Origin of the sequence: Actinomadura luteofluorescens (assembly GCF_013409365.1) — a bacterium.
GTDB lineage: Bacteria > Actinomycetota > Actinomycetes > Streptosporangiales > Streptosporangiaceae > Spirillospora > Spirillospora luteofluorescens.
In genome coordinates, this window is the sequence record NZ_JACCBA010000001.1 from 3970812 (window position 1) to 4026982 (window position 56171).

The window sequence follows — 56171 nt, forward strand, 5'->3', positions numbered from 1 at the left end:
TACGTCACCAAGGTCTACATCACCGAGTCCTACCCGGCGCCGGTGCGGGACGGCCTCACGGTCGCGCTGCCCGAGCCTGAGGCCCGCGCGCGGGCGCTGGACAGCATGGTCGCGGAGTACGGGAACGTCGTCCACGTACTGCGCCGCGACGACGAGAGCACCTTCGAGGTGCGGTACCACGAGGACGGCCGGTTCATCTGGTTCCTGCTGACCCTCAACGAACGCGCCGAGAACGACCCGGAACGGCTGGGGGTGGTGACACCGGATGCCCGAACGATCCCGCTCTGGCCGGCTCCCGAGCCCGACGACCCCGTCCCCGCCGCCCTGCGCACGCTCAAGGCCCACCAGGACGCCTCCGGACTCGACGGGCTCGACTTCGAGACATTCGACCGCTTCGAGCCGGATGCGATCGCGTCCTGGACCGGCAGCGACGACGCCGACCGGGAGTTCCGCGCGTTCGGAACGGACGGCAGCGGCGGGCGGGTCGCGTTCTGGCGCGTCCACGAAGGCCTCCCGATCGAGCAGCAGCCCGTCGTGCTGTTCGGAGGCGAAGGCGACGTCGGCCCGGTCGCCAAGGACCTGTGCGACCTGCTCTACCTGCTCGCCGCCGGCGTCGGCCCCTTCGAAGCCGCCATGGCGTACACATCCGACGAGGACATCGACGAGGACACCGGCCCACGACCCGAAATCGCCCGCATCGCCGAAACCCACCTCCAACGACGCGAAGGCCGAACCCCGAAGGCGATCGTCCAGGACGCGGAGAACGCATACGCCGACGTCAGAGACCGTGTCGACGCCCTCTCCGGATGAACGTGCCGCGGCACGCCGGTGACCTCACGCACCACCTGAACCCGACCACGTTCCGGCCCGTCCGGCGGCGGCCTTGATGAGCCTGAGGCGAAGGCGCGGGGCAAGGGCCACCGCATATGCACACGTCCCACAAAAGCAGGAACCGGTTCCGCGCGGCCGGAGCACCGCCACCGATGCGGCAAGCTCTTGAGAAGCCGGAGGGGGCGATGGCGGCGTGGCCGAGGTTCAGGATGAGCTCGTAATACGGCCGGATTTCCGGGCGGGGCTGATCGTTCTGGTCGTCATCGCGGTGGCCGCCGCGGGCATCGTCGCCGCGATCGTGATCGGTGATGCCCCGGCCGTGTTCGCCCTGATCGTGGGCGGTCTGTTCGCCGTGATGATCCCCCTGGCGATCGGGGCCCTCCTCAGCGCTCGGATCAGCCTGACGGCCCACGAACTCGTCGTCCAAGGACTGTTCTACCGAAAGCGCCTGCCGCGCTCGCGCATCGCAGAGGTGGTGCGCGCGAGCATCACGGCGCCGCGCGGAGGGGCCGGCATGAGCCTGTTCGTGCTCGACGCGCAACGCGCTCTTCTCGTCAGAGTGCAGGGCAGCCTCTACCCGCGCGAGGATCTCTCCCGATTGGTGGACGTGCTCGACGTGCCGTGCAGCGGGCCGGACGGTCCCGTCAGCGCCAAGGAGTTCGCCAAGACGTATCCGGGCCTTGTGTCCTGGATCGAGCAGCATCCCTACCGGCTCGCCTTCGTGATCGCCGGTTTCTTGTGCGCCGCAGTAGCGGCAGTGGCGCTCGTTTCGATCGCGACGACGTCCTGACCGGTCCTGACCGGTCCTGAGCTCCCCACCGCACGACTTTTCGGGCGAAACGGGTCAGAGAGCAACGTTCTCCCGTCAAGGCGCGGGCGCGGCCGGGGCCGGCGCCGGGGCCGGTAAGGCTCACCGGCCCCGACCGCGCCGTGGGCTCAGTTCACCGTTGGGGGCTTGTCCGCGATGGAGACTTTCAGCTGCGCCGAGTTGGTCAGCACGCTCCCGACCGGGGCCCCCGCCTCCTGGGCCTTGGTGACGACGCTGCGATGTCCGAGGAACTCGTAGGTCTCGTCGTCGAAGATGTACTCCTCGCGGCTGCCGCTACCGGGCGGGTCCAGCGTGACGGCGACACCGGTCCTGCCTGCCGCGTCCACCGCGCGGCCGACGGTGGTGACGCCGTGGATGGACGCCGCCGCCCGGAACAGCGCGGCCCGCTGCGCGCGGGGCATGTAGGCCTCTGTGAGCATGCCGCCGACGTTCTGCCACGCCGTGGCGTCGGCTGCGGGGCCGGTGCCCAGGCCGATGTACAGGTGGTCGTACATCTTCGCCGGATCGGCCGGCAGGCGGCTCAGGTAGGCGTAGTCGTTGCGCAGGTGCTCGGCGCGGTCGTCGAAGTCGGCGGCCTTGGACCTCGAGCTCCGTCCGACGTTCTGGCGGGCCTCGGCCGGGACGGGCCACCCCGGGTACGGCTTGGGCTCCAGCGTCCTGGACTGCAGGACGCCGTGCGTGGCGTCGCCGTCCACGGGCAGCCAGATCTTCCGTTCCTGCCGGTCCAGGTACCGTTCCTGGCGACCGCCGGAGTTGCTCTCGACGGTGTCCATCGTCCGCGAGTCGAAGACCAGGAACTGTCCGGGACGAGGGTGCAGCTCCGAGGACCTGGCCGCGTGGTCGGCGGCCCGCTTGAGGACCTGCACCGACGCCACCGGCATCGTGTGCACGACCGGCGGTGAGCCGGGCTCGCCGCCCGCGTTGACCACGATGACCCCGGCCGCGGCGGCGGCGACGCCCAGCCCCGCCGCCAGACCGATCCGCAGCCGCACGCCCCGGCGGGAGACACGCCGCCCGGTGGAACGACCGTGCTCGGGGGCCACGTCCCGCATGGCGCTCAGGAGCCGGTGCTCCTCGGCCCGCACGTCGGTCAGGTCGAGCTCGGGAACGTCCGAGCGGAACCGCTCAAGCTCGGTCATCTCATTCATGGACGGGCTCCTCACTGACGTAGATCACGGATTCGGTCGCACCGAGGTGCCTGCGAAGCTTTTGCCTGGCCCGGTTGATGCGGGACCGCACCGTCCCGACGCGCACGCCCAGCGCCTGCGCGGCCTCGGCGTAGCTGAGATCACCCCAGGCGACGAGCAGCAGCGCGTCGCGGTGCCCCCTCGGCAGCGCGGCCAGCGCACTCGCCAGCGCCCTGCTGGACGCCCCCGCGCTGAGCCGCTCGTCGCTGCGCTCGGTGAACGGCTCCATCACCGGGTCGGTGCCCATCCGTTCCAGGACGCGCAGCTGCCGCACCTCCGCCCGCACATGGCGGCCCATCAGGTTGGTGGCGATCCCGTACAGCCAGGGCCGGGCGTTCGGACGGGACAGGTCGTACCGGTCGCGTTGCCGGAAGGCCGCCAGGAACGTCTCGGCCACCACGTCCTCGGCGGCATCGGCGCCCAGCCGGCGGATCACGTACCGCTTGATGTCGGGGGCGTGCCGGCGGAACACCGCGGCGAACGCCTCGGGCTCCTGCCGGGACCGCCTGATGACGGAGGCGTCATCGGCGTCCTCTTCACTCGCAGTGCTCATTCACGGCCTCTCGGCTTCGGGTCGGGACACCCGTTGTTGCCGAGCCGCCCACATCCGGTTCCCGCTGTCCGGCGCGGGCAGCCGATCCGGGAGCACCTCACCCGGCGGCCCGTCAGCGAGGGCTCGGTGGCGTGCCCGCCGGCGGAGGGACGATGTCCAGGATCATGTCCAGGGACGTGCGGCCGTCCGGCCCGGTGAAGGGACCGACCCGCTGGAATCCGTTCTTTTCGTAGAAGCGGATGGCGCGGGGATTATCGGCCAGGACGCCGCCCCAAAGGATGATTCTGCGTTTTCCGAGCCGCCAAGCAACCTCGCAGATGAGCGGAAAGACCAGCGTCGCCAACCCCTTGCTCTGCTGGTCGTCGGACAGGGTGAGGCCGAACCGGCAGTCGGTCTCCTCATTCAGATGGATTCCGGCTTGGCGATAGCGTTCGACATCCCCTTGTGTCAGCGCAAGGCTGAACTCCAGCAAACCTACGATCCTGGCGGACGCTTCTTCCTCCAGCACCAGGCGAAGCTTGTCGTAGCGCGCGATCGCCGCGCACAATTCGCGGGCGGCGGCCAGGTCGTAGCCGTCGAACGTGCTGAACCTGCGGGTCTCAGAAGACAGCCCGGCGAGGAAACCGGCCAGACTCTCGGCGTCGGTTCTGGCCAAGGGACGAAAGAGGAGACGCGCACCGTCCCACGACTCCAGATGGCGTGTCAGCACAGAGGGGGCCTCGGCGATTCGCGCCAGGGTGAGCATGAGTCTCCTTCGTGCGCCCCGGCCCCTCGCGCAGGCAGTACGTCCGCCGGACTACGGGCTAGTCTCGTCGCAGGCACCAGCGGCCGGTGGACGGAAGTACGGCCATGATCAGGGCGGCGGTCGCCAGGATGAAGACGAACGCCACGGGACCCCAACCGTACTCGTCCCCCCTTCCGCACATGCGCTGGGCCACCGACCCGGCGGTTATCGCGATCGTCCAGCGTCCTCCCGCTCTGCGCCGGGACAGCAGCCACGCGCCGACGGCGAGCGCGACCGGCTCCGCGAAGCCCGATGCCAGATTCACATAGGACAGCACCACGCCGGGTGAGTCGGGCACGCCCAGCTCGTAGTTGAACCTGACGAGCAGGAGCAGAAGTCCTGGAACGCACAGCAGGGCCAGCGTCATCGCGGCGATCGCGGTGCCGCCTCCGCCGCGTTCCATGGCCGCCGTGGGACGGTACGCCGCCTGGGGTTGTGGAGCCCAGGGGTACCCGCCGCGCTGTTCGGGAGGGGCCTGCCACGGACCTGCGGGCTCGCCGTGAAACGGGGGGCGAGGGCCGAGGCCGCGCAAGCGTTCGGCGACGGTGGTCGCGTCCTTCGGCCGGGCGCCGGGCTGTTTGGCCAGCAGGTCCAGGACCAGCGTGCTCAGGCGGTCGTCGATGTCGGGTCGCACGGCTCGCGGGGGTACTGGGGCTTTGTTGAGGTGCTGGTAGAGGATGGCGCCGGCGCTCGAGTCGGTGTCCACCCAGGTGGTCCCGGTCAGCAGCTGGTAGAGCACGCAGCCGAAGGCGTACAGGTCGGTGCGCTCGTCGACGGGATGGCCCTCGATCTGCTCGGGCGCCATGTAGACCGGGGTCCCCGCCGACGACCCGGTAGCGGTGATCTTGGTGGCGTCGGCGAGGCGGGCGATCCCGAAGTCGCAGACCTTCACCTGCCCGGTGTCGGTGAGGAAGAGGTTGGCCGGCTTGATGTCCCGGTGCACGACCCCGCGCCGGTGGGCCGCGTCGAGGGCGTCGAGGATCTGCACCGCCCAGTCCGTCACCTGCGCGACGGGCAGCCCCGCCGGGCGCTGGTGCAGCACCGAGGCCAGGTCGCGCCCTCGCATCAGCTCCATCACCAGGAACAGCAGGCGCAGTCCCCCGTCGATGTGCTCGTCGACGTCGAACACCGTGGTGATCCCGGGATGGTCCAGGGTCGCGGCGATCTCCGCCTCCCGCCGGAACCGCGCGACCCCGGACCCGTCGACGGCCCCGCTCAGCGTGAGGATCTTCACGGCGACCGGGCGGCGCAACCGCAGGTCGACGCCCTGCCACACCTCCCCCATCCCGCCCTTGCCGAGAGGCGCCTCAAGCCGATACCGCCCGGCCAGCTCCAGACCACCGCGCATCGACTCTCCTCAGCTCGGCAAGGTTGGCCCGGACATTATATAGACGCATCTGTCTATAAAGCTGGACAAGGCGGGGCCGTCGCCCCACCCACCGGACACTCGCTCCGAACTCCGAACTCCGAACTCCGAACCCCGGGCTAAGCAGCGTCCCCGCGAACGCGCTGGAGCCTGACCTGACGTTCGGTCTCGGTGAAGCCGAGCGACCGGTAGACGCGAATCGCTTCGGCGGCCGGATCGGCGACGATGACGAGCGTCCCGGCTCCCCTGCGCATGGCCTCCACCCCTGCGAAGTGGACGAGTGCGGAGGCCAGGCCGCGCCGGCGGAAAGCGGGATGGGTCTCGACATGCTGGTAGCGGGCGAGCCCCTGGCCGTCGTGGAAGATGCCGAGGCCCGCGCGCATCTCGCCGTCCACGAACGCCCCGAACCAGGTGGCGTCGCCCGCCTCGCACAGCCGCCGTTCCTCGGCGAGCTTCGCCGCCACGAACGCGGTGTTCTCGGGCGACGCCTCTGACTCGTCGCACGCGTGCCGGAGTCGCGCCGCCTGCTCCCAGTCCGCTCCGGTCAGCGCGCGCAGGTCGGCTTGCGCCGGAGATGCGGGAGGCAGGAGCGAGGTGGCGGTGAGGACCGTGTCGATCTCGACGGTGATCCCGCGCCGTTCCCAGTCTGCGCGCGGTCCCGTCTCCCCCTCGGTCCCGTCCACCCCGATCGCCAGGTGGGACGCCTCGGGGAACTCCGCGGCGAACAGATCGGGAGCGGCCGGAAGCGCGTGGGGAGGGACGAGCACGAAGTTGCCCCACCAGAAGTGCGGGTTGGCGGGCGTCCGGACCACGAGGTGGGACGGATGGTCGATGACGACGGAACCGGCCAGCCTGCGAAGCAGCAGATCCGTGCGGAAGGCGAGGGATCGGACGTGCACCCGGCGATCCTAGAACGGCACCCCGCCGCACCGGAGACAGGTGCGTGCGCTTGGCGGATCCGCGCGGGTGGGGGTCAGGTTGCGAGGCGGGTGCCGCGGCGCCAGACGGCGCGGGTGTTGAGGGTGTCGGAGATGGTGGTGGTGGGGTCGCCGTCGACCAGCAGGAGGTCGGCACGCAGTCCCTCGGTGATGCGTCCGCGGTCATCGAGGGCGAAATGGCGGGCGGGGACGGAGGTGGCCGCGCGCAGGGCCTGGACGGGGTCGAGTCCGGCGCGGACCAGGTACTGCAGTTCGTGGTGGACGCTCGCACCGTGGGCGATCCCGCCCAGGAACGGCAGGGGCATGGCGGCATCGGTGCCCGCCAGCAGGTCCACGCCCGCGTCGCTGAGGGCCTTGACGGTGGCCAGGACGTCGTCGATCTCGCCCTGGGGGTAGTGGCCGTAGCTGGAGCGCAGCGTCGTGTCCCAGGCGGCGTCCAGGCGGGAGGCGACGCGGGGGTCGTCGGCGAGATCGCCGCCGGTGATCCCCATCATGGAGGCGTTCAGGACGACACAGGGGACGACGAACACCCCGGAGTCCCTGACCATCTCGATGATCTCGTCGGTGTGGGGCCGGTCCATGAACAGGTGGGCCAGGCCGTCGATGCCCGCCTCGACGGCCATGCGGGTGGCGTCCACGGTCAGGGTGTGGGCGACGGTGAGCATGCCGTGCCTCCTGGCCTCGGCGACGCCCGCGTTCAGGGTGGCCTGGTCGAGCATCGGAAGGCCGGGGTGCCCTTCGACGCTGCCGTCGTCGACCATGAACTTGATGTAGTCCGAGCCGCGTTCGATCAGCTGCGGGATGAACGCGACGGCTTCCTCGGGCGTGGTGGAGAACGGGATGAGCGGCGGCTGCCCGGCCGGCTTCACGCCCGGGGGCGGCCCGGGGCGGAAGCCCTCCGGGAACAGCTCGCTGGGGTGGCCGCCCGGCGGGGTGATGCCGAACCCGGCGGAACGCACGTCGGCGAGGGTGTCGTCCTCGCTGATGTCCCCGCGGTTGCCGCGCGTGTGGAGGCCCTGCATCTCCAGCTCGGTCGTCACGCCGAACCGCAGCGCGAGGGCGAGCGACTCCCGGCCGGTGTGGACGTGGGCGTCGATCAGGCCCGGCAGGAGCGTAGCCCCGCTGCCGTCGACGATCTCAGCGTTCTCTGGGACGTCACCGCCGATGCGGGCGATCCGCCCGTCCTCGACGAGCACGGTGGTCACGCCCAGGGTCTTCTCACCGTCGAAGACCTGGGCACCGGTGATAGCGGTCATGGACATGGCTTGCCTCGTTCCTGGACTGCGACCTGATACCACCCAAATGTATAGCACCTGCTATGCAAATGCATCGCGTCATGTATATGCATTCGACAGTGACTCCGTAGGATGGCCGCATGGACGACTCCCCACGGGACCCGGGAACCGACGGCGGCGCCCTCCTCGACCAGGTCGGGCCCGCACTGTCGCAGCTGCGGCGGCGCACCTCCGGCGGGCGAGGGGATCTCACGCGCAACCTCGTCCTGAACGTGGTCGCGAACGCGCCCGGAGAGATGACGGTCGGCGGACTCGCCGCCGAGATGGGGGTCACCCAGCCCGTCGCCAGCCGCACCGTCGCCGCCTGCATCGCCGACGGGCTCCTGCGGCGAGCCGCGTCCCAGGCGGACAGCCGGCGCACCGTCCTGGAACTCACGGACGCCGGAGAGACCGAGCGCCGTCGCTTCGCCTCCGCGCAGCGCGAGACCTTCGAGGACATCACGGCGGCGTGGGATCCGGCCGAACGCATCCAGTTCGCCCGGTTCCTGGTCCGCTACAGCGAGGACGCCGGCGCCTGGTCCGCCCGGCGACGCCACCGCGGCCAGGACGGCGCGAGCGCCCGTTCGGACGACTGACCGTCCCGCGACGGCGGAGGCCGCCCCCGGAGAGGCCGCGGGGCGTCAGCGGGGGACGGTGACGACGATCTTGCCGATCTGGGTGTTCGACTCCAGGTGGCGGTGGGCGTCGGCCATCTCGGACAAGGGGAACGTACGGTCGATCACGGGTCGGAACGCGCCGGAGCGCAGGCCGGAGGTCACGAAGGCGGCGGCGCGGCGGAGGCGCTCGGGGTCCCTTGCCGTCTCCAGCATCGTGTACGTGCGCATGTTCAGCGCCGGCATGCCGAGGTCGATGCCCGGATAGGGGGTCGGCTCGCCGCTCAGCGCCCCGTACACCAGGAGCGTCCCGCCGGGCGCGACGAGCCTGGCGAGGTCCGTCACGCCCGGGCCCGCGACGGCGTCGAAGACGAACTCGGCGCCCCGGCCCCCGGTCGCCGCGAGCACCCGTCCGGCCACGTCGTCCGACCCGGTGACGATCACTTCGGCCGCGCCCTCCTTGAGCAGCGCCTCCTTCTTCGCGGCGGTGCGGGTCAGAGCGATCGGCGTCGCCCCGATGCGGTCGGCGACATGGATGGCGGCCAGCCCCACGCTGCTGGACGCCGCGTTCAGCACGACCGTGTCGCCCGGCCGCATCCCGCCGACCTCGACCAGCGCGCCATAGGCCGTCAGGTACGGCATCCACACCGCGGCGCCCTCGATCGCGCCGAGTCCCTCGGGACGGGGCAGCACCGACGCGGCGGGCACGATCGCCCGCTCGGCGTAGATCCCGTACTCGTTCTGCGAGAACCCGGGGACCGTGCTGACCGGCTGCCCTGGCAGGAACGCGGTGACGCCCTCGCCGACCGCCTCCACCACGCCCGCGGCCTCGGTGCCCAGCCTGGCCGGGAAGGCCTTCACCGGCTCGATGTAGTTCCCCGTCCGGAACAGCACCTCGGCCCTGTTGAGACCGATCGCCTCCACACGGATGCGCAGCTCGCCAGGGCCCGGATCACCGACCTCCACGTCTTCGAGTCTCATCACCTCGGGGCCGCCGAGCTCGTGGAACATCACCGTCTTGGCCATCGCGCAGGACCTTCCTCGTAGCAGGTCGGTCCACTGAACCCCTAAGTACGATGGCTGTCAAACTTTGATGATTGTCGTACTATGGCCGCCATGGAGGCCGACCGCATCCCGGCGCACCCCGACGTCCGGACGATCCCGTTGCAGCAGATCCTTGAGGCACTGGTCGATCCGGTGCGGCGGAGCATCGTCACGAAGCTCCACGAGGCCTCCGGCGACATCCGCTGCGGGGCCTTCGACCTGCCCGTGAGCAACTCCACGGCCACGCACCACTTCCGGATCCTTCGCGAGGCCGGGCTCATCCGGCAGTACTACGTCGGCACGTCGCGGATGAACGCCCTCCGGCGCGACGAGGTCGGCGAGGTCTTCCCGGGCCTGGTGGACGCCATCGTCACCGCCGACCGGCCGGAGCGGTGATCCGCTCCGGCCGGGCGTCGGCGATCAGGGCCGGCGCAGGTCAGTCGCCTGCCGCGATGCAGAACGGGTGGCCCTCCGGGTCCATGAGGACGGTCCATTCGCCCGCGCCGGGCTGGGTGTCGGGGCGGGTCGCGCCGAGGGCGAGCAGTTCCTTCACCGCGACTTCGACGTCCGCGACGGTGAAGTCCAGGTGCGCGTGCTTGGCGGGCCCTGGCCACACGGGGGGCTGGTAGCCCTCGATCCGCTGGAGCGCCAGTTGCGGCCCGGAGCCGTTGCCGAGGTAGACGACGTCGTCGTCGCCGTAGCTGACCTCCCACCCGGTGGCCTTCCGGTAGAACTCGGCCAGCGCGGTGTGGTCGGCGCAGTCGATGATGACCGCGCCAAGGGCGTTGAGGACGGACATGGGAAACCCCCTGCTGACGAACATGGCTGGAACGAGCGCGGGGCCGCCGTGGCGCCCCGCGTGCGACCAGCCTGCTAGCACGGGCACGTCCCGGGCTTGAAGAAATTTGTGCTCGGTCACCCCGGCCGGACGTCCGGCGAGAGTGGGTCAGAGATCGGGGACGAGGGCCGCGGCCAGGAAGCTTCCGTTGTGGAAGCGGGTGTAGGTGACGACCTCTCCCGCGGGGACGACGCGGGCGAACGGGACCTCAGTGGGATACCCGGCGGTCCGCAGGTCGGCCAGGAAGGCGTCGTCCGGGAGGCCGGAGGCTATCTCCGCCACCAGCGCGTCGTCGGACGTTCGAGCCTCGACGACCGGCATGGGCTCGACGACGTCCGAGGGGTGGCGGGAAAGGGAGCCCTCGGCGCCGTAGAGCCACTCGGAGAACGCGCGGCGCAGATCGGTTCCCTGTTGCGCCGTCTCCAGGGCGAGGCGCGTTCCCGTGACCACGTTGTCGACCCAGGTCAGGACGTCTGGGGCGACCATGCGGGCGTAGGGCTCCTCCCAGAAGCTGAAGACGCGGCCCCACGCGCCGCTCTCAGGATCGACGTCCACGTAGTACGTCGTCGCGGAGCCGTCGCTGTGGAGGATCCAGCTCGCGGACTCGTCCTGCAGCGGCCAGTACTCGTTGACCACCGGCTCATGGTTGTCGGGGAGGTTGAAGTCGAAGACGTGCGGATGCCCGCCGACGGTGAAACCGGAGGTCCGTTCCAGGAACGCGCGGAAGTCGTCGGGCACCCTCATCGTCCACGAGGAGATCTCCTCGCCGCTCACCGGCGGCGCGAGCTCGACGCGTCCGCCTGAATCCGCCGCGAGCGCTTCCAACCGGGCGATGACCTCGTCCACCATCTGGCCCCCACTTCCCCGTTCGTGTGCCCGAATTCAAGCACCGGCGGCGGACGCAATCCACCGATCGGTGGATCGGAGGTCGGCTCATCGGGTGCCCAGGGACGGCCGGGCGGCCGATTCGGCGACGACGTCCCGTCCGGGACCGCGCGGCGGCGGTCGCGGCGGCCTACGAGCGCGGCCTCCTCGGCTGAGCGATATGGACCTGTTCGCGGGGGAGGTGCGAAACCGGGTGGTTCACTAGGATGCTCGCGTGCGCGAAGATCAAGAGGTCCCGGACGACGGCGTGCTGACGGCGCCGATCCGGATGCCGGGCGGCGCTCCGGTGGCCGCGGACGAGCCCGCGCAGCGCGCCGCGAGCACCGTCCCCGCGCCGGTCCGCGCGTTCGGGCAGGACGTGGAGCGGCTGGCCGGGCTGGTCGCCCAGCTCGTCGAGAGCGCGGGCGTGCTGGGCGTGCGGCTGGACGGCGAGGTCAGCGACGTGCTGGCCGGCGCGGAGAAGGCGTTCGCCGAGGCGCGGGACGCGCGGCGGGAGGCCGCCCAGGCGGACGTCCTGGCGAGCGAGGCCGAGGCCCGCGCCGAGGCCGCCCGCCTGGAGGCCGTGGCGGCGCAGGAAGAGCTGGTCGAGGGGCTCGCCGCCGCCCAGGCCAGCATCATCGCGGCCCAGGAGAGCGAGGCCAACGCGTGGAAGGAGGCCGGCGCCCACCAGCAGGCCCGTGCCACGTCCGCCAACGAGGCCGCGCACGCCGAGGGGCTCCGCAAGCGCGCCGAGGCGGCGTGGAGCACCGAGCACCAGGCGCGCAACGACGCCGAGCGCGAACGCGACGCCCTGGCCGCGCGGCTGAGCAACGACCAGGCCTCGCTGGCCGCGGCCAAGAGCGACCTGTCGGACGTGCGGGCCGAACTGGCGGACGTGCGGGCCGAGTTGTCGGAGGCGCGCGCCAAGCTGGAGGCCGCGTCCGAGACGGAGCGGCGGCTGCGCGCGGAGCTGAGCGTCGTGCAGGGCGAGGTAGCGGGGCTGAGCGTGGAGCGCGACGCCGCGACGGCGCGGGCCGCCGACCTGGCCGCGCGCGCCGAGCGCGCCGAGCAGCTCGCCGACACGGCCGACGCCCGGATCGACGGCGAGCGCGCGCGGGCCGACCGGGCCGAGGAGCGCGCGGACGCCGCCGAGATCCGCATCGAGCGCGACGCCGCGACCGTGCGGGCGCTGCAGGACACGCTCCGCGCGGCGCTCGACCTCCCGTCCATGGAGGATCTCGACGACGGCCGCGGCGTCCGGATCGGCGACGTGGGCGCGGTCACCGTCCAGCCGGGCGGCCTGGTCGGCGTCGACCAGGTCCCGGAGCTGATGGACGGCGAGCTGGCCGGACGGTTCGCCCGCGCGATCCTGGCCGTCCGCGTCCACCAGGCGACCCGCCGCGCGATCGACGACCCCCCGGCCGAGCCCGAGGAAGCCCGGCCCGAGGAGTAGCCCTCCGGCACGCCGCGATCCGCAGGCCAAGGGCCCGAGTCCGCGAGGACCCGGCGCGGTCAGGCCTTGCCGGGCCGGCCGGAGGCCCTGCTCTTGAGCGGCAGCTCCACAAGGCGGACGCAGAGCATCGTCACGGCGAGACCGGCCAGGCTCTCCACCAGAAGGTGGGTGAGTACCGGAGCGGCGCCGTACGGCCCTACATGGAACGGGGCCACGCGGATGAGGAGCGGCAGGCCCGCCAGGGCCAGGAGCGCGCAGGTTCGGCGGCCCTGGCCGGACCTCGACAGGGCGGCGCAGGCGAGCACGGCGACGACCAGAACGGCCACGAGCTGGAGGCGGCTCCACATCTGCGCGAAGCGGTAGAACCGATCGGGGTCATCCATCTGACCAGGTACGCCGAGGTCGCCTTGGAGGAGGAGGCTGAACAGCGGCTGCGACGAGAGCGCGACGAGGACGCCCGCCATGGCCGCGGCTCCGGCGACGCGTGCGCGGCCGAGCAGGCGGGCGCCGTGCCGGGGGCCGGGGGACGCGACCAGCGACGCGGTGGCCAGCAGCGCGAGCAGCAGCGGGACGCCCGCCACGGAGGACGCCACGAACGCGTACGGGGCTTCCGGGAAGTTCGTGCCCCAGACCGCGAGGACGATCTGCGCGGCGGTCACCGCGCAGGCGGCGGTGGCGGCGTGGCGGGAACACGTCACCTGAGTGCCGCGGGAGCAGTGGGCGGGACGGCGGGACGGTCGGGCAGGACGCGCTCGACGCGCTCGTAGGGCCGTCCGGGCTCGGGACGGGGATCCTTCTGGCCGCGGTTCGGCCAGAACGCCATGGCGCGCTCGGCCTGGGCCGTAATGGTGAGCGACGGGTTGACGCCGAGGTTCGCGGTGACCGCCGACCCGTCCACGATGTGCAGGCCCGGGTGGCCGTGGACGCGGTGGTAGGGGTCGACGACGCCGGCCTCGGGCGTCTCGCCGATGACGCATCCGCCGATGAAGTGCGCGGTCGTCGGGATGTTGAACAGGTCGAACCACGTCCCGCCGGGGGTGGCGTCGAGTTCCTCGGCGAGCATCCGGACGGCCTCGTGCGCGACGGGGATCCAGGTGGGGTTGGGCTCGCCGTCGCCCTGGCGCGCGACGAGCCTGCGGCGGCCGAGGCGGCCGCGCTTCTCTCCGATGGTGATGGAGTTGTCGGCGGTCTGCATGACCAGGGCGATGACGGTCCGTTTCGCCCAGTCCTTGAGCGACAGCCCGCGCAGGATGACGGTCGGGTGCCGGGCGGCCTGCCCGAGGAACTTCAGCCAGCGGGGCGCGCCGCCACCGTCGACCAGCAGGGTCCGGATGACGCCCATGGCGTTGTTGCCCGCGCCGTAGCGGGTGGGTTCGATGTGGGTCTTGTCGTCGGGGTGGAACGACGAGGTGATGGCGAGGCCGGTGCTGTGGTCGACGTCCTTTGCGCGGTGCCAGACGGTCATGCGCTCGACGCCGAGAAGCGCCTCGGAGTTGGTGCGGGTGAGTTCGCCGAGGCGCGGCGACAGGTGCGGGAGGCGGCCGGCGGCGCGCATCCGGTGCAGGAGGCGCTGCGTCCCGTACGTCCCGGCGGCGAGGACGACATGCTCGGCGGTCAGCGTCCGGCGGCGCTTGCGGAGCGGGCCGGTGTGCTCGACGGTCACCTCGTACCCGCCGGGCTCCCTGGGCGCCAGGGCGGTGACGGTGGTGTCGGGGATGACGCGGACGCCCGCCTTCTCCGCCAGGTAGAGGTAGTTCTTGGTCAGCATGTTCTTCGCGCCGACCTTGCAGCCGATCATGCAGGAGCCGCAGCCGGTGCAGGTGGTGCGGCGGGGTCCCGCGCCGCCGAAGTAGGGGTCGGCGGTGTCCTCGCCGGGCCTGTCGCCGAAGAACACGCCGACCGGCGTCGGATGGTAGGTGTCGCCGGCACCCATCCGGTCGGCGACGCGCTTCATCGCCTCGTCGGCGGGCGTGACGAGCGGGTTCACGGTGACGCCGAGCATGCGGCGGGCCTGGTCGTAGAACGGTGCGAGCTCGTCCTGCCAGTCGGTGATGTGGCCCCACTGGCGGTCCTTGAAGAACGGCTCCGGCGGGACGTAGAGGGTGTTGGCGTAGACGAGGGAGCCGCCGCCGACTCCCGCCCCGGCCAGCACGAGGACGCCGGCCTTGCCGCCCACCAGGTGGACGCGCTGGATCCCGCGCATTCCGAGGCGCGGCGCCCACACGTACTTGCGCAGCCGCCACGACGTCTTGGGCAGCGTGTCCTCGTCGAAGCGGCGCCCGGCCTCGACCACCGCGACCCGGTAGCCCTTCTCCGCCAGCCGCAGGGCCGACACGCTGCCGCCGAACCCCGAACCCACCACGATCACGTCGAAGTCGAAACCGTCGGGCACCGCGCACACCACCTTCGTCGGGGGAACGAAGGGGCCGAGTGTGGCCTCCCGGAGCGTCGCGCGCCATGCACGCGACGCAGCGTTTCGGAAACCGTGTTTGTCAGCGGAGTGACAAAGCCCGCAGATCAGCGCGCGGACGCCCGGCCGAGGTCGCCGTTGACCATTCGCGCGTGCAGGATCAGCTCCATTTCCAGGCACCGCCGCGGGTCACGCAGTTCGTCCCCGAAAAGGTCCTTCAAAGCGCGCAGGCGATGGCGGACGGTCTGCGGATGGACGCGCAGCCTGCGGCTCGCGTCGGCGGCGTTGAAATTGTGCTCCAGCAGGGCCAGCAGCGTTTCGGCGAGCCTCTCCCTCCGGGGCGGCGGGAGGGCCAGCAGCGGCGCGAGCCGGACGGCGGCCGCGTCGTCGATCAGCTCCCCCGCCCGCGACACCACGAGCACGGGAACGTGCTCGGCGCTGCGGATCAGCCCGCCGTCCGGGATGACGCCGCGGGTCGCGAGGGCGAGGGTCTCGCGCGCCCAGCGCAGCGAGCCGGCGGCGCGCTCGACGGGGACGGCGGGGCCGAGCGCCACCATCCACTCGCGCAGCAGCGCCTCGGGCAGCAGGCCGGGCCCCCTCCCGTCCGGGCCGGGGACGATCAGGCACGGCTCCGGCGCGGCGAGGTCGGCCAGCAGCCCGTCCGGGAGCGCGAGCGGCGCCCGCGCCGGGCCCGGACGCCGCGGCCGGGCGGCCGCGGCGGCGACGGTCGCGGGCAGCGGCCAGCGCGCGTCCGCCGCGAGGGCCGCGATCCGCGCCGGGTCGGCGGGCGGCTCTGCCAGGAGCAGCCGCAGCAGCCGCGCGCCGCGCCGCCGCCGGCCCGGTTCCTCGCGGCGGTCCCGGCGCTCGGCGACCTCCGCGGAGTACCCGGCGGCGAGCACCTCCGCGACGGCGTCCATGTAGCAGAACTGGGCGTCCACGACGAGGCTGAGCGCGGCGCGGTCGAGGTCGAGGCCGCCGGGGACGGCGCCGAGCGTCCGCCACGCGACGAGCGCGGACCGGCGCAGCGCCTGGTGCGTCTCCACGGGGTCGCGGCCGTCGCGCGCCAGGTGCCGCCCGACCCGCAGGTAGAACGCGGCGACCCGCTCCCAGCCCGCGCCCGGGTCCTCGACGAGGTCGCAGAAGTGCCGCATCCCCGCGGCGATCCCGGCGCGGGCGCGCCCGGCCTCCTCCTCGCCGATCTGCGGGTCGCCCCGGCGCAGCTCGGCCAGCAGCCCGTCCGCCGCCCGGTCCACGTGCTGCCGCAGCCGCCGCCCCACCCAAACGGGCACCGCCTCGAACGCGCCCACGTCCAACCCGCTTCGCGCCATGCGCCGTTCCCCCCTGCCGAACGCCCGCCGAGCCGCGGAACGCTTCCCCAGCTTCGCGGAACCCCCAGAAGAAGGGTTGTCGCCGAAATAACCTGTTCCGCGCTCTTTCCTGGAGTCATCTAACAAATCTCCAGCTCAGCGGGCGGCCAACGACGGGCAAGGCCCGCACGGCGACAAAGAGAAACCGGCTCCCACCCTGCGGATGAGAGCCGGACGAATTCACCGTCCCAGGCCGACCTCAATATGCGGAGGCGGGCCCGCCCGGGTTACTCCTTCTTGGGGGTGAAGGTGTCGAGTGCGGTGATCTTCCAGTGGCCGTCGTGGCGGGCGGCGGTGACGGTGAGCACGGCGGGGGCGTGGGTGCTCGCGCCGTCACCGGTGCGGGTGGTCTGCTGGTCGGCGAAGACGAGGACGGCGGCGCGGTCCCCGGTCAGGGTGGTGACGGCGCTGTCGGTGACGCGGGTGCTGAGCACGGTCTTCGCCTTCGGGGCGTCCTCGCGGACCTTCCCGAAGACCGCCTCGTACTGGCGGACGGCGTCGCCGGTGAGGGACGCGCGGACGGCCTCCGACGTCCGCCCGGGATCGGCGTAGTCGTAGGAGAACACCCTCCCGATCATGTCGGCGACGGCGCCCTTGACCTCGCTGGTGGCGGCGCCGTCGGTGAGGGCGGTGTTGCGCGCCGACGGGTCGTCGCGCAGGCCGTCCGCCTGCCGGAGCGCCCCCGCGCCGAGCGCGGCGACCAGGACGGCGGCGAGGCCGAGCACGACGGGCGAGGACGCGCGGGCCCGCCACCACGCGGTGATCCCTACGGTCTGTCCGGCCATTTCACGAAACTCCCGTCATGTCACATGCCCTCCGCGGGTGCCTGGCCCAGCCGGCTGAGCTTCCAGCCGCCGGACGTCCTGGTCAGCTCGCCGATAAGGCGGCTCTGCCTGGTCGCCGGGTCCCCGTCCGGCGGGGTGACGGTGATCTCGACGGCGACCAGCATCCGGGCCCTGCCGGAGCGCTCGTCCAGCTCGGCGACGGCGGCGTCCAGGATGCGGGCCCTGGTGATCGTCCGCGCCTTGGCGACCCGCCGCTCGAAGTCCGGACGGCCCTGCGCGATCTGCCGGTTCAGGTCCCCGGTGGTGGAGTCCTGCCAGGTCTTCAAGCCGGGTCCGAGGGAGCGGTAGTCGAGCGTGTTGAGGTTCTGGACGCCCTGCTCCCCCGCCTCCAGGACGTCGTCGCGCACGCGGGAGTAGGCACGGGCATCGTCATGCGCCGCCGAGTACCAGGCCCAGCCCGCCCAGACGGCGAACAGCAAGGCAAGAACAAGCAGAGCGCCCGCCGTCCGCTGCGGAGTGTCATCCGGTCTGAGCGGGGTCCGGGCTGAGCGTCGGGGTTTCTCGTCTGGCATGCGGGCCCTCTCAGACCGAGGTGAGAGCGGTGATCGTCCAGTGGCCGCGGGCGCGGTGCGCGGTCACCATGAGCTGCGCGGCGGCGGGCGTCCCGTCCGGTGCGCCCGCGCGGGTGGCGGTCTGGTCGAGGAAGACCAGGAGCCGGGCGGTGTCGCCGGTCAGCGAGACGACTCCGGCGCGCGCGACGCGGGTGGTCAGCGTGACGCGCTGCGCCGGAGCCTGCCGCCTGACCTGCACGAAGAGCCGCCGGTACTCGTCCAGCGCCCGGCCGGAGAGCTCCCGTCCCGCGGCCTGCTCGGCGGCGGCGACGTCGTCCGGCGCGTAGCTGAACACCCGCGCGAGAGCCGTCGACACGTCCCCGATCACCTCGGTGGTGGCGACGTCGTCCAGGACGGCGGTGTCGCGCGGGTTCTCCTCGCCGTCCAGGAGGTCGCGCGCCGGCCCGGCGGCGGGACGCAGGGCCAGCGCGAGCACGGCGAGGGCAAGCGCGACGGAGAACGGCCGGGTGAGCCGGCGCGGCCGCCTCATCGCGCACCGACCGGGATCGCGGTGAGCGATTCGAGCCTCCACCCGGACGGCGTGCGAACCGTCCCCGCCTCGAACCGCTTGCGCTGCAAGGTGGGCGCGCCGTCCCTCAAAGCCAGCTTCACCTGCACGGACGCGATGACCTTCGCCTTGCCCTCCCGGACGTCGAGCGACGTGACGGCGGCTCCGGTGACGGTCGCCGCGGCGGTGGTCCGCGACTGGCCGATCTTGGCGCGGTTCTGGGGCTCGTCCCGGGCGAGCTGGTCGTGCAGGGCGCCGGTGGAGGCGTCCCGCCAGGCGCGCAGCCCCGCGTCCACCCGTGCGGGATCCATCGAGTTGAGTGCGGCGATCTGCTCCCGCGCACTCCGCAGCACGACGTCCCGCGCGCGCTCGGGCCCGCTCCGCGCGTCCGGCCCACCGTGCCAGGCCGTCCAGCCCGACCAGGCAAGGGCCACGACGGCGGCCGCGACCGCCGTCCACCCGGCCACCCCCCACCCGGCGAGGAGTCCGCCCCGCCGCCTCCGGGCCTTCCGCCCGGTCATCGCGGTCATTCGCCTGCCGCCTCGACGCCGAGCAGGCCGCTCATGCCGGTGGGGCCGTCCGCGACACCGGGCAGTGCAAGCGCCCCCGGCAGGCCGGGGGATGCGGCGGAGAGCACCGAGCCGGCCCGCGCCGGAGCCGGGACCGGACGGCGCGGAGCGTTGCCCGCGCCGCGCACGTTGACGCCGCTGGACGGCGGCAGAGCGCAGCGGGCGGCGGTGTTGAGCGCGGGGGCGGGCGAGGTGTCGAGACCGTTGCGGTACTTCGTGCCGCCGTAGCCGCTCGTGCAGTCCGCCGGGTTGAAGAACGTCGTGACCATCCCGAAGTTGAGCCTCCCGCCCTGGGCGACCGACATGCCGGTGGAGACCGCCGCGGGCAGCTTCGCCAGGAGCTGCTCCAGGCCGTCCGCCCGGGGTTCCAGCAGTTCGGACGTGGTGAGCAGGTTCGCGACCAGGACGCTGAGGGACGGGTCGAGGTCGCGCACCAGCGTCCGGAACTCGCCCGCCGCGCCCGGCGCGGCCGACACCAGCTTCCGGAAGGCCGGGTCGGACTCGCGGAGCTGCTCGGCAAGGAGCCGCGCGTTGCGGCCGAACGCCTTCAACGACGCGGCCTCCTGGTCCTGGGTGCGCAGGACGGTCTCGCCGTCGCCGATGAGCGCGGTGGTGGGCCCGGCGTTCTCGTTCGCGGCGCGGGTCAGCGACCGCGTGCCGTCCAGGAGGGCCTGGAGGTTGGGGCCCTGCCCGGCGAACGCCTGGCCCAGCTCCCCGACGACCGTCCGCAGCGCGTCGGTGGGGACGGACGAGGCGAGCGCGTTCACGCTGGTGAGCAGGTCCGTCACCGGGGCCGGGACCGCCGTGGACGAGCGCGGGATCACCGAGCCGGCCGCCAGGTACGGGCCCGCGCTCGTCGCCGGGCGCAGGTCGATGTACTGCTCGCCGATCGCCGACCGGTTCGCGACGACGGCCCGCGTGCGCGCCGGCACCCGCGGCGCCGACTTCTTGATCTTCAGGTCGGCCAGCACGCCGTCGCCGGTCAGGCGCAGCGCGCCGACCCGTCCGACCGAGGTGCCCCGGTAGGTGACGTCGGCGTTCTCCGCGAGGCCGCCCGCCTCGGCGAGGTCGGCCCGCACGACGTAGTAGTCGCGGTAGCCGGCGTACCCGCCGAGATCGGCGTAGAAGAGGCCGACGTAGCCCATGGCGAGCAGGCCGGCGACGAGGAACACGAGGTTCTTGACCCTGGTGGCCGCGGTCAGCATCAGTCCCCCTGCGCGGGCTTGATCGGCGGGACGACCTGCGTCCCCGGCCGGGCGGTGACCTGGAGGTACACGTTCAGGTAGTCGCCCTTCACCGCGGGCAGGACGGCGTCGGTGAACGGATACGTCACCAGCACCTGCAGCGCGTCCGGCAGGTCGCGGCCGGCGTCGGAGAGCCTGCGCAGCGTCGGTTCGAGGGCGCGCAGGTCGGCGATCATGTCGTCCCTGCTCCGCCGGACGGTCGTGACCGCCGCCCGCGACAGCTCGTCCAGCGACCGCAGCATCCGGACGAGCGCCCCGCGCTGCTCGGCCAGCACCGCGAGGCCGGGTTCGATGTCGTCGAGGGCGACGCCGATCTGGTCCCCGCGGGCGCGCAGCGTGGCCGACAGCCGGTTCAGGCCGTCGAGGGCGTCAGTGATCCCCCGCCTGTTCGCGTCGAGGCCGCCGACGAGCTCGCGGGCCTGCTCCAGCAGCGACCGGACCTGCGGCTCGTTGCCGCCGAGCGCCCGGTTCAGCTCGACGTTGATCGTCCGGAGCTGCGCGATGCCGCCGCCGTTCAGCAGCATCGACAGCGCGCCGAAGACCTCCTCGACCTCGGGGTTCCGGTTCGTCCGGGACTCCGGGATCACCGCCCCGTCCGCCAGTGCGCCCTGCCCGGCGCCGGCCTCGGCACCGCCCGGCGGGCCGGCGCTGAGCTGCACGAACTTCTCCCCCAGCAGGCTCGACTGGCGCAGCTCGGCGTAGGCGTTCGCGGGGAGCCGGACATCGCCGTCGACCTTCATGGTGACCTCGGCCGTCCAGCCGTCCCGGGGCAGCGCGACCTTCACCACCCGCCCGACCGCGACGTCGTTGACCTTCACCGCCGACTGCGGGACGAGGTTCAGCACGTTCGCGAACCGCGCCCGCACCGTGTACGGGTGGTCGCCGAGGTCGGCGCCGCCGGGCAGCGGGAGGTCCGCCGCACCCGAGAACCCGCAGCCGCCGAGGCCCACGCAGGCGAGGGCCGCCCACACGGCGTGCCGGGTCAGGGCGTGCCGGGTCAGGGCGTGCCGGGTCAGGGCGTGCCGGATCATGGTGCCGCCTTCCGCGGCCCGGCCACCGGCAGCGGCGGGGCCAGCTCGCCGAGGTTCTGCCGCCCCATCAGCGACCGCGTCGCCGGGTCGTAGGCGTTCAGGATGTTCGTGGCGTTGAGCGGCTGGACGTCCAGGGCCTCCGCCAGCGACCGGCGCTGCTTCACCAGCAACTGCGTGATGCCGGCGAGCTTCCCGACGTTCCCGGCGATCTGCCGCCGGTTGTCGTGCACGAACGCCTTGACCCTGGCGAGCGCCTCCGCCAGCGCCCGCAGCGCGGCGTCCAGTTCCTGCCGGTCGTCGGCGAGGAAGCCGGAGACGTCGGCGAGCTGCCGTTCCGCTTCCCTGACCTGCCCGTCGTTCGTCTTCAGCGTCGTCGTGAACGTCTGGAGGCCGCGGATCGTGGCGAACAGGTCCTTCTGCGAGCCGGACAGCGTCTTGGCCGCCTGCGCCATCCGCTCCGTCGTCGTGCGGATGTCGCGCCCGTTGCCGCTCAGGTTCTCCGCGCCCGTTTCGAGGAGCCGCGACAGCGCGCCGTCCTTGTTCAGGCCCTTGGGCCCGAGGTCGGCGGCGAGCTTGCGGATGCTGTCGTAGACCTTGTCGAGCTCCATGGGCGTCGCGGTCCGCTCGGCCGGGATCACCGCCCCGGCCGTCATCTTCGGGCCGGCCGTGTAGGCGGGCGTGAGCTGGACGTACCGGTCGGCCACCAGGCTCGGCGCGACCGCCACGGCCTTCGCTCCGGCCGGGACGTCCACACCGCGGTCGACGGTCATCACCGTCCGGACCTGGGTCCCCTCCGCCCGGACGGACTCGACCGTGCCGACCTTCACGCCCAGGACCCGCACGTCCGAGCCCTTGTAGACGCCGACGGCGCTCTGGAAGTACACGGTGATCCGGGTCCCGCCCGGGTCGCGCAGGGCGACCAGGACACCGGCGGCGACCGCCAACGCGAGCCCGGCGGCGACCAGCGGGGTACTCAAGCGGCGCAGCATCACCCACCCACTCCTCTCATCTGGGGAGACGACCCCCCAGGCCCCCCGGAAGTCACCTGCTTTGGCGGCATGCACCCTTTGTCTGGTGCCTTGGCCCCGTACTCCTTCGGGACGAGCCCGCACAGGTAACCGTCCATCCAGCGCCCGTTGCCGAGCGTGTTGCCGAGCAGCCGCGTGTAGGGGCCGGCCGTCTTCAGCGCCCTGTCGAGGTCGTCCTGGTTCTTGCGCAGCAGGTCGGTGACGCGGCCGAGGGCGCGGAGCGTCGGGTCGAGCTGCCGCTGGTTGTCGTCCACGAGCCCTATGAGCTGCTCCGACAGCGCCTGCGTGCCGGTGAGCAGCGCGTGGATCGCCTCGCGGCGGCGCCGGATCTCGCCGAGCAGCAGGTTCCCGTCCCGCAGCAGCGCCTCGACGTTCGCGCTCTGGCCCGCCATCGTCCCGGTGACCTGCCGGGTGTTCGCGAGCAGCCGCGCCAGATCCGCGTCCCGCGACGAGATCGTCTTCGACAGGGCCGAGACGCCGTCCAGTGCCCGCCGGACGCTCGGCGCCGTCCCGGAGAACGTCGTGGAGATCGCGTCCAGGCTCGCGGCGAGCTCGGCCGAGTCGATCCGCCCGACCGTCCCCGCCAGGTCCTCGAACGCCTTCGTCACGTCGTAGGGGGAGGTCGTCCGGTCGAGCGGGATGCGGCGGCCGGGGTCCTGCGGGCGGGCGCCGAGCGGGTCGACGGCGAGGAACTTGTCGCCGAGCAGCGTCTTGATCGCGATGGCGGCGGTGCTGGCGTCCCCGATCCACGTGCGGCGCACCCGGAACCCGACGGCGACCTTCGCGCCGTCCAGCCGGACGCCCGTGACCTCGCCGACCTTCACCCCGGCGACCCGCACCTCGTTGCCGGGACGCAGCCCGGCGGCCTCGCCGAACTCGGCGGTGTAGCGGGTGCCGCCGCCGATCACCGGCAGGTCCCGGGCGTTGAACGCCAGCAGGCCCAGCGCCGTGATCAGTGCGAGCGACACGACCGCCACGGCGACCGGGTTCCGCTCCCGGACCGGTTTCAGCCGCAGGACGGGTTTCAGCCGCAGGACGGGTTTCGGCCGCTGCCGGCCCGCGGAGGAACGTCTCTTCATGCGCCGCACCTTTCGGCCGTGAGCGGGACACCGGTGGGCGGCGGATGCTCCTCGCCCGGGTACTGCCGGTAGGCGGCGCCGCTGAGGTCGGCCTCGCAGAGGTAGAGGTTCATCCACGACCCGTAGGAGGCGATGCGCCCGATCGCGGTCATCTTCACCGGCAGCAGCCGCAGGAACGACTCGACCTTCGGGGAGTCGTCCGCGAGGTTCTCCGACAGCCGCCCGAGCTGCGCGATGTCGCGTTTGAGTGGTTCGCGGCCGTCGCGCAGCAGGCCGGTGGTGGTGCTCGCGAGGTCGTCCAGCGCGCCGATCGCCTCGCCGATCGACGTGCGGTCGGCGGCCAGCCCGGACACGAGCCGCCGCAGCGTCCCGATCAGGTTCCCGAGGTCGTCGCCGCGCCCGTTGATCGTGTCGAGGACGGCGTTCAGGTTGTCGACGACCTGCCCGATGACCCGGTCCTTGTCGGCGATGCCGCGCGTCAGCGACCCGACCGTGGACAGCAGCCCCTCGACCGTCCCGCCCTCGCCCTGCAGCACCTGCACGATCGACCCGGCCAGCCGGTTCACGTCCTGCGGCGACAGGGCCTGGAACAGCGGCTGGAAACCGTTGAAGAGCTGCGTCAGGTTCAGCGCGGGCGCCGTCCGCTCGACGGGGATGGTGGCGCCGGGCCTGAGCGTCCCGCCGGTCCCGGCGCCGCGCCCCAGCTCGACGTACCGCTGCCCGATCAGGTTCAGGTACTTGATCGTCGCGGTGGACGAGGCGGGCAGCCGCCGCCCCCGCTCGACGGAGAACGAGACGAGCGCGACGCGGCGGTCCACGACCTCGATGCCGCCGACCCGGCCGACCTCGACGCCCGCGATCCGGACGCCGTCGCCCTCGCGCAGCCCGGACGCGTCGGTGAACCGCGCCCGGTAGGAGACGGTGTCGCCGCCGCCCGTCCGGGTGATGCTGAGCGCGAGCATCGTGGTCGCGACCACGGTCACCGTGACGAACGCCAGCGACTTGATCAGCGGCTTCGCCAAACCGCCCCGGTTCACGCGAGCCGTCCGGTTCACGCGAGCCCTCCGGTTCACTTGATCCTCACCTCCGCGCCCCGGTAGACGGGCCCGACGAGGACGCTGCTCCAGTCCGGCAACGCCTCCGGGACGTCCTGGAGCCCGGGTGCGAGCAGCTCGTTGACGAGGCGGTTCTCCTCGGGCGAGTTCGGCAGGCCGAGCGCGCCCGGCGCCACCGCGACGGGGGTGGCCGCGCCCGGAGGCGCCGACCTCGGAACGGCGGTTCCGCCCACGGGGTAGCAGTGCGGGCCGCTCCGGTCGGTGTAGCGCGGGCGGTCCTTGCCCGGGACGTACCGCCCCTTGGACGGCAGCGTCGTGACGTTCACGTGCAGGCCGGGCCGGCCGGTGCCCTTGCCGAGCACCTTGTCCATCACCGGGACGAAATCGCTCAGCATCCGCAGCGTGCACGGGTACTCGGGCGAGTACCTGCTCAGCAGTTCGAGCGTCGGGCGGCTCGCCGCCGACAGCCGGATGACGTTGCCGGAGTTCTCGTGCAGGAAGTCGCCCAGGTCCTGGGACGCGTCCGTCACCGACGCGTACAGCCGGGCGAGGTCGTTGCGCTGCTCGACCAGCGACCGGCTCGTGTACGCGAAGTCGTGGAGCGCCTGGAGGATGTCGGGCGCGGCCTCGGTGTAGCCGCGGCTCACCTCGACGAGCAGCCTGATGTCGCGGTTGAGGGCGGGCACGCTCGGGTTGATCTTCTTGAGGTAGGCGTCCAGTTCGGCCATCGTCCGGCCGAGGTCGGCGCCGCGGCCGTCCAGCGCCTGGGAGACGGCGGTGAGCGTCGCCGCCAGCTCCGCCGGCCGGACCGCCGTGAGCAGCGGATACAGGTCGTCCATCACCTGCTGGAGCTCGATCGCGTTCGCCGACCGGTCCTGGCTGATGACGCTCCCGGCGGTGAGCCGCTCGGGGGACGGCCGCGCGGGCGGGACGAGCGCGACGAACCGCGCCCCGAACAGCGTCGTCGGCAGGAGCTGCGCCGACACGTTGCGCGGCAGCAGCCGCACCTTGTCCGGCTGGATCGCGAGCCTCAGCGTGGCGGCACCGCCGTCCGAGGAGATCTCGCGGACCTCGCCGACGACCACGCCGCGCAGCTTCACGTCCGCGTGCGGGCGCATCTCGCTGCCCGCGCTCGCCGTCCGCAGCGTCACCCAGGCGACGCCGGTGAACCTCTTGCCGTAGACGGCGATCGACAGCCAGACCAGCAGCACCGGAACCAGCAGGAACGCCACCCCCGCCAGCCGCCTGCCCACGGCCCCGCGGGCGTTCACCCGGCCACCTTCACCGTCGTGCTGGTGCCCCAGAGCGCGAGGCTGAGGAAGAAGTCGCTCACGCTGATCAGGACGATGGACGTGCGGACCGCGCGGCCGACGGCGCGCCCCACCCCGGCCGGTCCCCCGGCCGCGCGGTAGCCGTGGTAGCAGTGCGACAGGATCACCAGGACGCTGAACACCAGCACCTTGAGGAACGACAGGACGACGTCCACCGGCGACAGGAACAGCCCGAAGTAGTGGTCGTAGGTGCCCGCCGACTGCCCGTTGAACAAGACCGTGACCTCCCGGGACGCCAGGTAGGCGCACAGCAGCCCGATCGCGTACAGCGGGAGGATCGCGACGGCGCCAGCGACGATCCGGGTCGTCACCAGGTACGGCAGCGACGGGATGCCCATGACCTCCAGGGCGTCCACCTCGTCGCTGATGCGCATGGCGCCGAGCTGCGCGGTGAACCCCGCGCCGACCGTCGCCGACAGCGCCAGGCCCGACACCACGGGGGCGATCTCGCGGGTGTTGATGTAGGCGGACGCGAACCCGGTGAACGCCGAGGTCCCGATCTGCTGGAGGGCCGAGTAGCCCTGCATGCCGACGACGACGCCGGTCGCGAGGGTCATCGCGACCATCACGCCGATCGTCCCGCCGACCACGCCGAGGCCGCCGCTGCCGAACGCGACCTCGGAGAGCAGCCGCTGCACCTCCCGGCGGTAGCGGTGGACGGCGCGCGGCGTCCACAGCAGCGCCCGGACGTAGAAGACGCCCTGGTCGCCGGGCCGGTCCAGCCACGCGAACCAGCCGGCGGGGCCGGAGGCCCGCCCCCTCAGCGAGACGAGGCTCACGCTCACCCTCCCTTCGGCGGGACGACCTGGAGGTAGATCCCGGTGATCACGAGGTTGAGCAGGAACAAGAGGAGGAACGTGATGACGACCGACTGGTTCACCACGTCGCCGACGCCCTTCGGGCCGCCCCTCGGGTTCAGGCCCCGGTAGGCGGCGACGATGCCGGCGACGAACCCGAACAGCAGCGCCTTCGCCTCGCCGACGTAGAGGTCGGGGAGCTGGGCGAGGGCGGAGAAGCTCGCCACGTACGCGCCGGGCGTCCCGCCCTGCATCATGACGTTGAAGTAGTAGCCGCCCGCGACGCCGACGACCGAGACGAGGCCGTTCAGCAGGAACGCCACGGCGACGCACGCGAGGACGCGCGGGACGACGAGCCGCTGCACGGGCGAGACGCCGAGCACCTCCATCGCGTCCAGTTCCTCGCGGATCGTCCGGGCGCCGATGTCCGCGCAGATCGTCGAGCCCGCCACCCCCGACACCAGCAGCGCCACGATCATCGGGCTGGCCTGCTGGATCACCACCAGGACGCTGGCGGCGCCGGTGAACGACTGCGCGCCGAACTGCTGCGTGAGGGAGCCGACCTGCAGCGACGTCACCGCGCCGAACGGGATCGACACGAGCGCCGTCGGCAGGATCGTCACGCTGGCGATGAACCAGAACTGCTCGACGAACTCGCGGACCTGGAACGGCCGCCGGAACGCCATGCCGAACACGGTGGCGCCGAGCGCGAACATGCGGCCCGCCTCGCGCAGCGCGCTCAGCGGATACGCGGCCAGGGAAGGCATGCCCGCACCTCCTGACGGGGGCTCATCTCTTGCACGCCGGTGCCTTGGCGAAGGCCGCGGCCAGCTTCGGGTTCTTCCGGAGGTCCTGTTCGGGCCCCTGGTAGCCGCTGTACTGCCCGAACGCCCTGCCCATCTGGTCGACGGCCCGTTGCAGCGACCGCTTGTCGGTCACCTTCGCGCGCTTGAGGTTCTTGGACGCGGTGGTGACGGTCGAGTGCGTGCGGGTGAGGTTGTTCATGGTGGTGGAGAACAGCGCGTCGCCGTTGTCGACGGGTGGCGCGCCGAGCCCGGACAGGCTCGTCTCCAGCGCCCGCATCCGATCGGAGATGCCGTCGAGGAGCTGGACGAGCGACGCCTTGGACTTCAGCACGCTCGCGCCGTCCAGCTTCGGCACCCGCATCGGGGCGCTCTTCGTGAGGACTCCGCAGGCCCTGCCCGCCCAGGCGACCTCGGGGCCGTCCTTCTTCTCCGAGCCGCATCCGGCCACGGACAAGGCGGCCGCCGAGGCCAGCGCCACAAGGGCGACGGATCGCCGAACCATGGTTGTCTCCTTCTCGGGGGGTGGGTGACCGTGCCGTCAGCGGTCGGGGTTCAGCAGTTGGAGGTGGCGGGCTTCCCCGCGAAGCGGTCCGCGAGGAACGCCGACGCGTCCTCATTTCCGCGGTAGACGAGGGTGATGTGGCCGACGCCGTCCCACGTCTTCCAGGTGACGGGGACGCCGAGCCTGCAGTAGTCGTCCCGGAGCTGCTTGGCCTGCCCGTACGCGACGATCTCGTCCGAGACCGAGTGGTACTGGAAGACGGGGACCTTCACGGGTTCCGCGCCGAGCTGGTTCTCCGCCACCCGGTCCAGCCACGCCTCGGTCGCGAACGGGCTGGTGGTGAAGTAGTCGGGGATCGTCTTGCCCTTGTAGTCGAGCAGCAGCTCCAGCGTGCAGGCGCCGCCCTCCAGGCCGTCCACCATGGCGCGGCCGGCGTCGTTGAGGTAGGACGCGAGGTCCAGCTCGGGGTAGGCGTGGTCCATGCCGACCATCGAGTAGAGGAGGAAGCCGAACGGGTCCTGCCCCTCCAGCGGCAGGCCCACGGCGGCCAGGTCGGACGGCACGCCGCCGCCGATGACGCCCGCGAGCTTCAACTCCGGCGCGTACTCCGGCTGCTTCTGCCCCGCCCACATCGCGGCCGCGCCGCCCTGCGAGTAGCCGCGGAACGCGACCTGCGCGTCCTTCGACAGGCCCGTCTCGGTGAGCCGCTGCGCCGCGCGGACCGCGTCGATGACGGAGTAGCCCATGGAGTCGACCACGTAGGTCGTCGCCGGGCTCTCGTGGTAGCCCTCGTAGTCGGTGACGGCGACCGCGTAGCCCTTCCCGAGCATCTCGTTCAGCGCGGCCTGCTCGTAGAAGGCGCCCTGGTCGATGAACCTGGACGGCGCGCACCGGAACGCCGGGCCGCTGGTCCCCGGGCCGAACCCGACGATCGGAGCCTTCGCCGCGTCCGCCTTCTTCGGCACGAGGACGATCCCCGTGACGGCGGTCGGCTTGCCGAGCGCATTGGTCGACAGGTACATGACCTGCCAGGCGTCGGCGAGCGACCGCGCCGCCGGCGGCCCCGCCTTCGCCGGACGCGCCCGGATGACGTCACCCGGGGACCCGGACGGCAGCGGCGAAGGCGGCGTGTAGAAGGCGTCCCCGGCGGGCCCCGGATCGGTCACCGGCGCCGCCGAAGCGGGCGTGGTCGAGCCGGGGACGGCGCAGAGCGCGGCCAGCAGCACGAGCGCGAAGGCGAGGAGCGCCGTGCGCCGGTAGTTGTGTTTCGGCATCGCCTGCTCCTAGCTCGTCTTCTTCGGGCTGCTCGGCGTCTGGGCGCTGGGCTTCGGGGTGAGCGTCATGGTGATCGCGTTGCCAGGCCCGGCGAGGGAGGAGCCGAGCACGCCGGTCAGGGCGCCGCAGCCGTCGATCGGCGCCAGCTCGTAGACGCCGGTGAGGGCGCCGCCCGCCTTCGGGTCGAACCCGGCGGCGGAGGTCAGCGTGATGCCGGACGGCTTGGACGTCCGGCACGCGTCGCCGCCACCGACCGGCAGGAAGCCGAACACCGTGAACGTGGGGAAGCGCGCGGACATCTTTGAGGTGGTGGTGAGGACGCCGTCCTTGTACGTCCCGGTCGTCCCGCCTTCGGCGGCGAACGTGACGTCGGCCGTCACGGGCAGGAAGCCGAGCATCTGGAACCGGGCCTTGGACGGGTCGAGCGTGAGGCCGCCGGTCACCGCGCCGCCGTCGACCTTCGCGTCCAGGGCGCCCGTCAGCGGGAACGTCCCGCCGGACGCCTTGATCGTGGAGGACCCCTTGAGCGTGTAGGAGTACGGCGCCGCCCCCGGCCCGCCGTCCTTGTCCACGATCTCGAAGGAGGCGAGGACGTTGGCCTGCCCCGGGTCCTGCGTGCACTCGGACTCGAACGTGCCGAGCCCGGAGGCGCCGCCGTCGTCCGTCCGCGGGGTCAGGGTCAGGACGAGGTTCCCGACGGTGACCTTGCCGGGCCCGGCCTGCGTGAACGTCAGGTCGGGCGCCGTCCCGCGCCCCTTCACGGTGAAGCCGCCGGACGCCGGGATGGGCGTCCCGTCCAGCGCGGAGTCGACCTCGACGGGCAGGCCGTCCGGCATCTCGGGGACGGTCAGCGTCGCGTCGGCCAGCGCGTGACCCTCCAGCGTCGTCGCGTACAGCGCCCGCAGGCCCCGCGCGGACTCCGCGCCCACCGCCGACACCGAGTCGACGACGATCCCCGGCATGACCTCGCCGACCGTGACCCGGTCAGGGACGTCCGCGCTGAGCTCCACGTGCACCGGCTGAGGCCCGAGGAGCGGGAACGTGCAGTGGTAGTCCAGCCCGAGGGTGGCCGGCCCCGCCGCGGCGGGGCCCGCGCCGGCGAGGCTCGACGCCAGCAGGGCGGCGGCCAGGGCCAGGGCGGCGCCCGTTCTCTTCTTCTTCGTCACCTGTCGACCTCGCCTCGTGGGGGACGGGCCCCGCCGCACCCGCGGCGGTCCGCGTTTCGCGGCGCGGCGGGGGCCCGCCCTGGTTGACCGTCAGCTCACCGCCGCCGTCACGCCTTGGGCGTGAGGGTCAGGTCGATGGTGTTGCCGTCACCGGCGGTGAAGAGGTTGAGGATGCCGGTCAGCGGCCCGCACTGGTCGATCGACGACAGCGAGTACCGCCCGCTGATCTTGCCGCCGACGCCCGGGTCGAAGAACTCGCCCGCGGGCGACTGGAGCTGGACGTCGGACGGCTCGGTCGTCTGGCAGTTCTCACCGCCGCCGATCGGGATGGCGCCGAACACGTTGAACGACGTCAGCTTGGTGATGACCTTGCTGTTGGTCGTGAGCTGGCCGTCCTTGTAGAGGCCGGTGGTCGGGCCCTGCGTGACGAGGCCGATGTCGGCGGTCACCGGCAGGAAGCCGAGGATCTGGAAGTTGCCCTTGGTCGGGGCGAGCTTCAGGTCCGCGGAGACGGCGCCCGTGTCCAGGTTCAGGTCCGCCCCGACGGAACCGGTCAGGGGCGCCTTGCCGTTCGGCGCCTTCACGAACGTCTCACCGGACAGGGTGAAGTCGTAGTGCTCACCACCGGTGGGGGTCGGAGTCGGGGTGGGCGTGGGGGTGGGCGTCGGCGTTGGGGTGGGCGTCGGCGTGGGAGTGGGGGTCGGAGTCGGGGTAGGCGTGGGCGTCGGGGTCGGCGTGGGAGTGGGAGTCGGCGTGGGAGTGGGAGTCGGCGTGGGCGTCGGCGTCGGGGTGGGAGTGCCGCCGTCGGTGATGGTGAAGTGGGCGAACGGCTCGTCCTGCCCCGGGTCCTTGGTGCAGGTCACGTCCTTGCCGCCGGCCCACACCTCGGTGCCGTCGGCCTTCTTCGGGTTGATGTGCTGCGTCAGCCCGACGATGGTGATCTTGCCTTCGCCGGTCTGGCTGAACACCAGCTGCGGCGCGTCGCCCTCGGCGACCAGGTCCCAGGTCGCCCCGGCCTGCTGCGGGATGTCGACCTTGTTGATGACGACGTCCGTCGCGACCGGCAGGTTCGGGTCCTCGGGCACCGACACGACCGAGTCGGCGGAGGCCGTGCCCTCCAGCGTGACGGCCTTCACCGCGCGCAGGCCGTTGGTGATGGTGCCGGTGATGTGCGCCGTCGACTTGATGTGGAACGGCGGCGACAGCTCCCCGACCTTGATGCTGGACGGGAAGTCGCTGTCGATGTCGACCGTGAGCGGCTGGTTGCCGATCAGCGGGAAGACGCAGTGGAAGTTCAGCGTCTGGTGGATCGGGTCCGCCAGGGCGGGGCCGGCGCCGACGACGCCGAGCAGGGAGAGGCCGAGGCCCCCGATGGCCGCGGTCGCGAGGCCCTTGGCCGTGCGCCGCTTGCGCGAACCGAGCTTGTCGTCCAACTTTCTGCCTTTCGTCCGGAACCAGATTTCCCGTACGTTTCGAGGCGGTAAATTACCGGCCGCCCTCGGGCGAGTCTCCACGGTCGACTGACAAAAAGGACGACCTTCACGCTCACCGTCCAACGGCTTTTGAAAAGTGTCGTCGAGTGCGCACATTCCAACACTTCTCCGCCCTTTGCCGGGCAGCATTCGATCGCCGGACGACAACATTTCCGAGCTTTGTCATCCGGCGCTCGAATCACGGGCGCGAAAAGATCAGAGGTGTTGGTAGGTGGTGTAGTCCGAGGCGAAGTCGTTGTACTTCAGGAAGTTGGTGAAGCTCATCGTGATCGTGGCGTCGAGGCCCTCGACGTAGTGCCACCACCCGATCGGGATGAACAGCAGCTCCCCTGGAGCGAGCGTGCACTCCAGCACCTGTGCCTTGCGCATGGCGGGGAACCTGTCGTAGTCGACGTCGCTTCCGTCGACCTCCGAGTAGCAGTGCAGCGTGTTGTAGACGTGGGCGGTGTCGTGCATCGGCACCATCCTGACCTTCTTGCGGCCCATCACCTGCGCCATGAAGTTGTTGGTCAGGTCATGGTGGTAGGGCGTCTTCGTGCCGGGCGGACCGAGCCAGAAGAAACTGCGCCCCCTGACGTCGTCGCCATCGAGGTATTCGGAGATCGGGTCGATGTCGTCCCACAGGACGTCCAGCGCCTGCTGGTTTCGGGACGCGTTGTTGGCCGTCATGTAGAAGTCGTTGGTCGTCCCGGCCGCCTCGACCATGTCGACGTACTCGCGGAACGGCATGAGCCTCTTGTGCTTCGGCCCGTTGATCTCGTAGTTCTCGTCGGACTCGCGCCCGAACTGCACCTCGACCTCGTTGCCTCCGCACGTCTCGCGCAGATAGTCGAAGTCCCACTTCGTGAGCGCGGGCCACGACTTGAGCATTCCGGTGATGATGACGGGACGGTTCTGGAAGTAGTACTCCTCGAAGAACTCGTCCCGGGAGAGCCGCTCCCGCCGGACGATCTCACCACCGTCCGCGCGCATCCGGGCGAGCCGCCCGTAGACGGTCAGCGTCCACTCGCGCTTGCGAAGCCGGTTGGCCACGCGGGTCGCACCCAGCACGTAGGGGCTCGCCAGCGCACCGGCCACCTCGCGAGCGGCCTCTTCCTCGGTGAACCCGTTACTGCCCAGCGCCGCGCGAATCACCTCCGGCGGATTGCCGAGCAACAGGTTCTCGGCAATCCAGCGACGCCACTGGTCCTTCGGTCGCGAATCGGTCACAACGTTCCCTCCGTGTCATCCAACAGGCAGTCGCGCAGCAGCCAGTCGCGCAACGGCCGCTCGTCCAACCGATGTGGTTGTCATCAGTGGGTAGGGGGTGGGGTGGTGCGTGCGGGGGTGGGGACGGCTGGTGGGCAGCTGATGTCGGCGTCCGGGATGCAGGTGGCGCCCAGGCTGACGCGCAGCAGGTTCCCGGGGCCGGAGACGGTGCCGTTGAACAGCGGGCCGAGGTCCTCGCCGGCGCCGCATCCGGTGAAGCGCGGGATGCGGAACGAGCCGTCGAGCGTCCCGCCTTCCAGCACGCTGGTCATCTGGCCTTTGAGGACGATGTCGGCGTCCGTCGCGGTGCGGCAGTTCTCGCCGACGTCCAGCGGCGTCCCGTTGACGGAGACGTCCGAGATGCGGATCGACATCCGCATGTGGGCGTTGACGGACTGGATGCCCGTCTGCATGTCGCTGACGGCCTCGAACGTCCCGTAGTCCTCGCCGGGTTTCAGGGGACGCTGCGTCATCTCCATCGTCGCGGTCGTCGGCATGAAACCGAAGGTCAGGAACGTCGACCGCGACCGAAGCGGTGAGACGAACCGCTGCCGGACGGAGGCGCCGGTGTCGGTGAGCGAGTAGACGAGGTTGGTGAGGGCGGGGCGGCCGAACTCCGGGTCGTTGAGGATCGCGGCGCCCTTGAGCTTGGTGACATTGGAGAACCCGGACAGGTAGACGCAGCCGGAGTACCAGTCGTCGTTGGGCCCGGTGAACTTCCCGCACTCGGCCGGGGTCCCGCCGGGCGCCTCGGCGGCGGTCCGGTTCCCTGTCTTCGGCGGCGCGGCGTTCGGCGGTGCGGTCTTCGGCGGTGCGGTCTTCGGCGGTGCGGGCGTCGCCGGAGCCGTCCCGGCGGGCACGGGCACCGTGGCGAGGACGTGCTCCCCGGAAGGCTCGCACCCGAAGGTGATCGGCGCTTTCGCGTCCTTGGGGACCCCGCCGTGGACGTCGCGCGGGCTCAACTCCAACGCCAGTTTCCCTGCGGTGAACGTGAGGTCTCCGGTCCCGGCGGGCGTGACCGGCGGGACGTCCCCGGACGCGGCCAGCACCAGGTCGGCGCCGTCCGCGATCGGGGTGGCGGGCGTCGTGAGCCCCGGCCAAGCCGCGGCGGCGGCCATCCCGTTCTGCCGCACGGAAACGCCGAGCTCCGCGGCGCCGACGACGGCGGCACCACCGAGCGCGCCCACCTCGGGCACCGCGGCCTTCGGGATCGTCATGGTCGCCGTGACGCGCCCCGGCCGCACCGGGCGCCCGGCCGTCCCCGTCGCGGGGAACGTCCCCCGGACTCGGACGCCGACCTCCTGCGACGTCCCGGATGGCAGGCGGCACGCGTAGGTCAGGACGGCGTCGGCCTCCTGCGCCCGTGCCTGCGCCGCGCCGCCCGGCAGCGACCCGGTCACAAGCGCGCCCAGCCCGGCGGCCGTCACGGCGCCGAGCCTCCAACGGGCCGGGGTCCTCATCGTCGATCACCTCTCTGAACTGCTGCGCAACCTGAGTCGCTGCGGAACCTGAGTCGCTGCGGGCCCTGGGCTGCTGCGGATGTGCGGGCCGGCGAGAGGTCACGTCCAACCGGGGAGCCACAGGCGCGCCTGCCAGCCGGCCTCCGGGACGGGCTGACCCGTGAGGATCGGCAGGAGGTAGGCCAGGTTCACCGCGACGAGCGCGAGGTAGGCGGCGCCGGTGGCGCCGAGCAGCAGGCGCGGCACCGGCCGGTCCCGGTAGGGGGCGGAGACGCCGTCGAAGAGCAGGACGATCGCGAGGATCGCGAAGGGCAGCATCGGCAGCGCGTAGGTGGAGTACATCGTCCGGCCGGCGAGCGCGGCGGGGAACCAGGGCAGCCAACTCGCGAGGTAGCCGCCCACGACCGCCGCGGCCCTCCAGTCGCGCGCCGCGAACGCGCAGACCACCATGCCGAGCAGCGCGACGACGGAGAACCACCAGATGGCGGGCGTCCCCAGGTGGGAGATCTCGCTGACGCACTTCGCGGCGCCGCAGCCGTCCCGTCCCTGCGGCACGGAGGTGCGCCACATGACGGCCGGATGCCCGAGGACGGGCCACTGCCAGGGCCACGACTGGGCAGGGTTCGCCTGCGTCACGCCGCTGTGGAAGTCCAGAGTCATCGCGTGGTAGTGCCACAGCGACCGGAGCGGATCCAGGAACGACGGCCACAGGCCGCTCGGATGCGCCTCGGCCCACCGCCGCTGAAACCCCGGGACGTTCTGCCCGAAGAGTGCCTTCTGCAGGGGCGTCCCAGAGGCGAACCAGCCCCACCAACTGGCCAGATAGACGACCCCGGCGACGACCCACACCTGAATCACCGACGGCAGGAGGTCGAGCTTGAACACGCCCCGCCACGGCCGGACGGCCCCGGCGTCCTTGCGCGCGTTCCCGTCCCAGATCAGCGCCAGCACCCAGAAGAACACGAGCACGTAGACGCCGGACCATTTCGTGGCGCAGGCAAGGCCGAAGCAGACCCCAGCGGCAAGACGCCACCCATGCCAGACGAACGGCCCGCCAAGCCGCCCGGAATCAGGACGCGCGGAGAGGGCGTCCCGCGTCCTGTCCCGGTCGGCGACGAGGCAGCCGAACCCGGCCAGCACCCACACGAGCAGGAAGATGTCGAGCATGGACGCGCGGCTGGACACCAGCCACGAGCCGTCCAGCGCGAGCAGCAGCCCGGCCGCGCACCCGAGGACGGTCGAACCGGTCAGCCGCCGGGCGATGCGGGCCAGCAGCAGGACCGCCAGCACCCCCGCCGCACCAGCCGCGCACCGGAATCCGAACGGGCCGGAGCCGAAGACCGCCATTCCGGCGGCGATGAGCCACTTCCCGAGCGGCGGATGCGCGGCCCATTCGCCACCGCCCGCGAGCCCCGCCACCGGGTGTCCGGCGATGAAATACAAGTTGGCGGGCTCGCCGTTCGTTCCGACGCGCCAGTTGTGCTCGACCCCGTAGTGCAGGAACGCCCAGGCGTCCTTGGCGTAGTACGTCTCGTCCCAGACGAGCGCGTGCGGGGTGCCGAGCCGATGGAAGACCAGGAACCCGGCGAACGCCGCGACGAGCACCGGCCCGCCCCGGCCCCACAGGGACGCGCGCCGACCGGCCGGCGCGTCGATCGCGGACGCCGGTTCTTCCACCGCTGCGGAGGCGGTCACCATACTCCCCCTTCGCTACGGCGTGGACGGGGAGAAGAACCGTAATGAGCGACGAACCGCCGGATGAACCAAGTCCGCGACGAAGAAAGGGGCCCGATTACTCAACCCTGTGAGTTTTCTTACGCCCTTCCCCGGGAACCCGAATGCCGTTATAGAACCAAACGATAAAGTTCCCGAACACCCCTGTCCCGCAACGCGCGTTTTCCGCACCACGAAAACAAGCGAACCCCCAAAGCCCAGAAGCAGCACCAGCAGACACCCTGCCGCCCAGCAGCAGCCCCAAGCGAACGTCCCGCAGCCCGGCGGCAGCCATGCGGGCGTCCGCAGTCAAGCAGCAGGCAGCAGCGGGCTCGGCGGCATGGGGCCTCTCAGTCCGCCGTCCAGGGGCGGAGTTTGTCGGGGTTGCGCACTACCCAGATGCGTTGGATCCGGTCGCCCTCGATCTGGAAGGCGAAGACCGTCACGATGGCGCCGTTCTGCTGGGCGACGAGTCCGGGCTGGCCGTTGACCGTCCGCTCGTGGAACGTCATGTCGTCGGGCCTGTGCCGGGCGAGTTCGATCCAGGCGCGCGCGATCTGCTCGCCGCCCTCGATGGGCTCAAGGAAGGTGATGGCGAGGCCGCCGCCGTCAGCGGTCGCCTTGGCGTCGGGGTCGAGCAGGCGGACGAGGGCATCGATGTCCTTCGCCTCCCACGCCTGCATGAACGCCCTGACGACGCCGGCGCGCTGGGCGGTCGGTGTCGCGGAAGGCCGCGCGACGCGGATGCGGCGGCGGGCCGAGGAGGCCAGTTGCCGGCACGCCGCCGGGCTGCGGCCGACGATCTCGGCCACTTCGGCGAAGGGGTGGCGGAAGACGTCGTGCAGGATGAAGGCGACGCGCTCGGCGGGGGTCATCGATTCGAGCACGACCAGGAAGGCCAGGCTGAGCGACTCGTCCAGGGTGACCCGGTCGGCGGGGTCGGCGGGCGCACCGTCCGGCCGCCCGCTGATCCATCCCGTGCGTTCGGGCAGCGGCTCGGGGATCCAGTCGCCGACGTAGGTCTCTCGCCGGGCCCGTGCCGAGCCGAGCAGGTTGAGGCAGATGCGGCTGGCGACCGTCGTCAGCCAGGCGCCGGGGGACTCGATGGCGTCCTGCTGCTGCCGGGACATGGCGTACCAGCGGGTATAGGTCTCCTGCACGGCGTCCTCGGCCTCGGCCAGCGAGCCCAGGAGCCGGTAGGCGAGGCCGATCAGACGCCGCCGCTCGCTCATGATCGCGTCCAGGCCCGGGTCGGTCCGGCCGCGTCCCTGCCCGGATCGGGTGGTCATGGTGCCGACAACTCCCCCTTGGTCGCTTCCGCCCTCACCAGGTCGACAAGGCAGCACCCCGGAATGTCAGGCCGGCCGGCGCCTCACATTCTGGTCGCCCGTGTTGTCGACCCCTGCGACGGACCCACCCTCCAGCGAACAGGAGCCCAGCGACATCATGACCACCTCTGTGCCGTCGACACCCTTCACCGAACCGGCGTCCGCGCAGCGCCTTGAGCGGGCGGCCGCCGCGCTGGCCGCGCACGGTTTCACCGTCGAGATCCTCGATGACGCCGCCGCCGCGCGCACCCGTGTCAGGGAGCTGATCCCCGAGGGCGCCAGCGTGTTCACCGGGGCCAGCGAGACGCTCCGCCTGTCCGGTCTCGACGAGGACATCAACGACAGCGGACGGTACGCGGCCGTCAAGCCGCGCGTCCTGACCATGGACCGCGCCACCCGGTCGGACGAGATCCGGCGGCTGTGCGCCAGCCCCGATGTCGTCGTGGGCAGCGTCCACGCGGTCACCGAGACCGGTTCCCTCGTGATCGCCTCGGGCAGCGGAAGCCAGTTGCCCGGCTACTCCGGCGGCGCCGCCCGCGCGATCTGGATCGCCGGGGCGCAGAAGGTGGTCCCCGACCTGACCGCCGCCCTGCGCCGCGTCGAAGACCACTGCCTGCCGCTGGAGAACGCCCGCGCCCTGAAGGCCTATGGGACGCCCAGCGCCGTCAACCGCCTTCTCATCCTCAACGCGGAATTCCAGCCTGGACGCGGCACCGTCCTCCTCCTCCGCGAAACCATCGGATTCTGAACCCGGGTCGTCCAGCGCGAACAGTGCCTCGGGCCGCGCACCGGCGCCGAACCAGCCGAAGCCGAAGTCCTCCACCCGGGCGGCGATCAGCCACTCCCCGGGCACCGAGTGCGCGGCCCCACATCCACCACTCGCGCGTGCTCTTCCTCGTCGACGCTCAGGCCACCTCGCTGCCGTCCGCCGTCTCGTTTGCGCGTGCGCCCCTTAGCCTGCCTGTCATGGGCATCGACCCCACCGAAGTGGTGCGTTCCGGCTACAACGCTTTGTCCCGCCTCTACAGAGGGGACGACGACACGAGCGGCCAGTACGACGGCTGGCTGGACGACCTGCTGGCGTGTCTGCCCGAACGCGGGCAGGTCCTGGACGTCGGATGCGGTTGCGGTGTCCCGGTCGCGCGGCGCCTGAGCGACGCCGGGCACCAGGTGACCGGCGTGGACGTCAGCGACGTCCAGATAGAGCGCGCCAGAGCGCTGGTCCCCGGTGCCGACTTCATCCGGGCTGACGCCACGGCGCTGGACCTTCCGGACACGTCCTTTGACGCCGTCGTCTGCCTCTACGCGCTGATCCACATGCCGCTCGACCGGCAGCCGCGCCTCCTGGAGAACATCGCCCGCTGGCTCCGTCCCGGCGGTCGGCTCCTGGCGACCACCGGCCAGGACGCCTGGACCGGCAGCTCCGACGACTGGCTAGGCGGCACCGCCACGATGTGGTGGAGCCAGACCGACGCCGCCACCTACCGGGCCTGGCTCCAGCGGAACGGCCTGGAGGTTACCGAACAGCAATTCGTCCCGGACGGCGGCAGTGGCCACGCGCTGTTCTGGGCGCGAAAGCGTTCAGGGCCGCCAGACCTTTCGGTCTGACGGCCCTGGTCGGCCGGTTCACGGTCACGCCTTGTTGTAGGTGCGCTTGGCCCAGAGGTAGGAGAGGACGGCGAGGCCGGCGCACCAGGCGGTGGCGATGGCGCCGCTGTTGCCGATCGGCGTGCCGAGCATGAGGCCGCGGACGGTCTCCATGATCGGGGTGAAGGGCTGGTACTCGGCGAACCAGCGCAGGACGGCGGGCATGGAGTCGGTGGGGACGAAGCCGCTGCCGAGGAAGGGCAGCAGGATCAGGGGCATCGGGGCGTTGCTGGCGGCCTCGGGGGTCTGGGCCTTGAGGCCGAGGGCGACCGACAGCCAGGTGATGGCCACCGCGAACAGGGTCAGCATCCCGGCGACCGCCAGCCATTCGACGGCGGAGGCGTTCGGGCGGAAGCCGATCGCCAGCGCGATCCCGACGAGGACCGCCATGCCGAAGAGCTGCTGGACGACGCTGGCGACGACATGGCCGGTGAGGACCGAGGCCCGGGAGATCCGCATGGTGCGGAAGCGGGCGACGATGCCCTCGGTCATGTCGGTGGCGACCATGACGGCGGTCCCGGTCGCGGCGGTCGCGGCCGTCATGAGCAGGATGCCGGGGACGACGTAGTTGACGTAGGCGTCGCGGCCGCCGCCGAGCCCCTCCCCGAGCGTGCCGCCGAGGACGTAGACGAACAGCAGCAGGATGATGACGGGCGTGATGATCAGCTGCACGGTCATCGACGGGTAGCGGACGATGCGCTTGAGCTGGCGCCGGACCATGGTGGAGGAGTCGCGCGCGGCGAGGGCGAGGGTGCTCATCGGAGGGCCTCCTGGGAGTCGGTGCTGCCGTCGGTGCTGCTGTCGGTGCTGCTGTCGGCCTGGCGGCCGGTGAGGGTGAGGAAGACGTCGTCGAGGTCGGGCGTGTGCACCGACATCTCGTCGATCTCGATCGAGTGGTCGTCCAGGACGGCGAGCACGTCGCGGATCATCCGGACGCTGCCGTCGCTCGGCACCTGGAGGGCGAACGCCTCGGGGTCGGGGGTGCCGGCGCCGAGGGCGAGCGCGGCGGCGTCGAGACGGCCCGGGTCGCCGAACTTCAGCAGGATGTGGCCGCCGGGGATGCGCCGCTTCAGCTCCTCGGAGGTGCCCTCGGCGATCAGCCGCCCGTTGTCGAGGAGGGCGATGCGGTCGGCGAGCTCGTCGGCCTCCTCCAGGTACTGCGTGGTGAGGAAGATCGTGACGCCGCTGCGGACGAGGTCGCGGACGATGCCCCACATGGCGCGGCGGCTGCGCGGGTCGAGGCCGGTGGTGGGCTCGTCCAGGAAGATCAGGCGCGGGTCGCCGACCAGGGTCATCGCCAGGTCCAGCCGGCGCTGCATCCCGCCGGAGTAGGTGGAGGCCGGCTTGCCCGCCGCGTCCACCAGGTCGAACTTCTCCAGCAGTTCCTTGGCCTTGCGCCTGCCCTCGCTCTTCGGCAGGTGCCGCAGGTCGGCCATGAGGAGGAGGTTCTCCTCGCCGGTCAGCAGCTTGTCGACGGCCGAGTACTGCCCGGTCACCCCGATCGCGCCGCGCACGTCGTCGGCCTGGCGGCCGAGGTCGAACCCCGCGACCCGGACCTCGCCCGCGTCGGCCCGGATCAGCGTGGACAGGATCTGGACGGTGGTGGTCTTGCCCGCGCCGTTCGGGCCGAGCAGGGAGAAGATCGTTCCTTCGGGGACGGACAGGTCGATGCCGTCCAGGACGACCTTCTCGCCCTTCTTGTCGCGGTAGGACTTGCGCAGTCCGGTCGCCGCGATGGCCAGGTCGGTCATGGTGCTGCTCCTTGGGGGGTTTCGGTAAGGCCGCAGGTCAGAGGCTGCGGGCGGCGATGTCGCCGTGGGAGGTGGTGGCGTGGATGTCGAGTCCGGCGGTGCCGTCGTTCTTGAGGGAGTTGGTGACGCGGCCGTGGCTCGTGCCGGCGTCCAGCGAGGCCGAGACGCCGGGGGCGGCGCCCACCGAGATGTCGCCGGACTGGGTGCTCAGGACGACCTTGCCGCCCGCGGCCTCGGCGATCCGGATGTCGCCCCGCTGGGTGCTGATCTCGGCGGGGCCGCCCAGCCGGCCGACCTCCACGTCCCCGTCGGTGGCGGTGAGGCGGACGCTCGCGGCCTCGTCCAGCTTGATCGACCGGTAGGCGCCCTCGAAGGCGACGTCGCCGAGCCGTCCGACGGTGCGGAACTCGGCGGCGGCCGCCTTGCCCTCGACCCGCGAACCGGTGGGCAGCTGGACCGTCACCTCGACGGATCCGGAACCGCGGTACTGGTTCGTCACCGGGACCGCGATCCGCAGGACGCCGTCGGCGAACTCGACCGTGGTCTGCTCCGCGGCCTTCACGTCGCGCCCCTTGGAGGCGTCGGCGGGCAGGACCTCGACCGCGGCGTCCGCCCGGTCGGCGGCGATGAGTTGGACCCGCCCGGCGGGGACGTCCAGGACGGCGGCGATCGGGGCGGGGGTGTCGAACTTCTGCATCGTGCTCTCCTTGCGCTCGGCCTTGCGGCTGGTCGTTTCGAACAATGGAAAAGCTACGTTGCTTTCCAGAAGTAGGCAACAACAACTTTGCATTGGAGCAGCATCTTTGCAGGTCAGAGTCACATAATCATTGCAACGAGTCTTGATCTAACGCAACGACCGGACCCTTGTTCGTTGCAATGTACGAGGGGTGAACGCTATGCTTGCGGCGTCAGGGAACACTCGGCAACGCCATCGCCCCGCGCGGGCATCGAAGGGGGTCGTGATGCCCGGAGGCAGGCTCACGCAGCAGGAGCGCCAGCAGATCGCGGCAGGGCTGTCCGACGGCCTCGCCTACGCCGAGATCGCCCGGCGCCTCGACCGTCCGACCTCCACGATCACACGCGAGGTGATGCGCAACGGCGGCCCCGCCGGCTACCGCGCCGAGCTGGCCCACCACGCCACCCAGCGCCGCACCCGGCGGCGCACCCAGGCCGCCCCCCGGGGCGCGCAGGCGGCGCCGCAGCCCTACGGACGCGACGCCGAGGCCGTGCAGGAGTTCCAGGAGACCATCGCCACCATCGTCATGGCGTCGGGCCTGCCCAAGATGGCGTCCCGGGTGCTGGGCTGCCTCTACACCGCCGACACCAGCCTCACCGCCTCCGAACTCGCCGAGCGCCTCCAGGTCAGCGCGGCGTCCGTCTCCAAGGCGGTCACGCTCCTCACGGGCCTGGAACTCATCCGCCGCGAGAGCGACGGCCGCCGCGAGCGCTACGTCGTCGACAACGACCTCTGGTACCAGTCGATGATCCGCAGCATCCGGGACAACGACCGCTTCAGCGAGGCCGCGCGGCAGGGCGTCGCCGTCCTCGGCCGCGGCACCCCGGCCGGCACCCGCCTGGAGAACGCCGCCCGCTTCCTCGACTTCGTCAGCGAAAGCCTGACCCGCGCCGTGGAGCAGGCCCGCGACGTCCTCTACACCAAGCCCGAAACACCCCCGGAGACCACCGCCCCCGACCGCGGCTAGGCTGTGTTCCAAAGTCCCGGCCCACTTCGCTCGCCTGGCGGCTCGCTACGTGACCGGTCCCGGGCGAACGCGGCATCGCTTCGCGATCCGCCCGGCTCCGCTCGCCTCCGGCTTCGCTCCACCGGCCAGGTCACGCGTTCGCGCGTGCGGCTGAGCCACTTCGAGACAGGCCCTAGCCTCACCGCCTCGGCGGGCAACAGGTTCGTGGTGCGGCTCACATGAGGGAACTGTCAGAAAGACCCGGCCGCCGGTGTCTCGTGTTCGTCAGGAGGCCCGCGAACGATTTCGCGCGGCATGCCACACCACGAGTGAGGACGAAGTCATGGCGACCACGAAGGCGCCCGCGCCGCCGGCCGGCTCGCGCCGCTGGGCCGCGCTGCCGTTCATCGGCCTGGCCCAGCTCATGATCGTTCTGGACGGGACGGTCGTGAACATCGCGCTGCCGTCGCTCCAGCGGGACCTGCAGATCTCCGACGGCGACCGGCAGTGGATCATCACCGCGTACACGCTCGCGTTCGGGAGCCTGCTGCTGCTCGGCGGCCGGATCGCCGACTACACAGGCCGGAAGCGGGCCTTCCTGATCGCCCTGCTCGGCTTCGCCGGGGCCTCGGCGCTCGGCGGCGCGGCGGCCGACTTCGAGATGCTGCTGGCGGCCCGCGCGCTGCAGGGCGGGTTCGGCGCGCTGCTCGGCCCGGCCGCGCTGTCGCTGCTGGCCGTGACGTTCACCGAACCGAAGGACCGCGCGAAGGCGTTCGGGATCTGGGGCGCCATCTCCGCCGCGGGCGGCGCGATCGGGCTGCTGGCCGGCGGGGCCCTGACCGACTACCTGGACTGGCGCTGGTGCCTGTACATCAACATCCCGATCGCCGTGATCGCGGCGGTCGGCGGGTTCGCGATCCTCACCGAGTCCCGGCACCCCGGCCCGGCGCGGTTCGACTTCCTCGGCGTGCTGCCGGTCACCGCCGGTCTGGTCGCGATCGTGTACGCCACCGGCCGGGCCGGGTCGGACGGCTGGGGCTCGGCGAAGGTCATCGGCCTGCTGGCCGCCGGCGCGGTGCTGCTCGCCGCGTTCACCCTCGTCGAGAGCCGCGTCCCGCAGCCGCTGCTGCCGCTGCGCGTGATCGCCGACCGCACCCGCGGCGGCGCCTACCTGGCCGTGGGCCTCGCTGTCATCGGGATGTTCGGGGCGTTCCTCTTCCTGACGTACTTCATGCAGGTCGTCAAGGGGTACTCGCCGATCAGAACGGGCACGGCCTTCCTTCCGATGGCCGCGGCGGTGCTGCTGTCGGCCGGCGGGCTCACCACCCGGCTGCTGCCCAGGGTCCCGCCGCGCGCGCTGATCGTCCCCGGCATGCTCGTCAGCTCCGCCGGGATGCTGTGGATGCTCACCCTGGAGCCCGGCACCCCCTACGCCGCCGGCGTCCTGGTCGCCGAGCTCCTGCTCGGTTTCGGCGCGGGCATGATCATGCCGGCGTCCCTCGACTACGCCACCCACGGCGTCGACCCGGGCGACTCCGGGATCGCCTCCGCGAGCGTCAACACCGCGCAGCAGATCGGCGGTTCGATCGGCACCGCGCTGCTCAACACCATCGCCACCGCGGCCACCGCGGACTACCTGGTCTCCCACGCCTCGCACGGCCCGAGCCCGGCCGTCGCCAAGCAGGCACTGGTCGAGGGCTTCGGCGCGGCCGGCGCCTGGTCCGCGGGGATCCTCGCGGCCGGCGCACTGATCGTCGCCGTCCTGATGAACACCCCGTGCCCCGAGCACCACCCCGTCCCCGAAGACAAGACCGTCCCCGAGAACCAGCCCGCGCCTGAAGACCAGGCCGTGCTTGAGGACCAGGCCGTGCTTGAGGACCAGGCCGCACCTGAAGACCAGGCCGCACCTGAAGACCAGCCCGTGCTCGAAGACCAGACCGTGCTTGAAAACCAGCCCGACGCCGAGGAGGCCGGGGCCCCGGACCTGCCGCCTGGAACGCCCGCCCACAGCGTCTGACAGACCGCGGCCGCGACCCCGGACCGGCCCCACCTCGCACCGCGCGCCGGCGGCCCGAGGATCAGGAAGCTGGTCCGGGCTCGCCGGCCACGGTCACCGACCGCGCCCGAGATGCCGGTCAGACGAGCCGGCGGCGACCGGCAGGGGTTCCCTTGAGAGCGCCGAGCCGCAGCAGCCAGTTCGCATACCAGTCGGCGAAGTCGAGGCCAGGGGTGAGCGCGCCGCGAAGGCCGCGCACTTCGTCGCGCCAGACCCGCCCGGGGGACGCCCCGGTCACGACCATCCGGAAGTACGCCCCATGCCCGATCTCGGCGATGATCATTGATCCGGTCAGCGCGTCCTCGTAATCCGCGTGCTCGTCCAGTTCCTCGAAACGCTCGCCGGGAACGCGAGCGGTGAACGGGAACGGTGTGGCCAGATACCGGGGCGCGTAGACACCGCGATCCGCCCACTTGGCAGACCGGCGAAGCGGCCACAGACCGTGCCCCGGACCGGCACCCCCGTCACCGACCCGCAGGACGAAGTCGCGGTACGACTCAGGAAGACGGACATCGAGACGTCGTTCCAGGTCGAGGAGCTCCTCCAACCGGCACGGCGGCCCCAACTCGCCCTTGTCGCCCAGTGAGGCAAGGGCAGCAAGAACCACCTGGCGATTCCACATCCACTCCATGCGCGTCTACTCCACGGCGCATCCATCCCTTGGCGAATCGGCGCTTTCCGCGAGCATAAGCCGCACCGGCGGCATGTCCACGGGGATTTTGGCTCCATCGTCCCGGGCTTTCGAGATGCGCCGGGCCGCACGAAGCTCAGCGGGAGTCGGGGGCGGGGGGACGGCCGCGGAGGTAGGTCAGGACGGCGAGGACCCTGCGGTGCGTGTCGTCGGTCTGGGGAAGGTCGAGCTTGGCCAGGATGCTGCGGACGTGCTTGCCCACGGTCGTGTCGGTGACGACCAGCCGCCGGGCGATGGCGGCGTTGGAGTGCCCTTCGGCGATCAGCGCGAGGACCTCGTGCTCGCGCGGGGACAGCGCCGCGAGCGGGTCGCGGCGGCGGCCGATGAGCTGCCGGATGACCTGCGCGTCCACCACCGTGCCACCGTCGAGCACCTGCCGCAGCGCGGCGACGAAGTCGGCGACGTCCACCACCCGGTCCTTGAGCAGGTAGCCGACCCGGCGGCCGTCGCCGGAGTCGAGCAGGTCGGCGGCGTAGCTCAGTTCGACGTACTGGCTGAGCGCCACCACCGCGAGGCCCGGGTCGGCGCGGCGCAGCCGGACGGCGGCGCGCAGCCCCTCGTCGGAGAAGTCCGGCGGCATCCGGATGTCGGTGACGACCAGGTCGGGGCGGTGCTCGGCGACGGCGTCGAGCAGGGCCTCGGCGTCCTCGACGGCGGCGACGACGTCGAAGCCGAACCTGGCCAGCAGCCCGGCCAGGCCCTCCCGCAGCAGGACGCCGTCCTCGGCGAGGACTATCCGGACGGCGGTCGGTTCGGTTCGCAAGGCAGCTCCACACGGACGAGGGTCGGGCCCCCGGCGGGGCTCGACACGAGCAGTCTGCCGTCGATCACCGCCACCCGGTCGGCGAGGCCGGTCAGCCCGGTGCCGCGGGCCGGGTCGGCGCCGCCCTCGCCGTCGTCGGTGATCTCCAGGGTGAGGACGCCGCCGGCCAGGCGCGCGACCACCGCGGCCCGGTCGGCGCCGCTGTGCTTGGCGGCGTTGGTGAGCGCCTCGGCGGCGGCGAAGTAGGCCGTGCTCTCGACCTGGCGGGGCGGCCGTCCGGGCAGGTCGGCCTCGACGGTGACGGCGAGCGGGGACCGGTCGGCCAGCTCGCGCAGCGCCGCCGCCAGGCCCCGGTCGGTGAGGACGCGGGGATGGATCCCGTGGACGAGTTCCCGCAGCTCGGTCATGAGCAGCTTGGCCTCCGCGTGGGCGTCCGCGACGCTGCCGGCCGCCGGGGATCCGGGCGGTAGGTCCACGCGGGCGATCCCGAGTTTCAGGGTCAGCGAGAGCAGCCGCTGCTGGGCTCCGTCGTGCAGGTCGCGTTCGATGCGGCGGCGCTCGGCCTCGAACGCGTCGACCAGCCGGGCCCGGGACCGCGCGACCTCGACGAGTTCCGCCTGGAGCCGCCCGCCGGAGCCGTTGCGCAGCAGCGCCCGGGCGAGCGCGCCCTGCGCCCCGGCGACCAGGGCCAGCAGGTACGGGACGGCGGGCAGCAGCACCAGCCCCGCCACCGCGTAGGGCAGCGCGGCCTCCGAGGTCGCGATCCTCACCGGGCCGAGCACCATCGGTCCGTCGCCGCCGAGCAGGATCAGCGGGGCGGTCACGGCACCGAACTCGAAGGCCAGCGCGGACAGCAGCGCCGCGTACAGGACGGGGACGGCGGCAGCCAGCAGCATGAAGTACCCGAGCGCGCGCCAGGTGACCGGCTCGGTGTAGCGGGTGCGCAGCCACGGCAGGACACCCCGTTCGGGCGGCCGCCGATGCCCCGGGCCCGCCGGGCGGACGTCCACCATGCGGAGCCGTCGCCGTTCCAGCCCGGTCAGCGGGATGGTCGCCGCCGGCCCGAGCCCGGCGACCAGCAGGAGCCCGAGGACGGCCGGCAGCGCCCGCTCGCCGAGCGCGGCGTCGGAGACGGCGGCCAGGAGCAGCGGCATACCGAGCAGAGCCAGCGGCAGACCCGCCGCGACCACGACGGCCACGGTCGACAGCAGGTAGCCGGCGGCGCGCCAGGGCCAGGCCGTCAGAAGGAACCCGCGGCGTCCCATCGCGGCAAGAAGGGTGGGCGGCGGGTCGTTCGGCACAGCCGTACGCTAGCCGACCCCGCGACGTGCCCGGCCTCCACGAACGCAGAGGTAGTGCTAGGCATACCACCAAGTTGGTGGATCACCGTGATGCGGCCGCTGGTGCCTCGGCGGTGGGATCGGAGCATGAGACGAAAGCTCCCCGCACGGATGGTCGCGCCCCTGGCCGGCGTCACCGCCGCAGCGCTGATCGGCGGGATCGGATACGCCTGGCCCCGTCCCGCCGAGCGCGCGGCACAGGCAGCGTCCCACCGGACCGCGCCCCACCAGACCGCGGGCTGGTCTCAGAGCTGGGGCGCGGCAATGCAGCGGCCGATCGCCGGCGGCGAGGACGAGGGGCCGAACTGGTCGGTGGAAGGCTTCGGCGACCACTCGCTGAGGCAGGTCGTCCGTCTGAGCGCGGGCGGCGCGAGGGTGCGGATCCGGCTGTCCAACCTGTACGGGACCCGGCCGCTGCGGGTCGCCGCAGCGGCCGTCGCCCGTTCGGCGGGCGGTGCCCAGGCGTGGCCGGGCACCACGGCCGCGCTGACCTTCGACGGGACGCGGTCCGCCACCGTGGCGCCGGGCGCCGAGATCGCCAGCGATCCGGTGCCGCTGGCCACCGCGCCGCTGGAGAAGCTGGCGGTGACGCTGCGGTTCACCGGCGCGACGGGGCCCGCGACCTTCCACCGCTTCACCACCCAGCCCGCCTACCGCGCCCCCGGCGACCACCTGTCCGACGAGGGCGCCGGCGCCTACACCGCCTCCACCGACGCGCTGTATTACCTGGCGGGCGTGGAGGTCACCAGCGGTAACGGCGGTGCCAGCGAGAACGGCGGTGCCAGCGAGAACGGCACTGGCGGAGCCCGCGCGGGCGGGAACGGCGCGGGCACGGTGGTCGCGTTCGGAGACTCGCTCATCGACGGCGTCGGAGCCGCGCCGGGCGCCGACGCGCGACTCCCGGACGCGCTGGCCGAACGTCTGGCCGCCGCCCGCAACCCGCTCGGTGTCGTCAACGCGGGCATCGGCGGGAACCGGCTGCGCTACGACTCGGCGTGCAGCGGGGAGAAGGCCACGGCCCGCTTCGCCCGCGACGTCCTGGACCGTCCCGGCGTGCGGGCGGTGATCGTCCACCTGGGCGCCAACGACATCCGCGTCACTCCCGGCGACCCCTGCCTGCGGCCGGGCGGACCGGCGACCGCCGCGCAGGTCATCGCCGCCCAGCGGCAACTGATCCGCGCCGCCCGCGCCCGCGGCCTCAAGGTCGTCGGGACGACCATCATCCCGATGAAGGGCGCCCTCTTCCCCGTCTGGACACCCCAGGTCGAGAAGAACCGCGACGCCGTCAACCACTGGATCCGGACCAGCGGCGCCTACGACGCCGTCCTGGACGCCGACCGCATCATGGCCGACCCCGCAGACCCGGACCGCCCCCGGCTCTCCTACGTCTACCAGGACGGGCTGCACCCCAACGACGCGGGCTACCAGGCCCTCGCACGCGGCCTCGACCTACGGACCCTGCGATGACAGAACCGGCAAGGACAGACCCCCCAATGACGGGACCGCCCATGACAGGGCCTGCGATAGGAGGCCCTGCGATGACGAATCCCACCACGACGGGTCCTGCACTCACAGATCCCGCCCGCGCGCATGCCGCCGTCCCGGTCGCACCGGTGCAGATGTACCAGGTGAGCAGGCATTACGGGACGGGGGAAGCACGAGTGCAGGCGCTGACCGACGTCAGCGTGACGTTCCCCGCCGGTTCATGGACCGCCGTGATGGGCCCATCGGGCTCGGGCAAGTCGACCTTGCTGCACTGCGCCGCGGGCCTGGACCGGGTGACCTCCGGGCACGTCCTGCTCGCCGGGCAGGACGTCACCCACGCCACCGACGCGACGCTGACCGCGCTGCGGCGCCGCGCCGTGGGGTTCGTCTTCCAGAACTTCAACCTGATCGGCTCGCTCACCGCCGAGCAGAACGTCGCGCTCCCTCTGAAGCTGGCCGGGGCCCGGCCTTCGCGCAAGGACGTGCGGGCCGCCCTCGCCGACGTCGGTCTGGCCGACCGCGCGCGGCACCGTCCGCGCGAGCTGTCGGGCGGGCAGCAGCAGCGGGTGGCGATCGCCCGCGCCATGGTGACGCGGCCTTCGGTGCTGTTCGCCGACGAACCCACCGGGGCCCTGGACACCGGATCGGCCCGGACGGTCCTGCGGCTGCTGCGCCGCATGGTCGACACCGCCGGGCAGACCGTCGTGATGGTCACCCACGACCCGGTCGCGGCGGCGAGCGCGGACGCGGTCGTGTTCCTGTCCGACGGCCGCGTCGCCGACCGCCTGATCCGTCCGTCCGCCGCCCAGGTCGCCGAGCGGCTCACCCGATTGGAGGGCTGACGCGTGCTGCGCATCTCCGCCAGCACCGTCCGGGACCGCTGGCCGCTGTTCACCGGGGCCCTGCTGACCGTCTCCCTGGGCGTGGCGCTGGTGCAGTCGTCGGTCCTCGTGCTGCTCTCGACGGGCGAGCCGAAGATCCCGCCGGGCACTTCCGGCCGGACGGCCGAGCAGATCCGGGAGGGGTACGTCGGGGCCGCCACGCTGCTGGGCATGGCCACACCGCTGGCGATGTTCCTGGCGGTGTTCATCGTGGGCTCGACGTTCGCGTTCGCCGTGGAGCAGCGGCGCAAGGATCTGGCCCTGCTCCGCATGCTCGGCGGGAGCCGTCCCCAACTGGTGAGGCTGCTGCTGGGCGAGGCGTTCCTGCTGGGGCTCGCCGGCAGCGTCGTCGGGATCTTGCTGGGCGTGCCGGGCACCTGGCTCCAGGCCCGGCTGCTGGTCGGCATCGGGCTGCTCCCCAGCGGCTTCTCCCCGCGCTGGTCCGCCGGAGTCCTCCTGATGTCGCCCGGCGTGGGGATCAGCGTCGCGATCTTCGGTGTGCTGTCGGCCTCCTACCGCGCGGCCCGGGTCCGTCCGCTGGACGCCCTGCGGGGCGCCCCGCGCGCGACCCGCGTGATGACGGTCGGCCGCTGGCTGTCGGGGGTCTCCTCCCTCGCGCTGACGATCCTGATGATCTCGGCCGGGCACGGCGCCGACCTGCTCGGCGCCCTGCTGTTCGGGATGGCGGTGTCGATCTTCGGATCGATCGCGCTCAGCGCGCTGAGCCCGCTCGCCGTCCCGCTGGTCGGCCGGGCGCTCGGGACGGTGCTGCGCACCGGGGTGCTCGGCGAGCTCGCGCAGGCGAACCTGCGCGACGCGGTACGGCGCAGCGCCTCGACGGCCGCGCCCGTCATCGTCCTGGTCGGCCTGCTGATCGGCCTCACCGGCGCGCTGAACTCGCTGGCCCGCGCCACCGGCGCCGACCTCGAACGGCTCACCGCCGCCGACCTGGTGGTCACCTCGAAGGGGGCCGCCGCCGCCCGGATCCCGGAGATCCCCGGCGTCGCCGTGGCGTCCCCGCAGAGCCCGGTGGAGATGTCGGTGACGTCCCGGCACCGCATCGAAGGCCGCTCCTACCGGCAGACCCGTTACTCGGGCATCACCGCCGTGGACGCCACCGCCTACCGGCGCACCCACCGCCTCACCCTGCGCTCCGGCTCCCTGGACGCGCTGCACGGCCGCACCATCGCGATCGGCCCCCAACTGGCCGCCGAAGGCGTCCGCAACGGCGACGTCACGGCACGGATCGGCTCCCGCAAGCTCAAACTGCGCATCGTCGCGCGCCTGCCGGAAGTCCTGGAGAACGGCAGCGACAACTTCCTGGTGCCGCGCGAACTCGTCCCCGCCGAGATGCTCGCGGACGCGCCCACGGAGACGCTGGTGCAGGTCGCCCCCGGCACATCGCCGCAGGCGGTCGCCACCCGGATCCGCGGCGCCAGGCTCGGTGAGGTGCGCACCCTCCGCCAATGGGCCGACGCCAGAGTGGCGGACCAGCAGCGCGGCACCACGGGGATCATGTCCGTCCTGATGGGCATGTCCGGCCTGTACGCCGCCATCGCGGTCATCAACGCCGTCGTGATCGCCGCCGCCGAACGCCGCACCGAGTTCGCCGTCGCCCGCGCCACGGGCCTGACCCGCGCCCAGGTCGTCCGGATGGCCGTCATCGAGTCCGCCGCGGTCACCTTCATCGGCCTGACGCTGGGCTCCCTGGTCGCGGCGGGGGCCTTGGCGGGCTTCTTCCCGAAGATGCAGGGCGTCCGCGTCCTCGCCGTCCCGTGGAACCTGCTCGGCCTGCTGACCGTCGTCTTCCTGGCCCTCTCCGCCGTGGCCGCCGCCCTCACCACGATGGCCGCGACGAGACCGTCCCCGACGGCTCTAGTCGCCGCCCGCGACTAGACACCACCCATGCATAAAAAGGGTTTGAGGGAGGCGGCGACCGGTTGCTACCGTCCTGCTCGGCCGTGAAGACGTCGCTAGGAGGTGAGACCCGTGAACCCTGTCACCCATGGGTGCTCCCTCAGCCCGTCACGGTCCGGCGGCTGACGATCGGTGTCGCCAGGAGCGCCTGAAAATCGAGGCACTCCTGAAGGAGACTCCGATGAACCCAAAACCTTTTACATCCGGCCTGAGCGAGCACGCGGTGAAAATCACGCGCGTCGCGGACAGGCAATGGCATGCACTGGACGACGACCTGGTGGTCGGCCGTGGGTATGCGGCACACCGGCCCGACGGACGCTTGTTCGTCAGCATCGACGCCTGGCACGACACCGCCTTCGACCAGCTCGCCGAGGCGATGCTCCCGGAACTGCCGGCGCCGCTGTACACGGTGGTCGACGAAGCCGACGTCGAACTAACGGACAGGTGGCGGCGGGCCGGTTTCACGATCCGGCGCCGCGAGTGGGAGTACGCCGTCCCAACCGACCCGCGCGTCACAGGGCTCGCCGACGTCCCGCCGCCTCCAGGCGTGACGATCGTGCCCGCCGGTCAGGCGGACGAGGGCCTGCTGCGGCTGGTGGACCGCGCCATCCGCGACGAGGTCGAGGCGACCACCGGGTGGTGGCAGTCGATGCCCGCGGAGGTGCTTCCCCGCCCCGCAGACGACACCATCGTCGACCCGTCGAAGTACGCGGTGGCCGCGGCGCCGGACCGATACCTGGGTCTGATCCGGGTGGTGACGGTGATCCGGCCGCGCATCGGCCTGGTCGCGGTCCGCGCTGCTGAGCAGCGCCAAGGCATCGCGCGGGCGCTGCTGGCCCACGCACTGGAGAGACTGCACCACTCCGGGTTCACCGAGGCCTGGACCGAAGTCCACGAGTCCAACCAAGCCGCCTCGGCGCTGATCGAGAGCATCGGGGCCCGGTCGGTGTCCAGCAACCTGGAGCTGGTCCGATGACGAGGAACAAGCACGGCCTCGAACTCGAAGGCAAGGTCGTCGAGTGCCTGCGCAGCGCCATGTTCACCGTGGAGTTCGAGGGCGGACACCGGGTACTCGCGCACATCAGCGGCAAGATGCGCCAGAACTTCATCAAGATCTACCTGGAGGACCGGGTCCTGGTGGAGCTCTCCCCCTACGACCTGACCCGCGGCCGAATCGTCTTCCGCTACCGCAACTAACAGCGGGCGCATTCCGCGATAGCTGATCCAGGGGCCCCGGTCACGGCGTTCTCACGTGGCCGGGGCCCGGCTGAATCTCCAGCAACCCCACGAGGCCGCGATCGCCCGATGGTGACCCGATCGGGGGAAGGCAGCGGCTTCCGCGCCGCCCTCCCCGCCGTCTCAGGCGGACTCGGTGGGGAGGTCGGCCTCCACCCAGTCCTGGATGCCCTCGCGGTACTTGCGGACGTTGGTGTAGCCGAGGGCGGTGAGCCGGTCGGCGACCTGGCCGCTGTTTCCGCACGCCGTGTTCGAGCAGTACGTGACGATCGCGGCGTCGCGGTCGGGGAGCAGGGCCGGCGCCCGGGCGTCCACGTCGGCCGGGACCAGCTCGACGGCGCCGGGAAGGCGCTGCTCGGCGTAGTACTCCCCGCCCAGGGTGTCGAGGACGGTCACCGAGCCCGTCTCGATCGCCGCCTTCAGCTCGTCACGGGTGATGAGTGCGGTCATGCCAGTGCCTTTCCAATCGAATAGGACCACGGTCCGGTTTCACTCGGGACGATAACGGACCGCAGTCCGATTAGGCAATGACGTACCGGCTCGGGCGTCCCACCACCGCCCACGTCGAGCCCGCCCATCCGGCGAGGCGGGGGAAGCGCGGCCGCACCCCAGGGGGTCGGGTGCGTCCGCTCGCCGGACGGGCGGGGGTCCTAGAGGGCCAGCCGCGCCCAGACGACCTTGCCGCGACTGCCGCTGATCAGCCGATATCCGCAGCCGCCGGTCGCCAAGAGCCGCACCATCATCAGGCCCCGTCCACCCTCGGCCTCGGCATCGGCCTCCGGCACGACGGGCGGTGCATGGGACGGGTCCCACACCCGGAACTCGACGGCACCGTCCACGAGCGTGACCCAGGCCTGGATCTCATGCCCCTCGACGGCGTGCACCACGGCATTCGTCGCCAGCTCCGACATGATCGTCCGGCCGACATAGTCGAGCCGCCCCAGCCCCCACGCCTCACACGCCTCACACGCCTGCGACACCAGCGACCGCGTCAGATACACGCTCTCCGGATAGGCCCGCCACCGAAGCGCGAACTCATTCGACGCGTCCGACGGACGCTTGTCCCGCATGTCCCGAATGCCATTCATTTCGGACCGCCTTTCTCCCTGAACCCTGCCCCACCTTCCCGCCACCGGCTACGCTTGTCGCGTTTCGTTCAGGAATCCCAAGATTGAGGATCTTGAATGCCGAAGGCCGACAAGCTTGATCCAGAAAACAACCCATGGCATTGGCTGGCCAGCGACCTGCGGATATGGCGCCTGGAGCGCAATCTCTCACAGGCCCAACTGGCCGACGTCTTACGTGTGGACGATTTCACGGTTTCGAACTATGAATCGGGCACCACAAATCTCTCGAAAGAGAAGGCAGAAATACTCGACCAGATTTGGAGGACTCGGGGGCATTTTGCCCGACTTCGGCGATATGCCGAATCGGCATATGATCCGAACTGGTTTCACGCCTACACCAAGTACGAGCAGCAGGCCGACGTCATCAGCATCTACTCCGCCTTAGTGATTCACGCGCTGTTCCAGACCGAGCAGTATGCGCGTGCGCTGATCGAAGGCGCACAGGTGGTGGAGGACGTCGAGGCCGCGGTCGCCATCCGCATGGAGCGGCAAGAGCTTTGGAACCGCGTCGACCCGCCGGAACTACGCATCTTCGTGCGGCAATCAGTTCTCGAGATCCTGTAGGGGGGCCGGAGATCATGCGTGCGCAACTCGCTCACTTGCTTGACCTCAGCCATCGCCGAAGGGTGGTCGTCAGAGCGCTCCCCAAGTACAAGGCCGCACATGCCGGGGTGGACGGCTCGTTCACGATCCTAGAGGTAGGCCGAAAAGAGCATGCCTGGTCAGCAGCGGTCGAGGGTGGTCGGCTCGTATCTGATCCGGCGAAGATCAGGAAGTACCGACTACGCTTCGGACTGATAGGGGATGACGCCCTGTCCCGAGACTCGACCCGGAGTCTCTTGCGCGAATTGATGGAGGCCGTGAAATGAGTAGCCCCGTGTGGCGAAAATCAAGCCGGAGTGGTTCGGGCGCTGACGGCGGACAGGACTGTGTTCAGGTTGCTGCACTTGCGGAAGGACGCGGCATCAGGGACAGCAAGGCACCCGACGCCGGCCACCTCGCCGTCTCCCCCACAAGCCTCACCCAGCTCATCACTCGCGTGAAGCGCGGCGACCTGGACCTCTGACCCTCCCGACAACGCGGACGGCCTCCGCCTTCGACCGACGTTCGGAATCGACCGCTCGAAGGCGAGGCCCGCCCAGCGCCGACCACCTTAAGCAAGCCGGAACGGTGAAACGGCGACCTATCAGGATTCGAAGCGGATGTCGCGAGTGGCGGCGTCGGCGGCGGCGAAGTCCAAGAGCCGTTCACCCTCCTCGGTCAGCGCATCCTTGTCTCGCGACGCGAGCTGCTCATAGGGCCGGACGAGCAGCGTCGCGGTGTCCCGTTCACGTTCCAGTTGCCAGTCACCGGCGGTGAACCCGTCCAGGAGCACTACGCCGGGCAGTGGACGGCGCGTGGCGTAGTTCTGCGCGCGGAAGGCGTCGGTGATGACGCGGCCGCGGTCGGCGTGCGACAGCAGCAGATTGTCGAAGTCGTACAGAAGACGCGGCGGCGCGGGGGTGTCGGGATCGGGCCGGGGAGCGTTGGGGACGTCGAACAGTTCACGCCCGTCGTCGTCGGTGAAGACGGCCAGGCGGGGACGCAGCCGGTTCACCACCTCCCGCAACCGCGTCAGCCCTGACCACTTCTGCACGTCCTTCACGGACGCGGGGCCGAACGCCGCCAGGTAACGCAGGACCATCTCCTCAAGGGACGCGTCGGCCGCCAAAGATCGGCCCAGCCACACCTCGGCAGTCGTGTGCGCGATGGGCCCGCTTCGCCCCCACACACCCCGGGGCGGCACCTGCACCAACGCCATCCTGTTGCGGGCCGCGTACGCGAGCGACGCCGGGGGCCGGTCGCCCCATCCCGCCGCCCGGCCGTGTTCGGCCAGCAGCGCGCCGAGTTCCTTGCTCGTACGCGGCTTCTCCTTAACCAACGGCCGGGCGGCGGCGACCAACTCGTCCATGTCCAAGCCCTGGACGGGTTCGCCGTGGGTGTGGTTGGAGAACAGGTCGCGGTCCAGGACGGGCTGGGTCAGCGGGCGCAGCCACAGGCAGTCGCGCGCACTCACCAAGTGGATCGTCGAACGCATCAACGCGATGCGCACCAGTTGCCGGTCGAGGAGCAGCTGCCCGATCTGCTCCGGGCGCACGTCCTCCAGCCGTACGCCCAGGCCCACGTACCACGAGTGCGGCGTCTGCGCCTGCAGACCCACCAGATGCTCCACCG

At 71.8% G+C, this 56171-nt stretch carries 56 protein-coding genes and 1 pseudogene (2 of these 57 cut by a window edge); 16 read left to right on the forward strand and 41 right to left on the reverse strand.

Annotated features, from left to right (window positions below):
- Together BJY14_RS18245 and BJY14_RS18250 are read left to right on the forward strand one after the other, a co-directional pair.
- Nucleotides 1-810, forward strand: the 3' portion of a protein-coding gene (locus tag BJY14_RS18245) for a hypothetical protein (RefSeq protein ID WP_179844721.1). 243 nt of this gene lie to the left of the window's left edge; only the last 810 of its 1053 coding nucleotides appear in the window; its start codon lies off the left edge, out of view; it ends in the stop codon at nt 808-810.
- Between the two features lie 214 nt (nt 811-1024).
- Complete coding sequence (locus BJY14_RS18250) at nt 1025-1621, forward strand: hypothetical protein (RefSeq protein ID WP_179844722.1); 597 nt, start codon at nt 1025-1027, stop codon at nt 1619-1621.
- Nucleotides 1622-1767: 146 nt separating this feature from the next.
- On the opposite strand, the gene BJY14_RS18255 is transcribed toward BJY14_RS18250, so the two are convergent.
- The 6 genes from BJY14_RS18255 to BJY14_RS18280 all read right to left on the reverse strand — a co-directional run bounded on the left by BJY14_RS18255 (nt 1768) and on the right by BJY14_RS18280 (nt 7750).
- Nucleotides 1768-2808 carry a CU044_5270 family protein gene (locus BJY14_RS18255; RefSeq protein ID WP_246395971.1) on the reverse strand — a complete coding sequence of 347 codons (1041 nt, stop codon included), beginning with the start codon at nt 2806-2808 and terminating at the stop codon, nt 1768-1770.
- A complete protein-coding gene (locus tag BJY14_RS18260) occupies nt 2801-3400 on the reverse strand; it encodes an RNA polymerase sigma factor (protein WP_179844723.1) in 600 nt (199 codons plus the stop codon). Before BJY14_RS18260 ends, BJY14_RS18255 begins: the two co-directional genes overlap by 8 nt.
- Before the next feature lie 112 nt (nt 3401-3512).
- Nucleotides 3513-4145 (reverse strand): GNAT family N-acetyltransferase, encoded by a 633-nt coding sequence (locus BJY14_RS18265; protein ID WP_179844724.1) that lies wholly within the window; start codon nt 4143-4145, stop codon nt 3513-3515.
- Between the two features lie 58 nt (nt 4146-4203).
- Nucleotides 4204-5532 carry a serine/threonine-protein kinase gene (locus BJY14_RS18270; RefSeq protein ID WP_179844725.1) on the reverse strand — a complete coding sequence of 443 codons (1329 nt, stop codon included), beginning with the start codon at nt 5530-5532 and terminating at the stop codon, nt 4204-4206.
- Nucleotides 5533-5669: 137 nt separating this feature from the next.
- The gene (locus BJY14_RS47245) at nt 5670-6449 is read right to left on the reverse strand and encodes a GNAT family N-acetyltransferase (RefSeq protein ID WP_179844726.1); all 780 of its coding nucleotides are present in this window, start codon (nt 6447-6449) and stop codon (nt 5670-5672) included.
- A gap of 74 nt (nt 6450-6523) precedes the next feature.
- Entirely contained in the window at nt 6524-7750 is a 1227-nt protein-coding gene (locus tag BJY14_RS18280; protein ID WP_179844727.1) for an amidohydrolase family protein, read from the reverse strand.
- A gap of 113 nt (nt 7751-7863) precedes the next feature.
- On the opposite strand from BJY14_RS18280, the gene BJY14_RS18285 reads away from it, so the two are divergent.
- Entirely contained in the window at nt 7864-8358 is a 495-nt protein-coding gene (locus BJY14_RS18285; RefSeq protein WP_179844728.1) for a MarR family winged helix-turn-helix transcriptional regulator, read from the forward strand.
- Nucleotides 8359-8403: 45 nt separating this feature from the next.
- Here the strand turns inward: BJY14_RS18285 and BJY14_RS18290 are convergent, their stop codons facing one another.
- Nucleotides 8404-9402, reverse strand: a complete 999-nt coding sequence (locus BJY14_RS18290; protein WP_179844729.1) for a zinc-dependent alcohol dehydrogenase family protein — start codon at nt 9400-9402, stop codon at nt 8404-8406.
- A 90-nt stretch (nt 9403-9492) separates the two neighbouring features.
- Here BJY14_RS18290 and BJY14_RS18295 point away from each other — a divergent pair, with 90 nt between their 5' ends.
- The gene (locus BJY14_RS18295) at nt 9493-9816 is read left to right on the forward strand and encodes an ArsR/SmtB family transcription factor (protein WP_218905480.1); all 324 of its coding nucleotides are present in this window, start codon (nt 9493-9495) and stop codon (nt 9814-9816) included.
- Between the two features lie 40 nt (nt 9817-9856).
- On the opposite strand, the gene BJY14_RS18300 is transcribed toward BJY14_RS18295, so the two are convergent.
- Nucleotides 9857-10219 carry a VOC family protein gene (locus BJY14_RS18300; protein WP_179844731.1) on the reverse strand — a complete coding sequence of 121 codons (363 nt, stop codon included), beginning with the start codon at nt 10217-10219 and terminating at the stop codon, nt 9857-9859.
- A 147-nt stretch (nt 10220-10366) separates the two neighbouring features.
- On the reverse strand, nt 10367-11107 hold the full coding sequence (locus BJY14_RS18305) for an SMI1/KNR4 family protein (protein WP_179844732.1): 741 nt from the start codon (nt 11105-11107) through the stop codon (nt 10367-10369).
- A 250-nt stretch (nt 11108-11357) separates the two neighbouring features.
- Between BJY14_RS18305 and BJY14_RS18310 the strand changes: the two genes are divergently transcribed.
- The gene (locus BJY14_RS18310) at nt 11358-12575 is read left to right on the forward strand and encodes a coiled-coil domain-containing protein (RefSeq protein ID WP_179844733.1); all 1218 of its coding nucleotides are present in this window, start codon (nt 11358-11360) and stop codon (nt 12573-12575) included.
- Nucleotides 12576-12634: 59 nt separating this feature from the next.
- On the opposite strand, the gene BJY14_RS18315 is transcribed toward BJY14_RS18310, so the two are convergent.
- The 23 genes from BJY14_RS18315 to sigJ all read right to left on the reverse strand — a co-directional run bounded on the left by BJY14_RS18315 (nt 12635) and on the right by sigJ (nt 37342).
- Nucleotides 12635-13273 (reverse strand): hypothetical protein, encoded by a 639-nt coding sequence (locus BJY14_RS18315; RefSeq protein WP_179844734.1) that lies wholly within the window; start codon nt 13271-13273, stop codon nt 12635-12637.
- Nucleotides 13270-14967 carry a GMC oxidoreductase gene (locus tag BJY14_RS18320; RefSeq protein ID WP_179844735.1) on the reverse strand — a complete coding sequence of 566 codons (1698 nt, stop codon included), beginning with the start codon at nt 14965-14967 and terminating at the stop codon, nt 13270-13272. Before BJY14_RS18320 ends, BJY14_RS18315 begins: the two co-directional genes overlap by 4 nt.
- Before the next feature lie 125 nt (nt 14968-15092).
- Nucleotides 15093-16313 carry a helix-turn-helix domain-containing protein gene (locus BJY14_RS18325; RefSeq protein ID WP_179844736.1) on the reverse strand — a complete coding sequence of 407 codons (1221 nt, stop codon included), beginning with the start codon at nt 16311-16313 and terminating at the stop codon, nt 15093-15095.
- Nucleotides 16314-16579: 266 nt separating this feature from the next.
- Nucleotides 16580-17137, reverse strand: coding sequence for a nuclear transport factor 2 family protein (locus tag BJY14_RS18330; RefSeq protein ID WP_179844737.1), 558 nt, complete (start codon nt 17135-17137; stop codon nt 16580-16582).
- A gap of 20 nt (nt 17138-17157) precedes the next feature.
- A complete protein-coding gene (locus BJY14_RS18335; RefSeq protein WP_218905481.1) occupies nt 17158-17616 on the reverse strand; it encodes an Rv1363c family protein in 459 nt (152 codons plus the stop codon).
- A gap of 103 nt (nt 17617-17719) precedes the next feature.
- The gene (locus tag BJY14_RS18340; protein WP_179844738.1) at nt 17720-18238 is read right to left on the reverse strand and encodes a hypothetical protein; all 519 of its coding nucleotides are present in this window, start codon (nt 18236-18238) and stop codon (nt 17720-17722) included.
- Nucleotides 18235-18786 carry a hypothetical protein gene (locus BJY14_RS18345; RefSeq protein WP_218905482.1) on the reverse strand — a complete coding sequence of 184 codons (552 nt, stop codon included), beginning with the start codon at nt 18784-18786 and terminating at the stop codon, nt 18235-18237. The genes BJY14_RS18340 and BJY14_RS18345 overlap by 4 nt, the downstream gene beginning before the upstream one ends.
- Complete coding sequence (locus BJY14_RS18350) at nt 18783-20030, reverse strand: MCE family protein (protein WP_179844739.1); 1248 nt, start codon at nt 20028-20030, stop codon at nt 18783-18785. The genes BJY14_RS18345 and BJY14_RS18350 overlap by 4 nt, the downstream gene beginning before the upstream one ends.
- Entirely contained in the window at nt 20030-21100 is a 1071-nt protein-coding gene (locus BJY14_RS18355; RefSeq protein ID WP_179844740.1) for an MCE family protein, read from the reverse strand. The genes BJY14_RS18350 and BJY14_RS18355 overlap by 1 nt, the downstream gene beginning before the upstream one ends.
- Nucleotides 21097-22077 carry an MCE family protein gene (locus BJY14_RS18360; protein ID WP_246395973.1) on the reverse strand — a complete coding sequence of 327 codons (981 nt, stop codon included), beginning with the start codon at nt 22075-22077 and terminating at the stop codon, nt 21097-21099. The genes BJY14_RS18355 and BJY14_RS18360 overlap by 4 nt, the downstream gene beginning before the upstream one ends.
- Before the next feature lie 11 nt (nt 22078-22088).
- Nucleotides 22089-23207 (reverse strand): MCE family protein, encoded by a 1119-nt coding sequence (locus BJY14_RS18365; protein ID WP_179844741.1) that lies wholly within the window; start codon nt 23205-23207, stop codon nt 22089-22091.
- Entirely contained in the window at nt 23204-24262 is a 1059-nt protein-coding gene (locus BJY14_RS18370) for an MCE family protein (RefSeq protein WP_312879298.1), read from the reverse strand. The genes BJY14_RS18365 and BJY14_RS18370 overlap by 4 nt, the downstream gene beginning before the upstream one ends.
- Nucleotides 24263-24276: 14 nt before the next feature.
- Nucleotides 24277-25533 carry an MCE family protein gene (locus BJY14_RS18375; protein ID WP_179844742.1) on the reverse strand — a complete coding sequence of 419 codons (1257 nt, stop codon included), beginning with the start codon at nt 25531-25533 and terminating at the stop codon, nt 24277-24279.
- Nucleotides 25530-26372, reverse strand: coding sequence for an MlaE family ABC transporter permease (locus tag BJY14_RS18380; protein ID WP_312879299.1), 843 nt, complete (start codon nt 26370-26372; stop codon nt 25530-25532). The genes BJY14_RS18375 and BJY14_RS18380 overlap by 4 nt, the downstream gene beginning before the upstream one ends.
- A gap of 2 nt (nt 26373-26374) precedes the next feature.
- Nucleotides 26375-27157, reverse strand: a complete 783-nt coding sequence (locus tag BJY14_RS18385) for an MlaE family ABC transporter permease (RefSeq protein ID WP_179844743.1) — start codon at nt 27155-27157, stop codon at nt 26375-26377.
- Between the two features lie 22 nt (nt 27158-27179).
- The gene (locus BJY14_RS18390; RefSeq protein WP_179844744.1) at nt 27180-27698 is read right to left on the reverse strand and encodes a hypothetical protein; all 519 of its coding nucleotides are present in this window, start codon (nt 27696-27698) and stop codon (nt 27180-27182) included.
- Between the two features lie 50 nt (nt 27699-27748).
- Complete coding sequence (locus BJY14_RS18395; RefSeq protein WP_179844745.1) at nt 27749-28972, reverse strand: lipase family protein; 1224 nt, start codon at nt 28970-28972, stop codon at nt 27749-27751.
- Between the two features lie 9 nt (nt 28973-28981).
- On the reverse strand, nt 28982-30139 hold the full coding sequence (locus BJY14_RS18400; RefSeq protein WP_179844746.1) for a DUF6801 domain-containing protein: 1158 nt from the start codon (nt 30137-30139) through the stop codon (nt 28982-28984).
- A 107-nt stretch (nt 30140-30246) separates the two neighbouring features.
- Nucleotides 30247-31572, reverse strand: coding sequence for a DUF6801 domain-containing protein (locus tag BJY14_RS18405; RefSeq protein WP_179844747.1), 1326 nt, complete (start codon nt 31570-31572; stop codon nt 30247-30249).
- A gap of 255 nt (nt 31573-31827) precedes the next feature.
- Nucleotides 31828-32841, reverse strand: coding sequence for a cupin-like domain-containing protein (locus tag BJY14_RS18410; RefSeq protein WP_179844748.1), 1014 nt, complete (start codon nt 32839-32841; stop codon nt 31828-31830).
- Nucleotides 32842-32924: 83 nt separating this feature from the next.
- Nucleotides 32925-34340 (reverse strand): DUF6801 domain-containing protein, encoded by a 1416-nt coding sequence (locus BJY14_RS18415; RefSeq protein WP_179844749.1) that lies wholly within the window; start codon nt 34338-34340, stop codon nt 32925-32927.
- A 99-nt stretch (nt 34341-34439) separates the two neighbouring features.
- Nucleotides 34440-36035, reverse strand: coding sequence for a dolichyl-phosphate-mannose--protein mannosyltransferase (locus BJY14_RS18420; protein WP_179844750.1), 1596 nt, complete (start codon nt 36033-36035; stop codon nt 34440-34442).
- 368 nt (nt 36036-36403) lie between these two features.
- Nucleotides 36404-37342, reverse strand: coding sequence for an RNA polymerase sigma factor SigJ (gene sigJ / locus BJY14_RS18425; RefSeq protein WP_179844751.1), 939 nt, complete (start codon nt 37340-37342; stop codon nt 36404-36406).
- 157 nt (nt 37343-37499) lie between these two features.
- On the opposite strand from sigJ, the gene BJY14_RS18430 reads away from it, so the two are divergent.
- A complete protein-coding gene (locus BJY14_RS18430; protein WP_179844752.1) occupies nt 37500-38129 on the forward strand; it encodes an LUD domain-containing protein in 630 nt (209 codons plus the stop codon).
- Between the two features lie 218 nt (nt 38130-38347).
- Nucleotides 38348-38989, forward strand: a complete 642-nt coding sequence (locus BJY14_RS18435) for a class I SAM-dependent methyltransferase (protein WP_179844753.1) — start codon at nt 38348-38350, stop codon at nt 38987-38989.
- A 24-nt stretch (nt 38990-39013) separates the two neighbouring features.
- On the opposite strand, the gene BJY14_RS18440 is transcribed toward BJY14_RS18435, so the two are convergent.
- The 3 genes from BJY14_RS18440 to BJY14_RS18450 are packed head-to-tail and all read right to left on the reverse strand — an operon-like array spanning nt 39014 to nt 41476.
- Complete coding sequence (locus BJY14_RS18440; protein WP_179844754.1) at nt 39014-39787, reverse strand: ABC transporter permease; 774 nt, start codon at nt 39785-39787, stop codon at nt 39014-39016.
- The gene (locus BJY14_RS18445) at nt 39784-40779 is read right to left on the reverse strand and encodes an efflux ABC transporter ATPase subunit, DrrA-related (protein WP_179844755.1); all 996 of its coding nucleotides are present in this window, start codon (nt 40777-40779) and stop codon (nt 39784-39786) included. The genes BJY14_RS18440 and BJY14_RS18445 overlap by 4 nt, the downstream gene beginning before the upstream one ends.
- A 37-nt stretch (nt 40780-40816) precedes the next feature.
- Entirely contained in the window at nt 40817-41476 is a 660-nt protein-coding gene (locus tag BJY14_RS18450) for a DUF4097 family beta strand repeat-containing protein (RefSeq protein ID WP_179849474.1), read from the reverse strand.
- A gap of 265 nt (nt 41477-41741) precedes the next feature.
- Between BJY14_RS18450 and BJY14_RS18455 the strand changes: the two genes are divergently transcribed.
- A complete protein-coding gene (locus BJY14_RS18455; protein WP_179844756.1) occupies nt 41742-42482 on the forward strand; it encodes a GbsR/MarR family transcriptional regulator in 741 nt (246 codons plus the stop codon).
- A gap of 250 nt (nt 42483-42732) precedes the next feature.
- Nucleotides 42733-44478 (forward strand): MFS transporter, encoded by a 1746-nt coding sequence (locus tag BJY14_RS18460; RefSeq protein ID WP_312879300.1) that lies wholly within the window; start codon nt 42733-42735, stop codon nt 44476-44478.
- Nucleotides 44479-44596: 118 nt separating this feature from the next.
- Here the strand turns inward: BJY14_RS18460 and BJY14_RS18465 are convergent, their stop codons facing one another.
- The 3 genes from BJY14_RS18465 to BJY14_RS18475 all read right to left on the reverse strand — a co-directional run bounded on the left by BJY14_RS18465 (nt 44597) and on the right by BJY14_RS18475 (nt 47272).
- On the reverse strand, nt 44597-45148 hold the full coding sequence (locus tag BJY14_RS18465) for an SMI1/KNR4 family protein (RefSeq protein WP_179844758.1): 552 nt from the start codon (nt 45146-45148) through the stop codon (nt 44597-44599).
- A 136-nt stretch (nt 45149-45284) separates the two neighbouring features.
- On the reverse strand, nt 45285-45971 hold the full coding sequence (locus BJY14_RS18470) for a response regulator (protein ID WP_179844759.1): 687 nt from the start codon (nt 45969-45971) through the stop codon (nt 45285-45287).
- Entirely contained in the window at nt 45941-47272 is a 1332-nt protein-coding gene (locus tag BJY14_RS18475; RefSeq protein WP_312879301.1) for a sensor histidine kinase, read from the reverse strand. The genes BJY14_RS18470 and BJY14_RS18475 overlap by 31 nt, the downstream gene beginning before the upstream one ends.
- 126 nt (nt 47273-47398) lie before the next feature.
- Here BJY14_RS18475 and BJY14_RS18480 point away from each other — a divergent pair, with 126 nt between their 5' ends.
- From BJY14_RS18480 to infA, 5 genes are all read left to right on the forward strand, one after another.
- On the forward strand, nt 47399-48778 hold the full coding sequence (locus tag BJY14_RS18480; protein ID WP_218905483.1) for an SGNH/GDSL hydrolase family protein: 1380 nt from the start codon (nt 47399-47401) through the stop codon (nt 48776-48778).
- Between the two features lie 71 nt (nt 48779-48849).
- Nucleotides 48850-49638, forward strand: a complete 789-nt coding sequence (locus BJY14_RS18485; protein WP_179844761.1) for an ABC transporter ATP-binding protein — start codon at nt 48850-48852, stop codon at nt 49636-49638.
- A 3-nt stretch (nt 49639-49641) separates the two neighbouring features.
- Complete coding sequence (locus tag BJY14_RS18490; protein WP_179844762.1) at nt 49642-51573, forward strand: FtsX-like permease family protein; 1932 nt, start codon at nt 49642-49644, stop codon at nt 51571-51573.
- Between the two features lie 202 nt (nt 51574-51775).
- A complete protein-coding gene (locus BJY14_RS18495) occupies nt 51776-52570 on the forward strand; it encodes a GNAT family N-acetyltransferase (RefSeq protein ID WP_179844763.1) in 795 nt (264 codons plus the stop codon).
- Nucleotides 52567-52791, forward strand: coding sequence for a translation initiation factor IF-1 (gene infA / locus BJY14_RS18500; protein ID WP_179844764.1), 225 nt, complete (start codon nt 52567-52569; stop codon nt 52789-52791). Before BJY14_RS18495 ends, infA begins: the two co-directional genes overlap by 4 nt.
- Nucleotides 52792-52953: 162 nt before the next feature.
- Here infA and BJY14_RS18505 read toward each other — a convergent pair whose 3' ends face one another.
- Both BJY14_RS18505 and BJY14_RS18510 read right to left on the reverse strand, forming a co-directional pair.
- Nucleotides 52954-53280 carry a rhodanese-like domain-containing protein gene (locus BJY14_RS18505; protein WP_179844765.1) on the reverse strand — a complete coding sequence of 109 codons (327 nt, stop codon included), beginning with the start codon at nt 53278-53280 and terminating at the stop codon, nt 52954-52956.
- Nucleotides 53281-53480: 200 nt separating this feature from the next.
- Complete coding sequence (locus tag BJY14_RS18510; RefSeq protein ID WP_179844766.1) at nt 53481-53900, reverse strand: ATP-binding protein; 420 nt, start codon at nt 53898-53900, stop codon at nt 53481-53483.
- Nucleotides 53901-54014: 114 nt separating this feature from the next.
- Here BJY14_RS18510 and BJY14_RS47730 point away from each other — a divergent pair.
- Nucleotides 54015-54826 (forward strand): annotated as a pseudogene (locus BJY14_RS47730) (helix-turn-helix domain-containing protein).
- A complete protein-coding gene (locus tag BJY14_RS18520) occupies nt 54823-55023 on the forward strand; it encodes a DUF397 domain-containing protein (RefSeq protein ID WP_179844768.1) in 201 nt (66 codons plus the stop codon). The pseudogene BJY14_RS47730 and the gene BJY14_RS18520 overlap by 4 nt, the downstream one beginning before the upstream one ends.
- Nucleotides 55024-55143: 120 nt before the next feature.
- Here BJY14_RS18520 and BJY14_RS18525 read toward each other — a convergent pair whose 3' ends face one another.
- Nucleotides 55144-56171, reverse strand: partial view of a winged helix DNA-binding domain-containing protein gene (locus BJY14_RS18525; protein ID WP_179849476.1) — the 3' portion only. The gene runs 82 nt beyond the window's last position; only the last 1028 of its 1110 coding nucleotides appear in the window; its start codon lies off the right edge, out of view — the gene reads right to left on this strand; its stop codon occupies nt 55144-55146.

Coding starts and splice junctions, on each gene's coding strand:
- BJY14_RS18305 (WP_179844732.1), bottom strand. CDS start 11,107: ATGGTGGACGAGGTCATCGCCCGGTTGGAAGCGCTCGCGGCGGATTCA.
- BJY14_RS18340 (WP_179844738.1), bottom strand. CDS start 18,238: ATGAGGCGGCCGCGCCGGCTCACCCGGCCGTTCTCCGTCGCGCTTGCC.
- BJY14_RS18495 (WP_179844763.1), top strand. CDS start 51,776: ATGAACCCAAAACCTTTTACATCCGGCCTGAGCGAGCACGCGGTGAAA.
- BJY14_RS18485 (WP_179844761.1), top strand. CDS start 48,850: ATGACGAATCCCACCACGACGGGTCCTGCACTCACAGATCCCGCCCGC.
- BJY14_RS18395 (WP_179844745.1), bottom strand. CDS start 28,972: ATGCCGAAACACAACTACCGGCGCACGGCGCTCCTCGCCTTCGCGCTC.
- BJY14_RS18505 (WP_179844765.1), bottom strand. CDS start 53,280: ATGACCGCACTCATCACCCGTGACGAGCTGAAGGCGGCGATCGAGACG.
- infA (WP_179844764.1), top strand. CDS start 52,567: ATGACGAGGAACAAGCACGGCCTCGAACTCGAAGGCAAGGTCGTCGAG.
- BJY14_RS18325 (WP_179844736.1), bottom strand. CDS start 16,313: ATGGCGCGAAGCGGGTTGGACGTGGGCGCGTTCGAGGCGGTGCCCGTT.
- BJY14_RS18480 (WP_218905483.1), top strand. CDS start 47,399: ATGAGACGAAAGCTCCCCGCACGGATGGTCGCGCCCCTGGCCGGCGTC.
- BJY14_RS18365 (WP_179844741.1), bottom strand. CDS start 23,207: ATGAAGAGACGTTCCTCCGCGGGCCGGCAGCGGCCGAAACCCGTCCTG.
- BJY14_RS18385 (WP_179844743.1), bottom strand. CDS start 27,157: ATGCCTTCCCTGGCCGCGTATCCGCTGAGCGCGCTGCGCGAGGCGGGC.
- BJY14_RS18285 (WP_179844728.1), top strand. CDS start 7,864: ATGGACGACTCCCCACGGGACCCGGGAACCGACGGCGGCGCCCTCCTC.
- BJY14_RS18450 (WP_179849474.1), bottom strand. CDS start 41,476: ATGCAGAAGTTCGACACCCCCGCCCCGATCGCCGCCGTCCTGGACGTC.
- BJY14_RS18435 (WP_179844753.1), top strand. CDS start 38,348: ATGGGCATCGACCCCACCGAAGTGGTGCGTTCCGGCTACAACGCTTTG.
- sigJ (WP_179844751.1), bottom strand. CDS start 37,342: ATGACCACCCGATCCGGGCAGGGACGCGGCCGGACCGACCCGGGCCTG.
- BJY14_RS18270 (WP_179844725.1), bottom strand. CDS start 5,532: ATGCGCGGTGGTCTGGAGCTGGCCGGGCGGTATCGGCTTGAGGCGCCT.
- BJY14_RS18300 (WP_179844731.1), bottom strand. CDS start 10,219: ATGTCCGTCCTCAACGCCCTTGGCGCGGTCATCATCGACTGCGCCGAC.
- BJY14_RS18510 (WP_179844766.1), bottom strand. CDS start 53,900: ATGCGGGACAAGCGTCCGTCGGACGCGTCGAATGAGTTCGCGCTTCGG.
- BJY14_RS18290 (WP_179844729.1), bottom strand. CDS start 9,402: ATGGCCAAGACGGTGATGTTCCACGAGCTCGGCGGCCCCGAGGTGATG.
- BJY14_RS18355 (WP_179844740.1), bottom strand. CDS start 21,100: ATGATCCGGCACGCCCTGACCCGGCACGCCCTGACCCGGCACGCCCTG.
- BJY14_RS18465 (WP_179844758.1), bottom strand. CDS start 45,148: ATGGAGTGGATGTGGAATCGCCAGGTGGTTCTTGCTGCCCTTGCCTCA.
- BJY14_RS18440 (WP_179844754.1), bottom strand. CDS start 39,787: ATGAGCACCCTCGCCCTCGCCGCGCGCGACTCCTCCACCATGGTCCGG.
- BJY14_RS18415 (WP_179844749.1), bottom strand. CDS start 34,340: ATGAGGACCCCGGCCCGTTGGAGGCTCGGCGCCGTGACGGCCGCCGGG.
- BJY14_RS18265 (WP_179844724.1), bottom strand. CDS start 4,145: ATGCTCACCCTGGCGCGAATCGCCGAGGCCCCCTCTGTGCTGACACGC.
- BJY14_RS18295 (WP_218905480.1), top strand. CDS start 9,493: ATGGAGGCCGACCGCATCCCGGCGCACCCCGACGTCCGGACGATCCCG.
- BJY14_RS18260 (WP_179844723.1), bottom strand. CDS start 3,400: ATGAGCACTGCGAGTGAAGAGGACGCCGATGACGCCTCCGTCATCAGG.
- BJY14_RS18345 (WP_218905482.1), bottom strand. CDS start 18,786: ATGACCGCGATGACCGGGCGGAAGGCCCGGAGGCGGCGGGGCGGACTC.
- BJY14_RS18520 (WP_179844768.1), top strand. CDS start 54,823: ATGAGTAGCCCCGTGTGGCGAAAATCAAGCCGGAGTGGTTCGGGCGCT.
- BJY14_RS18455 (WP_179844756.1), top strand. CDS start 41,742: ATGCCCGGAGGCAGGCTCACGCAGCAGGAGCGCCAGCAGATCGCGGCA.
- BJY14_RS18255 (WP_246395971.1), bottom strand. CDS start 2,808: ATGAATGAGATGACCGAGCTTGAGCGGTTCCGCTCGGACGTTCCCGAG.
- BJY14_RS18280 (WP_179844727.1), bottom strand. CDS start 7,750: ATGTCCATGACCGCTATCACCGGTGCCCAGGTCTTCGACGGTGAGAAG.
- BJY14_RS18350 (WP_179844739.1), bottom strand. CDS start 20,030: ATGCTGACCGCGGCCACCAGGGTCAAGAACCTCGTGTTCCTCGTCGCC.
- BJY14_RS18330 (WP_179844737.1), bottom strand. CDS start 17,137: ATGGCCGGACAGACCGTAGGGATCACCGCGTGGTGGCGGGCCCGCGCG.
- BJY14_RS18390 (WP_179844744.1), bottom strand. CDS start 27,698: ATGGTTCGGCGATCCGTCGCCCTTGTGGCGCTGGCCTCGGCGGCCGCC.
- BJY14_RS18445 (WP_179844755.1), bottom strand. CDS start 40,779: ATGACCGACCTGGCCATCGCGGCGACCGGACTGCGCAAGTCCTACCGC.
- BJY14_RS18430 (WP_179844752.1), top strand. CDS start 37,500: ATGACCACCTCTGTGCCGTCGACACCCTTCACCGAACCGGCGTCCGCG.